The organism is Collinsella tanakaei, from assembly GCF_016900375.1.
GTDB lineage: Bacteria > Actinomycetota > Coriobacteriia > Coriobacteriales > Coriobacteriaceae > Collinsella.
Map to the genome: position 1 here is coordinate 1 of NZ_JACJKB010000017.1, position 43898 is coordinate 43898.

Sequence of the window (43898 nt, forward strand, 5' to 3'; positions counted from 1 at the left end):
ATCTGCCTCTTGAAATCGTCGGTGAAATGCCTCGGGTGCTTTGGATCGGCCATCGAGCCTCCTTCCATAGGCCCTCGTGAAACTGTCCAACCTAGTGTAGCCAATCCAACGAGCCGCTCGCAGGGGTCGGGCAGCTCGACCCGCGACAGCCACGCCTCGTGGGCCTTCGTCCACGCCCTGCCCCCGTCGTACACGATTCCCTTCCTGAGCAGGAACTTCGAGAGCAGGTGCCTGGCGCGCATGAGGTCGCGGCGGCAGTCCTCGCGCGCCCGCGCCAGGTCGCGCGCCGCCTCCATCTCGGGCGTCGGCACCGCGACCTCGACGACGTTGCCCACGGCGAGCATCCTGGCCAGGAACGCGGCGTCGCGCCTGTCGTTCTTGACCCTGTCCCCGGAGGGCCTGAGCATCTTGCTCACGGCGCCGACGACGCACTCGACGCCCGCGCGCCCGAGCGACCTCTGCAGGTCGAAGCCGGTCGGGCCGCTCTCGTAGACGCACCTCGCGGGCCCCTCGAGGGAGAGGACCCACGCGGCGACGGCCGCGGGGTCGTACGCGAACGACCTCTGCGCCACCTCCCCGGTCAGGTGGTCGAGCGCCGCGGCGGCGATGGAGCGGGCGTGCACGTCGAGACCCACGCTGGTACGATAGATCATGGTCGGGACCTCCTATGAATGTGGTAGAGCCGGACTCCTACAAGACCGAGCCTAACCCACGATGCCCCGGAGAGGGCCCTGCTTCATAGAGTGAGGTCCCGATCACTCTACATATCGTCTAACTGTCACGCTTTGCGCAGCATGAGACCCTTGCGGGTTCGAATCCCCAGCGCACGTTCAAGAAAAAGCCCGTCACCGCGAGGGCAACGGGCTCGTCTCTTCAACTGGCGGAGAGCTGGGGATTCGAACCCCAGATTCCCTTGTGGGGAATACTCGCTTAGCAGGCGAGCACCTTCGGCCTCTCGGTCAGCTCTCCGGAACAGTGACGCCTATCTTAACGCACAGGCGGTTGGGAGTGCAAGGGAAATATTGGCTCCACAGCAAGTTCCGTTTTGGGGCGGACGGAGGTCTACCCGAAGAAGCCGTCATCGATCACGATGTCGCCCGCATGCTCGGCAAGCGTGTCCCACGAGAAGAGGCCGATGAGCTGCTCGGCGCCGCGCGGTGTGTCATCGGGCGTCAGCCCCGAAGCCCCCGCGAGCCGTCCCAGCAGGCGCTCCGGTGTGCCGAAGACGCGCTTGAGCTCGCCCATGTCGCAGTCGCGCTCGCGCTTGGACAGGCGCCTGCCGTCGGGCGCGACGAGCATGGGGACGTGCGCGTAGGACGGCTGCGCGTAGCCGAGGAGCCGCTGCAGGTAGATCTGCCGAGGAACCGATGGCAGCAGGTCGTTTCCGCGTACGATCTCGGTGACACCCATCTCCGCGTCGTCGACCACCACCACGAGCTGGTAGGCGAACACGCCGTCGCTGCGTTGGATGAGGAAGTCGCCGCACTCCACGGCAAGTTTTTCGGATTGCGGCCCATACACGCGGTCGGTAAACGAGATCTCGCCCGCGGGGTCGCCCGATTCGGGCACACGCAGGCGCATCGCCGCCGGGCGGAGCTGCATCTTCTCGGCGATCTGCTCGGGCGTCAGGTTGCGGCAGGTGCCGGCGTACACGGGCGTACCGTCGCTGGCGTGGGGCGCGCTCGCGGCATGGAGCTCGGCGCGCGTGCAGAAGCAGGGGTATACGAGGCCGCGCGCCTCGAGCGCGGCGACGGAATCGCGGTACAGGTCGAGGCGGTCGTGCTGGTAGATGGGCCCTTCGTCCCAATCGAGGCCGAGCCATTGGAGGTCCGCCATGATCTGCTCGGCGCGCCGGGTGTCGGCGCAGCGCGGATCGAGGTCCTCGATGCGCAGGACCATGCGCCCGCCTGCCGAGCGGACGGACAGCCAGGCGATAAGGGCCGAGAAGATATTGCCCAGATGCATGCGCCCCGATGGCGAGGGCGCAAAGCGTCCGGTGACGGGCGCGTTGCCGTCTTCGCTGCAGGGGGTTGAACGATCCATCGCTTCTTCTTTCGTTCCCGATGGCACGCACGGCCGCGGTCGAGTTGCATGGCATCGCAATGATACTCGCTTTTCGTGAACATGGCCTCTCTGGGGACGTAGCAGGAAGGCGCCATTTTTGGCGCCTTCCTGCTACGTCCCCAGAGAGGCCATGTTGAAAACGCGCCGCCTCGCAATCACATCGCGGGGCGGCGCGGTCGTGCCGTATGGCTGCTCGAAACCTACAGCGGCAGAGCGGTCATCTGGGTGTAGACGCGGGTCTGGTACTCGCGGTCAAGGTCGTACAGGCCCTTGGGGTCGCCGCCGAACAGCTTCATGTTGGTGATCATGTCGCGGGCGTTCGTCTCCTCCTCGCCCTGTTCCTTCACGAACCAGTCGAGCATCTGCATGGCGCGGATGTCGTGCGCCTCGTGGGCGACCTCGTAGCAGTGGTGGATGAGGCTTGTCACGTACTCCTCGTGCTCAAGGCCGGCCTCGAGCGGGGCGAGGTCGTTGTCGAAGGTCTTGTCGGGCTGGGCGATTGCCTTCATCGTCGGCTTGTAGTCGTTGTCCAGCAGGTAGCGACGCAGGGCCATGGCGTGGTCCATCTCCTCCTTGGCTTGGATCTCGTACCAGTTGGCGAAGCCCTTGAGGCCGCGGTCCTCGTAGTAGTCAGCAAAGGTCAGGTACAGATAGGACGAGTAGAGCTCCTTGTTGATCTGGTCCTCGAGCACCTCGGCGACCTTCTCGTTGATGGCCATGCGCGCATCTCCTTACTCGCGTGCCGCCCGGCGGACGGCTTTTACACATTCGATGAGAGTATACCCATCTGCGCGGACCCTATCGGGCAAGGCGGCTTTCGTGTACGAGACGCCGCCCTGTATGGGCGCTTGCCCGATTCATCGCGCTGTTCCGGATGCGTTCCGTCATAATGGGGCCATCGAAGCCGACCTCGTTGAAAGGTTCGCCATGCGATCGGGAAAACGTTTGCTGTGCGCGTGCGCGGCTCTTGTCATGTTGGTCTCCGTGCTGGTTGCCCGGCCCGTGCAGGCACTTGCGGATTCGTATGCTTACGGCGTCGACATTCAAGCGCAGGTGCAGGCAAACGGCGACCTCAAGGTGAGCGAATGCCGCCTGTTCGATCTTGATGACGATGCCAACGGGGTCTACTGGACCATCCCCTTCGCGCAAAACCAGCAGGGTGCAGCATCGTCGGCGGTGATCACGGGCGTGTCGGTCGATGAGCACGACGGTAACGGCCCGCATCCCTTCCAGCGCGTCGACGCGGCAGAAAACGGCCAAAACGGCGTCTACACGGTGGCAAATGAGGGCGATAGCCTCATGCTCAAGGTCTTTACGCCACACGAAGACGGCGATGCGTTTTACGTCACGGTCGAATACACGCTGACCGGCGCGGTCATGGCGTGGGCCGACACCGCCGAGCTGTACTGGCAGTTCATCGGCCCGGATTGGGAGGACGATTCTGAGAGTGTTGGCGTGCTCATCGGCTTCGCGGGCGCTGCCGGCTCCGGGGTCGCGGCGCAGGCGGGGGAGAACCTGCTGGCATGGGGCCATGGCCCCCTCGACGGATCGGTCGCCCTCGATGCCGCTGCGCCGCAGGTCAGGCTGGATATGCCCCGCGTGCAGTCGGGCGAGTTCGCCGAGGCGCGCGTCGTCTTCCCGACGGCATGGGTGCCGGCACTTGCCGCGTCGAGCGAGGAGCGCCTGCCGACCATCCTCGAAGAGGAGCAGGCGTGGGCCGACGAGGCCAATGCCCGCCGCGAGCAGGCGCGCGCCATCGTGGGCGCGGGCAGCGCGGCACAGGTGTCGATCCCGGCGATCTTCCTGGCCATCGTCAGCTATCTCAAGCTCACGCGGGGGCGCAGCCCCAAGCCTGTGTTCCAGGAGACCTACTTCCGCGATGTTCCCTCGGCCGACCATCCGGCGGTCATCGCCGCCTTCATGGAGAACGGCGATGTCCCCGACCGGGCCTTCGTGGCGACGCTCATGAAGCTGACCGACGAGCGCGTCATCGCCCTCGAGGTCCAGACGGTCGAGACCGACGGGCTGTTTGGCACCAAGCAGGAGGAACGCTACTGCCTGAGGCTTCTCGACCGTGCCGCCGCGACCGACCCCATCGACCGCGCGGCGTTGCAACTCTACTTTGGCAATGAGGCCGACGGCGTGACCGAGGTGCCGTTCGACCAGGTCAAATACCGCGCCGAACACGATGCCGAAGCCTGCAAGGAGCTTGTTGACGACTACAAGGCAGAAATCTCCGCGCAGCTGGAGCGGCGCTCGCTCGTGCAAAGTGACGGCGGGACTCTCAAAGCGACGGTTACCGGTATTGCCATCGCACTGGGCATCGCTTCGCTTCTCTTTTTCTTGTTTACGGACTTCGCCAACCTCGGTGCGTTTGCCATTTCTATCTTGCTGCTCGTAGCGGCGGCGGTGGTGGCCATGACCTATTGCGTGTATTCGCAGGAGGGCGTCGAGCTGCGTGAGCGCTGCGTCGCCCTCAAGCGGTGGCTCGAGGATTTCACCCGTCTGAACGAGGCGATGCCCTCCGATCTGATTCTGTGGAACAAGCTGCTCGTGATGGCGGTCGCGCTCGGCGTGTCCGACGAGGTCCTGCGCCAGCTTGCCGATGCCGTCCCGCGCGAGCTGCGCGAGGACCTGTACGGCGGCTACTACTACCCGGTCTACTGGTGGTGCTATCCGTACGGCAGGTTGAACTCCCCGACCGATTCGATGCGGTCGGTCCAGGCGGCGTCGCTTGCCGCCCTGGCGTCGAGCCTCGACACCTCGGGCGCGGGTATGGGTGGAGGCTTCTCTGTCGGCGGCGGAGGAGGCGTCGGCGGCGGAGGCGGCGGCACGTTCTAGCGGCATCGCGCAACGCGAACGCGCCCGCGGTCCCGATCTGGGGCCGCGGGCGCGCTGTGTTCAGTGCGAAACTCCGGGTTCAGCCGATCCGTCAGTCCGAGATCGTCATCCGGTAGAGATACATCTCGCGGGGGAGCAGGCGGCGCTCCTCCCAGCTCGCGCTGTACCGGGCGACGCGCTTCATGCCGCGCGCCTCGTAGAACTTCCAGTCGCAGGTGGTGTCGGTGCTCAGGTACGCCTGCGAGCAGCCCTGGGCAGAGAGCTCGCTGCGGGCGGCGTCGAGCAGCACCGAACCGATGCCGAGGCCGCGCGCCGTCTCGTCAACGGCAAGCAGCGTGATCTCGCTTGCCGGGTCCACGCCGCCCTCTTTGATCAGCCGGTCGGTGATCTTAACCGTTGCCGCGATGAATTCCAGATACCGGTCGAGCGCCTTCTTGTTCACGGAGCGCATCTGCGTCATGAAGTCGTCCGAGGCGCGCGCCCAGCGCCGCACCCACGCGGGATCGCGCTCTCCCGCACGCGCGAGCACGATGCCGCGCGGCACGTCGTCGACGAGAGCTACCTGCGAGAACGTGGAGCCAGAAAGACAGTACGCCAAATCGTCGCACGCCTCCAGGAAGTTGTAGACCTCCTGGTTATCGCCCGTGTGCCACTGGGCCTGCAGGATCATCGCGATGGTATCGAAGTCCGTCTCCTCAAAAGGGCGGTAGAGGACTTTCGAGACCATATTGAACCTCCGGGACAGCCGAGACGATACGACATGTATGGTTGTATCACCTGACGCGGACCGAAATATGGTGCCTTCATGGGCACCGCCCAGCGGTCGCGTTTTTCGCCAAAGCGACACGTTGTCTCGGCGAATTCTTCAAAAAGGATGCCCCATACGCACCCGCGTGCAGACCGATGCGCTACATTAGATGGGTACCCATGCGTCCGCTGAAGGCCATGACCGCTGCGGGCGCCAAGAAGAAGGAGGGGTTGCATGGCAACAGACGTGAAGATCAAGCGCGCCTTGATCTCGGTGACCGACAAGAAGTGGGTCGTCGAGTTCGCGCGCGAGCTGCAGACCGTCTATGGGGTGGAGATCATCTCCACCGGTGGTACGGCTCGTGCACTCGAGGAGGGCGGCGTCACCGTCGTGCCCATCGAGCAGTACACCGGGTTCCCCGAGATGATGGACGGTCGCGTCAAGACCCTGCACCCCAAGGTGCACGGCGGTCTGCTGGCGCGTCGCGACGACCCCAAGCACATGGCCGAGGCCGCTGAGCACGGCATCGGCATGATCGATATGGTCGTCGTGAACCTGTACGAGTTCGAGAAGACCGTGGCGAACCCCGATGTCACCTTTGCCGACGCCATCGAGCACATCGATATCGGCGGCCCCTCCATGCTTCGCTCCGCCGCCAAGAACGCCGACGCGGTAACGGTCGTGTCCGACCCCGCCGACTACGGTACGGTGCTCGCCGAGATGGCCGAGCACGATGGCGCCACGACGCTCGAGACCCGCCGTCGCCTGCAGCTGAAGGTCTACCAGACCACGGCCGCCTACGACGCCGCCATCGCGGCGTGGCTCGGCAAGCAGGCCGGCGAGGCCGAGGCCGCTCCCGCCACGCTCGACCTGCACCTCGAGAAGGTCGACGACCTGCGTTACGGCGAGAACCCGCAGCAGACGGCTGCCGTCTACCGCTTTGCCGACGACTTCGCCGGCAAGGGCTCCTCGGCAAACCCGCTGGTCGGAGCCGAGCAGATCCAGGGCAAGCCGCTGTCGTACAACAACTACCTGGATGCCGACGCCGCTTGGAACCTCGTGCGCGAGTTCGACGGTCCCGCCTGCGTGATCCTGAAGCACCAGAATCCCTGCGGCTCCGCCGTCGCCGCGGACATCACCGCCGCCTACGACGCCGCCTTCGCCTGCGATCCCAAGAGCGCCTTCGGTGGCATCATCGCCTGCAACCGTGAGGTGCCCTACGAGCTCGTCGAGCACTTCGCCGACGAGAACAAGCAGTTCGTCGAGGTCATCATCGCCCCGAGCTACACGGACGAGGCCCTCGAGCGCATGGCCAAGCGCCCCAACCTGCGCGTGCTCGCAACCGGCGGCGCCGACGGCCACGCCGACTTCGAGCTGCGCTCCATCGACGGCGGCGTGCTCGTGCAGAACGTCGACACCGTCTCCGAGGACCCGACGACCTTCACCTGCCCGACCGAGCGCAAGCCGACCGAGGAGGAGATGGCCGAGCTCATGTTCGCCTGGCGCGTGTGCAAGGGCGTGAAGTCCAACGCCATTCTCATCTCCAAGAACAACGCCGGCATCGGCATGGGTCCCGGCCAGCCGAACCGCGTCGACTCCGCGCTGCTCGCCTGCGAGCGTGCCGAGGACGCCTGCGAGCGCATGGGCTGGGAGAAGGGCGGCTTCGCCTGCGCGTCCGATGCGTTCTTCCCGTTCCGCGACAACGTGGATGTGCTCGCCGCGCACGGCGTGACCTGCATCATCCAGCCGGGTGGCTCCAAGCGCGACGATGAGTCCATCGAGGCCTGCAACGAGCACGGCATCGCCATGGTATTCACGGGCGCCCGCCACTTCCGTCACTAAGCCTTGATGTGCCCCGGCGCCTGGCGTCGGGGCCTGTTTGACATCGGGGCAGGAGCATGCCGTCCGGCGTGCGCCTGTCCCGATTCTTCTTGAGAGGAGCGGCATGTCCGACGCATTCGATAGCGACTTGTTTTCGACAGCCGAGGAGCAGCGGGCTTACGAGGAGTTCTGCGAGCAGCAGGAGCGCGCCCAGGAGTTTCGGCTCGACCAGCCGGCGCTCATCTGCCGCTGGCGCATGGCCAAGCGCACGGTACCCCTGCTCAACCGCCATATCCGCGCGCTCTCCCAACGCACGGTGAACGGGGCGCCGCTATCGCACAATATGCTGAGCTGGGCGAAGCAGCACGTCGAGTGGTCGCTTGCCGAAGGGGATTACACGGATCCCAACGGTGTGCTCATGCTGGTGATCGACACCAACGGAAACGCCGCCATGTCCGTGGGGCCCTACGAGCCGTTGAGCGAGACCTCGGCCGCGGCGCTTCGGTCGCGTGCCGAGCGGGCGCAGGAGGAGCGCGGGGAGACGGGCGTGGCACCGGAGGTGCTCTGTGCGGTTCGAGGTGGCGTTCTGCAGGTGGCGGCATCTTCCGATGAGCACCTGTGCGGCGCGATGACCTTGGTGGAGCAGCTGGCTGCGACCTGCGGGCACGACATCGTGCGGGCGGGTGCCGAGATGCCGGCCGACGGCGCGCTCGCGTTGGTGTCCGATGAACACGGAGTGGTGCTCGCAGCGGAATGCGAGGGATCTGCTGACCAGGACGACGTCGCCTTCCTGCGCTTTTTGGCCGGGGGCGTGGCGAAGCTCTTCTCGTAAGCGGGCAGAGGCACCCAATAATCGTACCCCGGTTAATACCCGATATATATTCACGCCTTTGGCGGGGAGGTATCGCGGCCGGTCTCCTTACATTGCTGCAACCTCGAGCGGATGCGTGACCCGCGTCGGCGAAGCGCGGCATAATGGAGACACGATTTTGGGAAAGCGAGGAGCCGCCATGCCGCTCATCTACATCGTCGAGGACGACGCCGCCATCCGCACCGAGCTCGCGCAGGTGCTCGAGCGCAACGGCTTTACGACGGCTGCCTGCACGGCTTTCGACGCCGTGGTCGACGACATCCTTGCCGCCGATCCGGACCTCGTGCTGCTCGATCTGACGCTTCCCGGCACCGACGGCCAGTTTGTCTGCCGCGACCTGCGTACCCGCTCGGACGTTCCCATCATCGTGCTCACCTCGCGCACTACCGAGATCGACGAGGTCATGAGCATGACCATGGGCGCCGACGACTTCGTGCCAAAGCCCTACAGCTCGCGTGTGCTCGTCGCTCGCATCCAGGCGCTGCTGCGCCGCGCGTCTGCAGTGCCCGAGCGCAACGCCATCGCACATAACGGCGTCGAGCTCGACCTGGCGCGCTCGCTCGCCTTGGCAAACGGCAAGCAGGTCGAGCTCACCAAAAACGAGATGCGTATCCTCGCCCTGCTCATGCGCCATGCGGGGACCATCGTGTCGCGCGAGGCCATCATGCGCGACCTCTGGGATTCCGACGCGTTCGTCGACGACAACACGCTGACCGTGAACATCAACCGCCTGCGCAACACGCTCGAGAAGATCGGCGTCACGGGATACCTGTCCACGCACCGCGGGCGCGGCTATTCGGTGTAGGTGCGCCCATGTCGTACAGTGATTATCTGCGCTCATCCGCAGCGAGCATCCTGATCGTGCTCTGCCTGATCGCGCTCGTCTGCTTCGTTCTCATCGTCTCCGGCGCGTCCTGGGCGGTGACGCTGCTGATCGCGGGCATGATCGCCCTTGCGACGATCCTGGCGAGCATCATCGATTACCTGCGTCGTCGCCCTTTCTACACCGATCTTGCCACGAGCGCCTCCGAGGTCGAGCATCCGCTCTGGATCGCCGAGATGGTCGATTGCCCCGACTTCGCCGAGGGCGCGATTACCTACCATGCGCTGCGCGCCATATCCAAGGCCGCTAACGACGACGTCGCGGCCTACCGCCGCCAGGCGGCCGACTACCGTGAGTACATCGAGACGTGGGTCCACGAGGCAAAGTCACCGCTCGCCGCGGCCCATCTTATGCTCGAGAATCTCGTGGAGTCGGTGCCGGCAACCGACGCCGCCGAGCCGGTGCTCGCGAAGGCGGACGCCCTCGAGGAGGAGCTCGACCGCGTTGAGGCCTATATCGAGCAGGCGCTGTTCTTCGCGCGGTCCGAAGCGGTCGATCGCGACTACCTGATTCGCAGCCACAGCCTGAAAGACCTCGTGACCTCCGCCATCAAGGCTAACGCCCGCGCGATGATCGCGGCGCATGTGGCGCCTCTGCGCCGCAACCTCGACCTCATGGTGTTCACGGACGACAAGTGGATGGCGTTCATCTTAGGGCAGCTCATCCAGAACAGCGTCAAGTACGCGCGCGAGGAGGGGGCGGCGATGGAGTTCTCCGGCCGCGTTGTCGGCGCGGGAACGGCAGACGAGGCGATCGAGCTTACCGTGCGCGACAACGGCTACGGTGTGCCGGCGGCCGACCTGCCGCGCGTGTTCGAGAAGGGGTTCACCGGCCAGAACGGTCGCACCGGCAAGCGCTCGACGGGCATCGGGCTCTATCTTGTGCGGCGCCTTTGCGACAAGATGGGCATCGGGGTTGCCGCCGACTCCGTCGAGGGTGAGGGGTTCAGCGTGCGGTTGACGTTCCCCAGCAACAAGATGCACTACTTCGAGGCTAATTGATTGGCAGCGAAAACAAAGGACGGGCGGCGCCTTGCGTCGCCCGTCCCCTGTTGTGCTGGCTTGTTGCGCCTGCGGCTACTTGACGACAAGGATGTCGCATTCGGTGCTGCGGAGCAGGAATGTCGAGATGGACCCGAGCAGTGCGTACTTGATGGACGATAGGCCACGCGCACCGCACATGACCAGGTCGGGTTGGATCACGTCGAGCATCTCGTCCTTGAGGGTCTCGCGGATGCGGCCGGCGCGAACGATGATCTCGACCCCGGCGATATCCTGGTTCTCCTGCGCCTCCTCGACCTGTTCGGCGATGGAGTTGCGGAACGCCTCCTCGAGCCCATTGACCAGGTCGACAGGGTAGGCGCCTGCGGACTCGAGGGCAGTGGAGTCGATCACATGCCCGATGAAGAGCTTCGCGCCGTTGTTCGCGGCGACCTTGATGGCGCGCGCGAGAACGAAGTCCTGCTGCTCAGTGCCGTCGAGTGCAACGAATACCTTGGAATACCCCTCATTCATGGTTTCCTCCTTAGGGCTTACGCGGCGCGCCGTCCGTGCGCGCGCCGCTAGGCTTCCCGCTTCGTAAAGGGTTATACCCTGCGATATACCGCATGCTCCTTATTATTCTGTGAACGCTTTCGTCTTCTTGCGCCACCCTATCGGCGCCGGGCGATAATGGGACATCACATGGGAACGACCGCCCCGCGCGAGGGGCGTTTCGCGGAGGATGCTTTGGATATCATCGAACTTCTCAAATCTGCCTTTCTGGGCGTGGTCGAGGGCATCACGGAATGGCTGCCCATCTCGTCGACGGGCCATCTGATCCTGGTCGACGAGTTCGTACAGCTCAACGTGACCCCTGAGTTCTGGAATATGTTCCAGGTGGTCATCCAGCTCGGCGCGATCCTTGCCGTATGCGTGCTGTTCTTCCACGACCTCAATCCGTTCTCGCCCTCCAAGGGCGCCGACGGCCGTCGCGAGACGTGGAAGCTCTGGGGCAAGATCGTGCTCGGTTGTATTCCCGCCGCCGCGGTCGGCATCCCGCTCGACGACTTCATGGAGGAGCATCTGTACAACTCCGTGGTCGTCGCTGGCGCGCTCATCGTCTACGGCATCGCGTTCATCGCCATCGAGATGTGGAGGGCGTCCAAGCGCCGCCGCATGATCGAGAGCGGCGAGCTTGCCGTCGGCCGTCCCGCCGGCGCCCACTTCGCCCCGCGTAGCATCGCGGCGGCAGACGACGAGGGCGATACCGACTTCGGCTCCATCACCTCGCTCGAGGACCTGTCGTTCAAGACGGCGTTCGGCATCGGCTGCTTCCAGGTGCTGTCGCTCATTCCCGGCACCTCGCGTTCCGGCTCGACCATCATCGGCGGCTTGCTGCTGGGCTGCACGCGCGCCGTGGCGTCCAAGTTCACCTTCTTTTTGGCCGTCCCGGTCATGTTCGGCGCGAGTGCGCTCAAGCTTTTGAAGTACCTGGTGCTCGACGGTGGCACCTTCGGTACCAGCGAGATCGCCATCATGGCGGTGGGGTGCCTGACCGCGTTCGTGGTCTCGCTCGTCGTCATCCGCTGGCTCATGGGCTTCGTGCGCCGTCACGACTTCAAGGGCTTCGGCGTCTACCGCATCATCCTCGGCATCCTCGTGCTCCTGTACTTCTTGGTGCTCCAACCCATGGGCATCCTGTAGCGCAGGGCGGTTTTCGACGGCCGATCGATCCGCTTCACCCGCATCCGTGCCAGGATGGCATTCTCGGGGCGCATCGAGCGCCCGGCGATGCCGTCCGGGCACGTTTTGTTTTCAATGCCGTTCGCTACCTTGCCGATCGCGCGGGCGGACGAACGCGGCTCTTCAGCCCGCGCAGGCCGCCACGGCGTGCTAGCATGTCGCTTTAATAAGGTAAAGCGACAAGGAGGTTCGTCATGCGGGCTTCGACGGTTGTGAAGGTTGCCGCGGCAACGGCGGCGGTCGCTGCGGGATCGGCGCTGGGAGCCTTGGGGGTGAAGTGCGCTGCGCGTGCGGCGGCGCTCAAACCGGCGCGACCGGCGGGCTCCCCGCTCGATGCGGGTGAATATCGCGCGGGCGACGACGCCGTCGGCAGGTTCCAGACGCTGCTGCGCATCCCCACCGTATCGCGCGACGATCCCGCGCAGGTCGATCGCGGCGCTTTCGAGCGCTGGGTGCCGACCCTGCGCCAGCTCTACCCCCGGACGTTTGCCACCTGCGACCTCACGATGATCGACGAGCTCGGCATCCTGATGCGTTGGCCGGGTGCCGACTCGTCGCTCGACCCCATCGTCATGATGGCGCATCACGACGTGGTGCCGGTCGAGGGGCAGGAGTGGGAGCACGATCCCTTTGGGGCCGAGATCATCGATGGCGAGATCTGGGCGCGCGGCTCGCTTGACACCAAATGCATCGTCGGGGCGTTCTTCGAGGCGGCGGAGTACCTGATCGCCCAAGGGTACCGACCGCCACGCGACGTGTACTACTTCTCGTCGAACGGCGAGGAGATCTACGGCCCCGCGGCGCGCGATGCCGTGGCCTGGCTGCGCGAGCGCGGCATCCACCCCTACCTGGTGCTCGACGAGGGCGGTGCCGTGGCGACCGATGTCCCGCTCGGGGTTGAGGTGCCCATCGCCATGGTGGGCGTGTCCGAGAAGGGCCATGTCGACCTGCGGGTGACGGCAACGGCCGACGGCGGGCACGCCTCGACGCCGGACGCCAACGACGCCACGCGCCTGCTGGCGCGCGTGTGCGAGCGCATCGCGGCGCATCCGGGCAAGCCGGAGTTCGTCGGCGCGGTCGATGCGACCCTGACCGAGCTCGCCAGCCGCAGCAACCCGCTGTACCGGACCGTGTTCGCGAACCTCTGGCTCACGCGTCCCGTGGTGGCGGCCATCATGGCGGGCAACGGCGAGACGGCGGCCATGGTGCGCACCACCTACGCGCTCACGCAGCTCGAGGGGTCGCCGGCACGCAACGTGCTGCCCACGGTCGCACGCGCCAACTTCAATGTCCGCGTGGCTCCATTCGAGACGGTTGCCGACGCGGTCGCGCGGGCCCGCACCCTCGCGGCGGAGGAGTGCGCGGCGTGCGGCGTGTCGCCCGACCACGTGACCATCGACATCGAGGGCGAGGCCTCCTACACCGAGCCCGCGCCCATCAGCCCGTTCGAGCGCGACCCCGCGTTCGACTACATCCACCGCTGCGTGGCCGGTGTGTATCCCGAGGCGGGATGCGCCCCGTACGTCCAGAACTCGTGCACCGACTCGCGCGAGTTCAACGAAATCTGCGAGCGCGTCTACCGCTTCTGCGGGTTCATCTACTCGGGCGAGGCTCGAACGCTCATCCATACGGCCAACGAGCGCATCGGTGTGGACGTGTACAAGCGCGGCATCGAGTTCTACGTGGCGTTCCTGCGCCATCTCGACCTGGTCGATAAGTACGGGGCGCGGTAGCGCGCCTGCGCTCAGAGGGGAAGGGGAAGACATGGCGGTTTCCAGCAAGGCGGTGCGCGCCGCGAGCAAGCTCGACTATCGAAGCGTGGCGCTCGTATCGCTCCCGTTCATGGGGATGATCAGCTTCTGGCAGGTGTACGACGGTATCGTGCCCAAGATCCTCACCGACACCTTCGGCCTGTCGGATACGCTGACCGGTGCGGTGATGGCGCTCGATAACGTGTTCGGCCTCTTCCTGCTGCCGATCTTCGGCGTGCTGTCGGACCGCTGCGGCAGCAGGCTCGGGCGGCGCACGCCTTTCATCCTGGTCGGATCGGCCATCGCGACGATCGCTGTGCCGCTCATCGCCGTGGCCGACCAGCTGGCAATCTTTCCGCTGCTTATCTGCATGATTTTGCTCGCGCTGTTCGCGATCTGTATGTACCGCACCATGACGGTGGCGATCATCGCCGACATCACGCCGCGTCCGCTGCGCACCAAGGCCGATTCCATCGAGAAGATCGTGGGCTATGCGGGCACGGGCGTCATGCTCGTGGCCATTGCGGTGATGGTCCCGAGCGTGGCGCACCCCAACTACATCCCGCTGTTCCTGCTGCAGGCCCTCTTCATTGCCGGCTCGGCCCTCATCTACGCGTGGAAGGTGCGCGAGCCCGCGCTCGTGCAGCGCATGCACGAGAAGAGCCTCGAGATGGGCATCGAGGAGTCGCAGATCGACGTCGACGATTCCCCCGAGGCGGGCGGCAAGCAGCGCATCACCGACCCCTCCGTGCGCTTCTCGGTCATCATGATCCTCGCCACGACGTTTTTCTATTACATGAGCTATAACGCGATGACCACGAACATCTCGCGTTACGCCGACGAGTTCTACGGCCTTGCGGGCGGCAGCTACGCCATCATCAACATCGTGACGATCGTCGGCGCGCTGGCGAGCTACGTGCCTGTGGCCAACCTCTCGCTCAAGATCGGGCGCAAGAAGGTCGCCATCCTGTCGGCGCTCGTCATGACGGTGTGTCCGGTCGTGCTGTGGCTGGTCCCCGGCTTCAACCCCGCGTTCTACGCCATCTTCCTCGTCATGGGCGCAGCGCTCGGCGCGGTGGATATGTGCGTCTACACGATGCTCGTGGAGAACTGCGACGCCAACAGCGTCGGCCGCTACTCGGGCTATTACTACACGCTGTCGATGGCCGGTCAGGTGGCGACGCCCATCCTCTCGGGTATCGTCATGGATGTCGCGGCAAACCAGCTGTTCGCTTACATCGCCGCCATGGGCGCCTGCATGCTCGTGTGCGTGCTGCTCACCAAGCACGGCGACGCGATCCTGATCGACGAGGTCGCACGCCGCGAGGAGGCCTTCGCCAAGACGGCCGATTAGCCGCGCGAACTCATTGCGGCTCTGGAGGGCGGGTCGCGGGTGCCGCTTGGAGTATCGGTGCCTGCTGCCCGCCCTCGGCATGCGTGTCTACGCGGGCGGCTATACTTGTCTGGCTCAAAGAAGGTTCGTCCGATGTGCCGGAGGTCGTCGATGCCGCAACAGCTACCATGGGAGAGGAACATGCAGGCCGCCCGTCAGGCAACGGGTGGGGTTCAGCAGACGATGCCGTTCGCTGCGCCCGCAGCGCCGTCTGCGCCGGAGTACGAGCAGGTTCCGCTCGATGTGTACGATGCGCCCGCGGCACCGGTGGCGCCGGCTGTGCCCAAGGTCGATATCGAGAGCCTGAACCCCGCGCAGAAAGAGGCGGTCCTCACCACCGAAGGCCCGCTGCTCGTGCTCGCGGGTGCGGGCTCGGGCAAGACCCGCGTGCTCACGTTCCGCATCGCGCATATGATCGCCGACCTCGGCGTGCGTCCGTGGCAGATCCTGGCCATCACCTTCACCAACAAGGCCGCGGCCGAGATGCGCGAGCGCCTGCAGGGCCTGCTGCCCGGCGGCACGCGCGGCATGTGGGTCTGCACCTTCCACGCCATGTGCGTGCGCATGCTGCGCGAGGACGCCGACCTGCTGGGCTACACAGGGCAGTTCACCATCTACGATGACGACGACTCGCGCCGCCTGGTGCGCGACATCATGTCGTCCATGGATATCGACCAGAAGCAGTACCCCATCAACATGATCCGCTCCAAGATCTCGGCGGCCAAAAACGCCATGATCGGCCCCGAGGAGATGGCGCAGCGCGCCGACGACCCGAGGACCGAGAAGGCTGCTCGCGTGTACGCGGAGCTGGAGCGCCGCCTGCGCGCGGCGAACGCCATGGACTTCGACGACCTGCTCGTGCGGGCGCTGGAGCTGCTGCGCACGCGCCCCGAGGTGCTCGATCGCTACCAGGAGCGCTTCCGCTACATCAGCGTCGACGAGTACCAGGACACCAACCATGTCCAGTACGAGATCGCGAACCTGCTTGCCGCCAAGTACCAGAACCTCATGGTCGTCGGCGACGACGACCAGTCCATCTACAGCTGGCGCGGTGCGGATATCTCGAACATCCTCGATTTCGAGAAGGATTTCGCCTCGGCGAAGGTGGTCAAGCTCGAGCAGAACTACCGCTCGACCGGCCATATTCTGGCCGCGGCGAACGCCGTGGTGCGCCATAACTCCCAGCGCAAGGACAAGCGCCTGTTCACCGAGGCGGGCGATGGCGAGAAGATCCAGGCGTACCAGGCGAGCGACGAGCGCGACGAGGGCCGCTGGATCGCCGCCGAGATCGACAAGCTGCACGATGGCGGCACGAGCTACGACGACATGGCGGTCTTCTACCGTACGAACGCCCAGTCGCGCATCCTCGAAGATATGTTCCTGCGCGCCGGCGTGCCGTACCGCATCGTGGGAGGCACGCGCTTCTTCGACCGCGCTGAGATCCGCGACGTCATGGCCTACCTCAAGATGATTGTGAATCCGGCCGACGAGATGAGCGTCAAGCGCGTCATCAACACGCCGCGCCGCGGCATCGGTTCGACCTCCATCGCGAAGATCGAGCTGCTAGCGCAGGAGAACCGCTGCTCGTTCTTCCAGGCCTGCGAGCTCGCGTGCGCCGAGACGGGCATGTTCTCGGCCAAGGTGCGTAACGGCCTGTCCGATTTCGTGAACATCGTCCGCGAGGGGCGCCGCATGGACGGCGAGCTCAAGGACGTCGTCGACGCCATCGTGGAGAAGGCCGGGCTCGTGCAGGCCTTCCGCGCCGAGGGCACCATGGAGGCCGAGAGCCGCGCCGAGAACATCCAGGAATTCCTCGGCGTCGCGGCCGAGTTCGAGGAGACCCACGAGGACATCGAGGGCACGCTCGAGAGCCTGGCGGAGCTGCGCGCGGCGGGCATCGCGCCCGCGGAGGGCGACGATGCGGCGGAGGATGCCGCTTCCGGCGGCACCGCGCCGCTCGGCCGCGATGCCGAGCAGGGAAATCCGCTCGATGCGCTCGCGGCGCCGCTCACCTCGGCACAGGAGGCGCTGGCTCAGCTCATCTCGAGTAACGAGATGGCCGCGGCCCCTGCCGAGCCCGCGCATGTGGCGCAGATCGCCGATGAGATCGAGCGCACCTACGGCCCGCTTGCCTGCAAGGCGCTGCCGGCGCTCCTCGAGTGGCTCGCCCTGCGCTCCGACCTCGATGCGCTCTCCGGCCAGGCGAGCGCCATCACGATGATGACCGTGCACTCCGCCAAGGGCCTGGAGTTCCCGGTGGTGTTCGTCGCCGGCATGGAGGAGGGCATCTTCCCGCACGTTGCCGGCTTTGCCGCCGCCGACGATCCGGGCAAGCTCGAGGAGGAGCGTCGTTTGGCCTACGTGGCCATCACACGCGCCCGCAAGCGCCTCTTCCTGACGTATGCCGCAACGCGTCGTACCTACGGGTCGACGCAGGCCAATCCGCGCTCGCGCTTCGTGAACGAGATTCCCGAGGGCGATATCGAGTTCTCGGGCATCGGCTCTTCGGGTTTCGAGGGCACCGGCTGGGAGAAGCGCGGCGACCGCCGGGGTACCTTCGGGTCCGGCATGGGCTCCGACATGTACGGCGGCCGCGTCTTCGGATCGTATACGCGCTCGACCGGTTCGGGCGGGGTCTCGCGCCATACGGGCATCAGCCCCGATGCGGGCCGTGCGCCCTCGACCTTCGGCAGCGGCCAGCCGCGCAAGCGCCCGAGTGCCGCTGAATCCACGGTGGTGCAGCGCCGCCCCGACGCCGTGAAGGCGGCCGAGGCCTTTGCTCCGGGCGACACCGTGAGCCACAAGACGTTCGGCACGGGCAAGGTCATCTCGGCCGAGGGCGACATGATCGAGGTGCAGTTCGACAAGTCCGGTCAGACCAAGCGCCTCATGAAGGGATTCGCGCCCATCGTGAAGCTCAGCTAAGGGCTTGGGCGCTCGCACAGCCTACCTGTAAAGGGGTATCGGGCCCGCATCGACTCGGATGATTCGTGTCGATGCGGGCCTTTGCTGTCTTTGGACATGGCCTGCGGTGCGCGCGGGGTGCGTTCGGGGTGGATGTTTGCCCGCAAAGGCCTTGGAGCCGGCGGTTTTCATGGTTCGCCTGCAGGTTCTGGATGAAAAGGCGGGTTTTGTACCGCTGCTGCCTGCGCGAGAGCTGGCTTTCGCCAGACCGCTAGCGCTTCTGCATTCCAATTGGCCTCAATAGGGCGGCAAATTGTCCGGTATGGCCGCTATTGCTGCTATTGCTCAAGAACCCCGTTCCCAGAGCGGCTGGCTATCGGGTACAAAAGTCGCATTTTCATCCAGTTCCTTCGATTGAGCCGAGAAACGAGCCCGTTTGTTCAGTTCGATTACACCTGCGGAGCCGGTTGCCGGCGGCTGGCGGCGTATCGGCGGCTCGCGGCCCACGTGGCTCGTCACTCGCGGTACCATAGGGCGTGCAGTGCGCCCCTCTTCAGGGGCGTCAGGCAGGGGAGCGAAAGGAGCCATGTCATGGCAGAAGCCGTCAAGTACTTCGTGGGCATCGACGTGGGAGGCACGTCGGTCAAGGAGGGCCTGTTCACCGAGGAGGGCGCGCTGGTCGCCCGCGCGAGCGTGCCGACGCCGCCGCTGATCAACAGCGCCGGATACGATGCGGTCGTGAGCGGCATCGACCAGCTCATGGCGGAGGCCCAGGCAGGCGCGGACAGCGTGTACGGCATCGGCCTCGCGGTGCCCTGTCCGGTTCCCGCCGACGGCGATATCCGTCTGCAGGCCAACATCCAGCTCAACGCCCCGGGCCTCATGCACGCGCTCGAGGCCCACTGCCCCAACGCGGCGGTCAAGTTCGGCAACGACGCCAACGCGGCCGCCATGGGCGAGGTGTGGCGCGGCAGCGCGCGCGGCAAGCAGAGCATGGTCATGGTGACCATCGGCACGGGCGTCGGCGGCGGCGTCGTGGTGAACGGCGACATGATTGAGGGCTTCGTCGGTGCCGGCGGCGAGATCGGCCATATGTGCCTGAACCCCGACGAGGAGCGCACCTGCGGCTGCGGCGGCAAGGGCCACCTGGAGCAGTACGCCTCGGCGACGGGTATCGTGACGAGCTATCGCGAGGAGTGCGCCAAGCGCGGCATCGAGCCCGTCGAGCTTGCCGGTCCCAGCGATTCCCGTGCGGTCTTCGAGGCCCATGCTGCGGGCGATGAGGCCGCAGCTGCCGCCATCTCCACGATGTGCGAGTACTTGGGCCGCGCGCTCGCCCTCATCGCTGCGGTCGTCGATCCCGAGGCCTTCGTGCTGGGCGGTGGCGTTTCGAACTCCGCGAGCCAGTACCTCGACGAGCTGTACGCCGCGTACCGCCGCTATGCCCTGTCCGTCTGTGCCGACACGCCGATCGAGATCGCCTCGCTCGGAAACGACGCGGGCATCTTCGGTGCGGCCTACATGGCGCTGCGTGCGGCAGAGGCGTAAAGCGGGGCGAATCCGAGCGCCCCCACACCGCGCGGCAGATAAGCTGCCGTGCGGACGCAGGCAAAATGAACTATGCTGTGTTACCCGGCGTGTATTCACGCGCCGGGTTGTTTTATGCACCGATTTGTCGTTTGGGTGGCTATGGCTCAGCAGTCTCTTTCGGCGCGACAGTCCGCGTTGGTCGGCGTCACGCTGTTCTCCATGTTCTTCGGCGCGGGCAATCTGATCTTGCCTCCGCTGCTCGGCCTGCAGGCGGGGGAGGCGACCGTTCCCGCCGCGATCGGCTTTCTGATCGCAGCCATCGGCCTGCCGGTGCTCGGTATCGTTGCCGTTGCACTCGCCGGAACCCTGCGCGACCTTACCGCACGCGTGCATCCCCTGTTCTCGCGCGTGTTCGTCGCGGCGGTGTACCTGGCCATCGGCCCCTGCCTCGCCATCCCGCGCACCTCGTCGACTGCCTTCGAGATGCTCCAGCCCCTGCTGCCCGCATCGGTTCCCGCGGGTACGGCGAGCATCGTTTTCTCCGTCGCGTTCTTCGTCGTCGCCTACGTGCTGGCCATGCACCCTGGCCGCCTGACGCGCCTGCTGGGCCGCATCACCGGTCCGGCGCTCATCGCCCTGATCGTGGCGGTGACGGGCGCCGCCCTGCTGTCAGAGGCCCCGGAGCTCGGCCCTGCGACCGCCCCGTACGATAACGGCGCGGGCATCCAGGGCTTCCTTGTGGGCTATCAGACCATGGACTTGCTCGCCTCGTTGACCTTCGGCCTGGTTATCGCCACGAATATTCGCGAGATGGGCGTGACCGAGCCCGGCGGTATCGCGCGTGAGGTCTCGCGTGCCGGCGTGCTCGCGGGCATCCTCATGGCGCTCATCTACTGCGGCTTGGCCTATGTGGGTGTGAGCACCCGCGCGATCGCACCCGACGCCACGAACGGAGCCGTGGTGCTCACGGCCTCCGCCACCCAGCACTTCGGCACGGCGGGAACCGTCGTGGTCGCCGCGATCTTCCTGCTTGCCTGCCTAAACGTGTGCACCGGCCTTATCAGCTGCTGCGGCACCTATTTTGCCGGTGAGCTGCCCCGCGTGTCGTACCGCGCCTGCGCCCTCGTCTTCGCGGCCTTCTCGTGCGTGCTGTCGAACTTCGGTCTCGATGCCATCCTCGCGTTTTCCGTCCCGCTGCTCGGAGCGCTCTACCCCATGGCGATCGTGCTCGTGCTCATGGGCATGTTCCACAGCGTGTGCGACCGCTTCCACCTCATGTGGCCCCTGGTGGTCGCCGCCACGGCGATCGTGAGCGTGGCCGATTCTCTGCGCAGCGCGGTCGCCCCCGACCTCTGGCTTCCTATCGATGCCCTGCCCTTCGCCGGCCTTGACATGGGCTGGGTCGTTCCCGCCCTGATCGCCGCCGTGCTCGGCGCGCTCCTTTCCCGCAAGCGCGCGTAGGCAGGGACCGTCCTTTTCGACGCATATTCCCATATATCTACAGCACAGTGCTATGAGATGCGAAGGAGTTCTGCCGCATGGCGGAGCGAGCACTCCCATCCGTCCGAGGGGATGGATAATGAGGGCGAAAGCCCCAGAGGGCCGCACGCCGAGGGAGAGCGAGGGCGCATGATCGAGGACTACCGCAAGGCGAGAAGGGCTGCCCAGAAGCAGGTCCAGCGCGATATCTCAGCCGGCCGCTACCCCTATCCCGTCGCGCTGAGCGACATCCTGCAGGACAGCGGCTACCAGGGCGAGGTGCCCATCGGCGTCATGGAGATCGACATGGCGCTCATAGCGGGCACGCGCACGCACGGGCGCCAGAACTCCTTCTCGCGCGGGTTCATGCCGCTGCTCGAGGACGATTCCGAGTTCGCCGCCAAGTGGAGCGCGCTGATCGATTCCCAGCGCGAGGAAGGGCTGCATGAGCCCATCGTCGTCTACGAGTACCTTCAGCGCTTCTACGTGCAGGAGGGCAACAAGCGCGTCTCGGTGATGCGCTATCTGGACATGCCGTCGATCACCGCGAGCGTAACGCGCGTGCTCCCCATGCCCTCTGACTCCAAGGAGTCGCGTATCTACCAGGAGTTTCTGCGCTTCTACCGCGTGGCGCCCATCTACGGTTTCGTCTTTTCGAACGAGGGCTCCTATGAGCGGCTCGCGGTGTTCGCCGGCCACGACCTCGACAACCCGTGGCCCGATGACGACGTCAAGACGCTTCGCTCAGCGTTCTCGAGCTTCGCCGAGTCGTTCCAGCATCGCGGGGGCGAGCGCCTGGGGATGACCGCGGGCGACGCCTTCCTCATCTACCTCAAGATCTACGGCTACGAGCTTGCCGTGTGCGGCTCTCCGACCGAGATCGCCGACCGCTTGGGGCGCATCTGGGGCGAGCTGCGCGTCTCCACGAGCCATGAGCCGATTGCGTACCTCGAGTCGCCGAGCGAGCCCCCGGCGCGCACATCGCTCATCTCGGACCTCAAGGGACTCGCGAAGAAGGCGATGTCTCCCAAACCGCTGCGGATCGCCTATATCTACGAGTTCAGCCCGTCCACATCGGGCTGGGCGGCGGCTCATGATAAGGGCCGCGTGGAGCTCGAGCGCTTCTACGGTGGCTCGGTCGAGACCACGGTCTATACCGACTGCAAATCCGATGCGGCGTTCGACCGCGCGATCGACAGCGCGGTCGCCGATATGAGCGACCTCGTGGTGACGAACGTCCCGACGCAGATGTCGCAGGCGCTGCGCGCGGCGGTCAGGTATCCGCAGCTCAAGGTGCTCAACTGCTCGGTCAGCCTCTCGCACAGCGCCGTGCGTACCTTCAGCACGAAGACCTACGAGGTCAAATACCTGCTGGGCGCGCTCGCGGCGAGCCTTTCGGACAACCACCGCGTGGGCTATGTGGCCGATTCCCCGGTCTACGGCACGGTGGCGGGTATCAACGCCTTCGCCATCGGCGCGCAGACGGTCGACCCGCATGCGACGGTCTACCTCAAATGGTATTCCGCGAAGGATTACGACTGGCGTCGCGAGCTTGCCGAGACCGACGTGCGCATCGTGTGCGCCCGCGACGTTCCCAATCCGCGCAACCCCGAGGAATCCTGGGGACTCTACCTGGTGGAGCACGACGGCACCGAGGTCCATCTGGGCGAGCCGGTGTGGGAGTGGGGCCGCTACTACGAGCGCATCGTTCAGTCCATCCGCGACAACTCCTGGCGCCGCGAGGCGGACGTGCTGCGCGACAAGGCGCTCAACTACTGGTGGGGTCTGTCGTCGGGCGTCATGGACGTGCATATCGACCCGGTGGTTCCCCTGCGCCAACGCAATCTCGTGGAGGTGTTCAAGCAGAGCCTGCTGAACGGTCAGATGCATCCGTTCGCCGGCGAGCTCAAGAGCCAGGCGGGCATCGTCCAGCCGGTGGGTTCCGCGCGGCTTGCCAGCAACCAGATCGCGCGCATGGCATGGCTGAACGAGAACGTCGTCGGTCGCCTGCCCGAGGAGCGGGAGCTGTCCGATCGCGCCTTGGACGAGGTCAGCGTGGCCGGCGTCATCCCGCTCGATCCCGCGGTGGCGGCTCAGCGCGAGGCCAAGCGATGAAGATTCTCGCCATCGCCGATGTCGAGGAGTCCTGGCTGACCGACCACTACGATCGCGAGCGCATGGAGGGCGTCGAGCTCATCATCTCATGCGGCGACCTGCCGGCACGCTATCTCGAGCACGTCGTGACGCTCGCCAACGTGCCGTTGGTCTACGTATGGGGCAACCACGACATGTCGTATGTCGAGCATCCGCCGCAGGGCTGTATCTCCATCGAGGGGCAGCTGCGCGACTTCCATGGCATCCGGATCCTCGGCGTCGGCGGGTCCATCAGGTACAACGATCGCGTCTTCGGGTTTTCAGAAAAGGAGATGCGGTCGCGCTTGGGCAAGCTCGCGCTGCTTGGCCGTGCGACCGGCGGCGTGGACATCATCGTCACGCATGCGCCGATTCGCGGGTACGGCGACATGGACGACTTACCCCATCAGGGGTTCGAGGCCTTCGACTACTACGTGGACAAGTTGAAGCCGACATACCTGCTCCACGGCCACGTGCACATGAACTACGGGCGCGTGCAGCGCTCGCTCGAGCATCCGTGCGGCACGAAGGTCGTCAACGCATACGGAGGCTATATCATCGATTACCCCGACGAGCTCATTCGCGACCGCGAGCCGTTTCTGGTACCCACGATCGGGTAGGGGGCCGGTACCTACGCCATCAGTGCGACGCTCTGGGAAAGCTCCTCGCGGCGCGCGCGGTCGAGCCCGCTGTCACAGATGAGCGCCGTGAGCTTGGACAGGCTGTAGAACGCGTAGAAGTCGCAGCGGCCGACCTTGCTGGCGTCGCAGGCGGCGTAGCGCTCCTGCGCCTTGTCGAGCACCATGCGCTGGATCTTGCCCTCGTCCATGTCGGAGGTGAACAGCGAGCCGCTCGCCACGCCGTTCGTGCCGATGAACGCCTTGTCGATGCCGAGGGGTGCCACGGCGTCCTCCGCCATGCTGCCCACGAAGCACCCGGTCTGGCGGCGGTAGAGCCCGCCGACCAGGTAGAGCTCGCATTGGTCGTTGTGCTCGAGCAGCTTGAACACGGAAAGGCTGTTGGTGACGATGCGCAGCGGTGCGGCGGGCAGGTACTCGATCATGGCCTCGACCGTGGTGCCCGCCCCTAAAAACACGCTCTCGCCCGGCTTGATGAGCTGGGCGGCGCGGAGCGCCACCTCGCGCTTCGCCTCGGTATGAAGGCGGCGCTTCTCGACATGCGAGTATTCGCGCAAAAGCGGGATGCCGCTGGATGAGAACGACTCCTTGAGCGCGACGGGCAGGCGCGCACCGCCGTAGACGCGCTCTATGATGCCGCGTTCGGCGAGCTCCTCAAGATCGCGTCGGATGGTCATCTCCGACACCTGCAGGGCGCGCGCGATGGCGCCGACCGTTGCCGTTCCGTTCGCCGTGAGGCGCTGGACGATCTGCTCCTGTCGTTCCGCTTTGAGCATGGGGGACCTCCTTAGCGCTATTTGAACATAGTCGAACAGAGTTGCGCAAGAAATTGTTGGCGGCACCTCTTTCGCCCCTGTTGTCCGACCGTTCACGGAGCCGACACGTTCGCTCAGGGCATCGCGCGCCGGATGTTCGACTTTTTTGAGGCGCATGGCTGCATAAAGACATAAAACAGCAGGTATATAGCGTAATAAAGACATAGGTCCAGGCGATGGGGCGCCGATGCCGCCTCGTCTGCCGATACCGTCGACCCGCGGTCGGCGCCCTGTGGTACATTCGCGTATAGGTTATCAAACTCTATCAGGTCCAAACATTTGACCGTGATGGATCAGGATGTGAATCGGGCGCCCGCTCTCCCGTGCGGGCGCGGCTTATCGAGGGGAGACTCCATGGGTACTGCCGTAACACAGCTCATCGACCGCTTCTCCGAGCAGTTCGGGGCGGGGCGCGATCTGGCGCACGTGCATGCACCGGCGCGCAGCGAGATCGCGGGCAACCACACCGACCACGAGGGCGGCCATGTGGTCGCCGGCGCGCTCGACGTATCCATCGAGGGCGTTGCCGCGCTCAACGGCACCATGACGGCGCGCGTGGCGAGCGCCGGCTACGAGCCCTTCGAGATCGACCTCTCCGATCTTTCGCCCCGCGAGGACGAGAAGGTGAGCACGGCGGGTCTCGTTCGCGGCATGGCTGCCGACCTCGCGGCGACCGGCCGTGAGGTCCAGGGCTTCGACCTCGTCATGGACAGCGATATCCCCGGCGGCTCCGGCCTGTCCTCGTCCGCAGCGCTCGAGCTCGCCGTCGGCCGCGTCATGGAGACCCTGTGGCCCGGCGACCCGGTGACGCCGACGGCCATGGCGCAGGCGGCCCAGCGCGCCGAGAACGTGTACTTCGGCAAGCCCTGTGGCCTCATGGACCAGCTCTCCGAGGCGCTCGGCGGCATCGCCCACATCAACTTCGAGGACCCGGCGAACCCCGTGTCCGAGAAGCTCGACTTCGACTTCGCCGACAAGGGCTACGCGCTCTGCCTGGCCTACATGGGCACCGATCACAGCGTGAGCACGGCCGACTACGCCGCCGTTCCCGGCGAGATGCAGGCCGTGGCCGCCGAGTTCGGCAAGACCCGCCTGTGCGAGGTCGCGCCCGAGCAGTTCGACGAGCGCGTGCGCGATCTGCGCGCCAAGCTGGGCGACCGTCCCGTGCTGCGCGCGCTGCACTACTACATCGAGAACCGCCTGGTGGTCGAGCGCTGGGACGCCCTGTGCGCCGGCGATATCGATACCTTCCTCGACCTCACCCGCCGCTCCGGTGCGAGCTCGGGCATGTACCTGCAGAACGTCTCGTGCGGCGGCAACGACCAGCCCGCCATGGTGGCCCTGGCGCTGGCCGAGCACCTGCTGGGCGATGCCGGCGCCGTGCGAATCCACGGCGGCGGTTTTGGCGGCTCCATCCAGGCCTTCGTGCCGCTCGACATGGTCGACATGTTCGTGTCCGGCATGGACGGCTGGCTCGGCGAGGGCAACTGCCGCGTCTACCGCATCGCTTCCGAGGGGGCGTACGCGGCATGGCTGTAGAGAAGACCTACGACGCCGCGGCGCTCGCGGCCGATATCGAGGCGCTCGTGCGCTATGCCGTGCGCTGCGGCCTCGTGGCGCCCGCCGACGCGGTATGGGCGCACAACACCGTGCTCGAGGCCGTGGGCGCGCCCGGCCCCGCCGCCCCGTACACCGAGGTGTACCTGGCGGCGGCCTACGCGACCTCGCCGACCTCCGACCTGACGGGCGAGCCGCCCGTGCCCAACGTGGCGATGGGCGACGACGTGTTCGACCTCGAGGGCACCGTCGAGCGCATCGCCGCGGCGGGCGTCGCCAACGGCTGCGAGGAGGACACCCCGTCGGGCGCCGACCGCATCGCCACGCGCATCATGAACATCCTCATGCCGCGCCCCTCCGAGGTGGAGCGCACCTTCGCCGCCCTGTACCGCGCGTACGGCGCTACGCCGGCGACCGACTGGTTCTACAAGATGAGCTGCGACAGCCGCTACGTGCGCAAGGCGGCCATCGCCAGGAATATCGCCTGGACCTCGGATACCGAGTGGGGCCAGCTCGAGATCACCATCAACCTCTCCAAGCCCGAGAAGGACCCCAAGGCCATCGCTGCCGCCGGTGCCGCCAAGGACACGGGCGACGTGTACCCCGCCTGCCAGCTGTGCATGGAGAACGAGGGCTACCACGGCCGCGGCGCCGGCGCCCCGCACGGCGCCCATCCGGCCCGCCAGAACCTGCGCATCCTGCCCATCACGCTGGGCGGCGAGCACTGGGGCCTGCAGTACAGCCCGTACGCCTACTTCAACGAGCACTGCATCGCCATGAGCGCCGAGCATCGCCTCATGCATGTGGACCGCGAGAACATGAGCCGTCTGCTCGATTTCGTCGATCTGTTCGGCCACTACTTCGTGGGCTCCAACGCCGACCTGCCCATCGTGGGCGGGTCCATCCTCTCGCACGATCACTTCCAGGGCGGGCGCCATGTGTTCCCCATGATGAAGGCGCCCGCCGCCAAGACGTTCGCGATCGCGGGCTTCGACAGCGTGGCCTGCGAGGTCGTGCGCTGGCCCATGAGCGTGCTGCGCCTGACGAGCGCCGACCGCGAGCAGCTGCTCGATGCGGCGGCGCACGTGCTCGAGGTGTGGCGCGGCTATTCCGATGCGGAGGCGGGTGTCGTCGCCGAGACGGTGGAAGACGGGCAGACCGTGCGCCACAACACCATCACGCCTGTTGCCTGCAAGGTCGACGGCTCCTACGTGCTCTATCTGGCCCTGCGCTGCAATATCACGACCGATGAGCACCCTCTGGGCGTGTTCCACCCGCATGCCGAGTGGCACCACATCAAGAAGGAGAACATCGGCCTCATCGAGGTCATGGGTTTGGCCATCCTGCCGCCGCGCCTGGTGGACGAGCTCGCCGCCGTGCGCGCGCGCCTGCTGGCTCATGCGGGCGATGCCGATGCCGCGGTGCTCGCCGCCGAGCTCGAGGCCGACCCGCTGACGGCCTCGCATGCCGCCTGGGCACTCGAGCTCGCCGCCGCCCATCCGGATATCGCCGAGGACACCGCCGAGCAGATCATCCGCGACGGCGTGAGCGACGTCTTCGGGCACGTGCTCGCCGACGCCGGCGTCTTCAAGTGGGACGAGGCCGGCCGCGCCGCCCAGGATCGGTTCCTCGCCGCCCTGTAGCAACACGTCCTCTCTCCCTCCTACGCGCCCCCGCCGATGCCCCGGTGGGGGCGTTTTTTTGCAGGATGGCGTGCCGCACAGAAGGCATGTACGAATTGCCCATGTATCGGGTGGAGAGGCGGACGGATGCGCATGGTAGCTTGGATGTGTCGGGCAGGGAGGTCCACCATGCGCTATGTGCTCAGCGAACAGTATCTTTTGCGTGGCTGGGACCGTCTGCCTTGGGCGGTCGTGCGCCGTCCTGAGAACACGGTGCGCTTCATCGACGCGCCCATGTTCCGCGTGCTCGAGCTGAGCGACGGCACCGTCGATTTCGACCTTCCCCTCATTTCCGACCAGATGCGGGATGTCGCCGCCCGACTCGAGCGCGAGGGCGTGCTGCGCGCCCTCGCCGACGGGGAGCGTGCCGAACTCACCGATGACCAGCGCTATGTGCGCTATCCCAACCGCTTCATCAAGACGGTTCACTGGTCCATCACGGGCCGCTGCAACTATCGGTGCCGTCATTGCTTTATGGATGCGCCGGATGCAAGGCTCGGCGAGCTCGACCATGACACGATGATGGATATCGCCCGCCAGATCGTTGAGGCGGGCATCCTGCACGTGAACCTCACCGGCGGTGAGCCGTTGGTGCGCCCCGACTTCCTAGAGATCGTGGATTACCTCATCGCGCACCACGTGGTTATCGAGCAGATCTACTCCAATGGGCGCTTGGTGACGCGCGAGCTGCTTGAAAAGCTCGATGAGCGGGGCACCCATCCCGAGTTCAACATGAGTTTTGACGGTACCGAGGGTTGGCACGACTGGCTTCGCGGTGTCGACGGTGCGACCGACGACATCTTGCGCGCCTTCGACCTTTGCCGTGCGATGGGCTTCCCCACGGGCGCAGAGATATGCCTGCACAGGGGCAACCTCCATACCCTGCGCGACAGCGTGAACCTGCTCGCCGAGCATGGTTGCCTTTCGCTCAAGACCAACCCGGTCTCCCCGACGGAGGCCTGGAAGAGAAGCGGCTCGTCCGACCTCACGCTTTCCATCGAGGAGGCCGCTGAGGCCTACCTCACCTACATCCCGCGCTACTTCGAAGACGGCATGCCGCTTTCGATCATGCTCGGTGGCATGTTCTCGTGCGAGAAGGGCAGCACCGACTGGTTCGTTCCTCGCATGCACGTTGCCACCTGCGATGCGGGGGAGAAGCCCGATGAGGCGGTTATGCAGGACTGCTTGGATTCCTGCATATGCGGCCATGCGCGGGTGACGCTCTACATATCCCCCGAAGGGCGCATGCTCCCATGCATGCCGCTCTCGGAGCTTCCCGTTCAGGACGACTATCCGGCAGTTCAGGATTTCGGCCTTGCTCGGGGGCTTACCGATTCTTCCTATCTCAGGCTCGTCACCACGACGGTAGGCGAGTACCTTGCGCGCAATCCGGAGTGCGCGGCATGTGAGTATCGCTTCGCATGCGGGGGAGGCTGCCGCGCTGGGGCGATTCGCGCGGATCCCGACAACATCATGGGTCCCGATCGTGCGATGTGCGCGCTGTACCGGGGAGGCTACTACAGGCGGGTTCGCGAGGTGGCGGAAGCTGCCGCGAAGATGAACGGATGAAGGAGGCCATTATGAACGAGAGCCTGAAAGCGTTTCTCAGCCGTGCAGGCGAGGATGATGAGCTGAAGAAGCGGATCGGCGAGGCGATGGACAAAGACGTCGAGACGAGCAGCGAGGCGGTTGCCGCGCTTGCCCGGGAAGCGGGTTTCGACATGAGCGCCGAAGACGTGCGCGAGCTGTGCCGCGGGGGCAGAGAAGAGATTGACGAGGAGGAGCTCGCCCAGGTTGTCGGTGGCGGCAGCAGCGGCACGGGTAAGGTGGTCTACAAGGATTACTGCTGGTGCGTATTCGAAGGCGAGGGTGAATTCAGGGGCAACAGCTACAAGCACTGCACATGCAGTTGGGACGGCACCGGTGAGACGATGGGCATCCACCGTTTGGTTCCGGATGGGCGCGGGAGCGGAGAGGTCCATTGCGACTGCTATGTGTACGGTTCGGGCGACGCGGTGGGAGGCGTCGATCTGTCCTGCGTAAACCTCGCGAATTCGCATCGATAGCGACAAGTTGGGTCCGGGTACAATCTTGTCGTATCGACAAGAAGGGGCCAGGTTCAAACTTGTTGCTGGAAGTATGCCTCGACACCAACTGGTATGCGGTGCTGCGTGCGGCGCGCGCTGAGGGCTGTCCCGTAGAGGATATCGAGGTCTTTGAAGATTGCTTGACCTTCGGTGATATCGCCGATCTTTCAGCGGAGGCCCGCATGGACCAACTCGGACGATGGGGTATCCCGGTTGCCGATGGGTTCCAGAAGCACCAACAGCGTTTTTACGGGTGCGTGCCTCAGGCATGCACGGTACGTGTCTGGACGGGCCGTCTCCCGCATCAGGTCATTGCGCTCGCGCTCGTCTGCGCTCTGGCGCAGACGAGCGCATCCGTGGTATGCGTCCGGGGTGCAGTGGGGGAGTGGCTGCTTGATAATCGACGGCTTCCCGAACGATTCGAAGCGTTTGCTCGCGACGCTTCGCCCATAGACGGCGTTGACCGTAAGCGCCAGGTGATGATCTGGGAGCAGCTTGTTCAAGAAGATGCCGAACTCAGAATCGCTCCGGGCGGCCAGCCATGCAGCGCGAAGGTCGACGTGTTCGACAACATCATTCGGCAGGAGCTCGCGCGAGGCGGATATCGCGACCCCGAGCGTCGAGCATACGAAATCGCATGCGCATGCATAGAGGCGGCAGGCGGTCTGCTTGCGCCCGAGTTCTTTGCCTGGCGCATACATGACAAGAAGGGGCCGGGTTCAAACTTGTCGCGACAAGTTTGAACCCGGCCCCATTTTGCCGGCTACTCGTCCACGCGGACGAAGCGGTAGCTGCGGCTCATGTAGAGCGCCGAGCTCACCGGCAGCGGCAGGCCCATGTCCATAAGGGCGTTGGCGGCGTACACGCGGTCGGAGTTGACCTCGCGGTACAGGGCGCCCGGGGTCAGGCCGCGCGGCACGACGTAGCGGGCCTCGCCGTAGCCCTCGGCCTTGGCGATGACGGAGTTCACGATAGCCTCGGAGCCGTCTTCAGCAGCGAACTCCCACATATAGACGTCGTCGGTCATGGGGTTGCTCAGGCGGTAGTACAGGCCCTCGCGCACGAGACGCTCCATGTCACGGAACTGCTGCACCTGGTTGCGGATGATCTCGCAGGCGCGCTCGGGGAGCTCAAGCAGGTCGAGCTCGTAGCCGAAGCCGCCGCCCGACATGGCGATGAGGCCGCGGGCGGAAAGCGACACGGTGCGGCCGTTGACCTCGTTGGGGCAGGCCGACACGTGGGCGCCCATGACGGAGCAGGGGTAGCCGAAGGAGCTGCCGTACTGGATGGTCATGCGGTCATGGCCGTCGGTGTTGTCACTCGTCCAGAACTGCGGGGCGTAGTGGAACCAGCCGGCGTCAAAGCGGCCGCCGCCCGCGGCGCAGCCCTCGATGAGCAGATGCGGGTAGCGCTGCACGAGGCGCTCGAGCACGTCGTAAAGGCCCAGGTAGTAGTCGTACACAACGCGGCCCTGATCGGCGGTCGCGTGCGAGTAGATGTCGACGATGCTGCGGTTGAAGTCCCACTTGAGGTACTCGATATTGCCCTGGTCGAGCACGGCGCACAGCTGATCGAAGATGTTCTTGCGCACCTCGGCGCGCGAGAAGTCGAGGACGAGCTGGTCGCGGCCGAGCGCCGGGGCCTTGCCGGGAACGGCGAGCGCCCAGTCGGGGTGCGCACGGTAGAGGTCGCTGTTCTCGTTGACCATCTCGGGCTCGACCCAGATGCCGAACTTGACGCCCGCGGCGTTGATGCGCTCGATGAGCTGGCCGAGCGTGCCGCCGAGCTTCTCCTCGTTGACGGTCCAGTCGCCGAGTGAGCGGAAGTCGTCGTGGCGCTCGCCGAACCAGCCATCGTCCATGACGAGCATGTCCATGCCCAGGTCGGCGGCCTTCTCGGCAAGGCGCACGAGCTCATCGCCGGTGAAGTTGAAGTAATGGGCCTCCCAGCTGTTCACGAGCACGGGGCGCGGGGCATCGCGCCACTCGCCACGGCACACGTTCTTGCGGATGCAGCGGTGCAGGTTGTGCGACAGGCGCTCGAGGCCGGCGTTGGAGTAGGTCATGATGATCTCGGGCGCCACGAGCTGCTCGCCGCCTTCGAGCGGGTAGGAGAACAGCTCGTCGGAGAGGCCCATCTGCATGCGGATCTGCTGGTACTGGGTCTGCTCGACCTCGGCCTTGAAGTTGCCGCTGTACACGAAGGTCATCGACCACGCACGGCCGGCGGTCTCGGTGGCATCGCGGTCGCACAGGATCATGAACGGGTTGTACTGATGGGACGACTGGCCACGGCGGCTGCCCACGCTGAAGCTGCCGGGCAGCACGTGCTGGCGGCTCGGCTTGCGCTCCATGCAGTGCTGGCCGTTGAAGGTGATGACGTCGAAGCTGCCGTGAACGAAGTCGAGGCAGGCGGTCTGCAGCTTCTCGACGGTGATGCGGCCGGTGCCCACGTTCTTGACGATGGCCGCGCGCGTGATGACGTCGACATCGGGCAGCACGCCGAACAGCAGCTCGACCTCGAGGCCGATGCGCTCGTCGGCAAGCGTCACCGAAAGCGTCTGCGTGTCGTCGGCAGCATCGCTGTAGGCTGCGGGCAGGCCGGGCAGCGCGTACTTGCCGTCGCGCATCTCGTGGCGCACGTAGCGCAGGTCGCAGCCGAAGACGCCCTCGCCGTCGCGAACCTGAAGCAGGGTGCTGCGCAGGTCGCCATTGCCCTGGAAGGGGAACTCCTGCGGCAGGACGTCGAGCGAGTAGGTGCGGTTTGCGACATCGTGCGGGCAGGCGCAGCAGCCGCTGCGGTCCGCATAGGTGGGCAGGTAGTCCATCGTGCCCTCGCTGCGCGTACCGTAGTACAGATGCAGCAGGTAGCCGTATTCGTCAACATGCATCTGATAGGTGGTGTTGCGTGTGTGCAGCGTGAAGGTGCGCGTTGCGTCATCAATGCGAATTGACATCGTGCCTCGCTCTGTCTCTTGGTTTGAAGGGAATGGCGCCGGGATCGTCCGGCAAGTCGGGGGTATTGTACGGCAGTTGGGCCCCGTCTCCGGGGCCCAACTGTGAGAGGTTATAAGCTACATCTGCTATGCATATGTCGCATCATGTGCATGTAATGTCGCAAAACCGCTATTTAACCGCACCGTTGGTGACGCCGCCGATGATCTGCTTCTGGGCGACGATGTAGAAGATGATCATCGGGAGCATGGCCAGCAGGTAGGACGCGAACGCCAGGTTGTAGTTCGTGGAGAATGCGGTCTGGAAGTTCATCTGCGCGAGCGGCAGCGTGTTCACGCCCTGGCCTCCCATGATGACGAGCGGGGTCATGACGTCGTTCCACACGGCCAGGCCGGTGATGACGGCGACGGTGGCGTGCATGGGCTTCATGAGCGGGAAGATGACCTTCCAATAGGTGCTCCAGGTGGAGGCGCCGTCCATGCGCGCGGCCTCTTCGAGCGCGATGGGGATGTTACGCAGGTAGCCGGTGTAGAGCATCATGTTCATGGGCATGTAGAACACGATGTAGAGGATCATGACGCCCACCATGTTGTCCAGGTGCATCACGGCGGTCTGCTTGACGAGCGGCATCATCAGGATCGCGAAGGGCACGTACATGCCGGCGATGATGAAGTAGTACGACGCCTTGTAGACGCGGCTGTGATCCATGTTGCGGCCGATCGCGTAGGCGGCGAGGCTGTGGATCAGGATGGACGCCACGACGGCCACGACGGTGATGATCAGCGAATTCAGGAACGAATTGAAGAAGTCGGTGACCTGGATGGCCTGGATGAAGTTGTCGAGGCTCCAGGAGCTCGGCAGAGACAGGATGCCGGCGATGTCGTTCGTCATCTCGGAGGGATCCTTGAAGGCGATGACGACCGCCATGTACAGCGGGAAGATGATGGTGATGAGGCCGATGATGAGCAGGATGGTGATAGGCCAGTTCACCCGCTCTTTAACTTTCTCGTTAGCCATTAGAGCTGCTCCTCCTTACTGTTCAAGAACTTGGTCTGCAGGATGGAGACCACGGCGATCAGGATGAAGAAGATCACCGCGTTGGCGCACTGGTAGCCGAACTGGCCGCCGGACAGGCCGTTGTTGTAGATGAGGTAGGAGATCGACTCGGTGGACTGGGCGGGACCGCCGGAGGTCATCGAGACGATCTGGTCGAAGACCATCAGCATGTCCTTCATCACGAGCACCATGTTGGTGGTGACGCTTGGCATGATGAGGGGGAAGGTGATGTAGCGGAACTTATCCCAGCCGGTGGCGCCGTCGAGGCTGCCTGCCTCGTAGACGTCTTCGGGCACCGACGACAGGCCGGTGATGTAGATGATCGTGGTCTGCGCGCAGGCCTGCCACACGACGACGACCACGATGGCCACCCACGCCCAGTCGGGGTTCGCGAGAATGGATTCGGTGCCGGTGATGGCGGGCACGATGTAGGTGAAGAAGTAGCTGAACACGTAGCCGACGACCAGGCCGCCCAGGATGCGGGGCACGAAGTAGACGCCGCGCAGTGCGCTCTTGAACTTGATTTTGCTCGAAAGCCCGATGGCCAGCATGAGCGAGATGACGTTCGTGCCGAGTGTGGCGACGATGGCCACCTTGAACGTGAACAGATACGAGTTCAGGATACGAGTATCGCTGAACATGTCGATGTAGTTCTGGATGCCGACGATGTTGAAGGCGCCGTAGCCCTTCGAGTCGGTGAAGCTGTACAAAAAGCCCGTGATGAGCGGGATCGTATTGAATGCGCAGAAGAGCACAAGAACCGGAATCAGAATCGCCATGAAGGTCTTGCGGCGATTCGACCCGATTGCAGCCGTACTTGCCATAGCGCGTCCTCCTTACTGCTGACCCTTGCTGTCCTGTACCTTACGGATGACATTGCGGTTGTAGCGTTGCCAATCGGTGTCCCATTTCTCCAGGAACGCGTCGATGTCCTTGTTCAGAAGCATCGTCTGGACCTGCGCGTCGCAACCCATGGAGGATGGATAGGAGTGGTCGAGGTAGTCGAGGACGCGGCCCTCGTCCAAGAAGGACTGGATGTCGTCAAACAGCGGATCGAGCTCGAAATCTCCCTTCAGACAGGGGATGGCGCGCTGGTCGTCGATGTAGGTCTGGATGTTCTCGGCTTGCGACAGGAAATTGATGACCTCATACACGGCGTCCTTGTGCTCGCAGGTCTCGGCGACGCACCACTGCAGGTCGACGCCGGAGACGACTACGCGGTCCTCGGCGCGCTCCGCCGAGGGCATGGCGAACATGCCGATGTTCATATCGGGGTTCACCGAGAGGATCTGCGGTACGGCAAACGAGCCGCAGGGGTACATGGCGCTCTGGCCGCGCGCGAACGCGGTGCAGGCGTCGTTATAGGCATAGGCGAACGGGCCGGGCTCCGCGTAGTCCAGCAGCTCGAGCATGCGCTCGGCGGGTTCGCGGTAGTAGTCTGCGAACTTGGCCTCGCCGAGGTTCACCTTGTAATTGAGATCCGACGGGACCATATTCGCCGTGATGGAGTTCCACGGCGACAGGATGGTCCACGTGTCGAGGTAGCCCAGGTAGATGGGGTAGATATCGGGTGTTTCACTCTGGATCTGCTTGAACAAGGCGATCAGCTCGTCCCAGGTCTCGGGAATCATCCAGCCGTGCTCCTCGAACATATCCTTGTTGTAGAGCATGCCGGCGGCGTTCGCTACATAGGGCACGCCGTAGATGCCCTCCATGGGTACGTAGGTCACGCTGTCGAGGATGTCGATGTAGGCGTCCTGTACGTCGTTGAGGGTCGGGCAGTCGGAGACGTCGGCGAGAATCTGGGAGTCGGTGAAGCTCGCGTAGTCACCATCGCCACCGATGCCGATGACATCGGGGTAGTTCTCACGCACGAAGCGCGTCTTCATGACGGTCACGGCGTCTGCCGGGCTCTGGATATTGAGGTAGATGTCATCGTGCGCCGCGTTGAACTCCTCCATGAGGTGCTCGAAGATGCTCACGGCCTCCTGCTTGTAGCTGACGATCTCAACCTCGATCTTGCCGTCTGCGCGCTCGGTGGTGCAGCCGCTGAACAGCAGGCCTGCTGCTCCGGTAGCCGCTCCTCCCAGGAGCGCGCGGCGGGAAATGGGTTTGTTCAGCATGCGAAAAGCCTCCTTCCGCGCTTAGTGAACGATGGCCAGCTCGGTCTGCTTGTCGAACGCGTGGACCTTGTCGAGGTCGAACGCGACCTTGATGCGGGAGCCGACGCGCGCGGGGTTGGTGGACGAGACGTGGCTGGAGATGGCGCCGCCGTCGATGTCGGCGTAGATCATGGCCTCGGAGCCGAGCAGCTCGTAGACGGTGACCGTGGCCTCGATGGTCTCGGAGAGGTTGCGGTCGGCGGGATGCTCGTTGGAGTCCACGACGTCCTCGGGACGGATGCCCAGGGTGACGACCTTGCCCACATAGCCCTTATCGGCGAGCACCTTGCCCTTGGCCTCGGGCAGGGTGATGGTGTTCTTGCCGAAGGTGAGGGTGACCTTGTCGCCCGCCTTGCCCACGGTGGCATCGATGAAGTTCATCTGCGGGCTGCCGATGAAGCCGGCGACGAACAGGTTGCAGGGCTCGGCGTAGAGCTTCGAGGGGCTATCGACCTGCTGCATCACGCCGTCCTTCATGACGACGATGCGGGTGCCGAGCGTCATGGCCTCGGTCTGGTCGTGCGTGACGTAGATGATGGTGGCGCCCAGGCGCTGGTGCAGCTTCGAGATCTCGGCGCGCATCTGGACGCGGAGCTTGGCGTCGAGGTTCGACAGTGGCTCGTCCATAAGGTAGACCTTCGGGTTGCGGCAGATGGCGCGGCCCATGGCGACGCGCTGGCGCTGGCCGCCGGAAAGCGCGCTAGGCTTGCGGTCGAGCAGCTTCTCGAGGTCGAGGATGCGGGCCGTCTCGCGGACGGTCTTGTCGATCTCGTCGGGGTTGGCCTTGCGGAGCTTCATCGGGAAGGCCATGTTGTCGTAGACGGTCATGTGCGGGTAGAGCGCGTAGTTCTGGAAGACCATCGCGATGTCGCGGTCCTTCGGCTCAACGTCGTTCACCACGCGGCCGTCGATCTTGAGGGTGCCGGAGGTGATGTCCTCGAGGCCGGCGATCATGCGCAGCGTCGTGGACTTGCCGCAGCCCGAGGGGCCGACAAAGATGATGAACTCCTTGTCGGCGATCTTCAGGTTGAAGTCCTTAACGCCCTCATAGCCGTTCGGGTATTTCTTCCCCACGTGTTCCAGAGAGAGTTCTGCCATTGCGTAACCCCTTCCTGTATGCCCGTTCATCCAGCTACGTCAGACGGGCAGTTCTTACTGCGGGTTTTATACTAAGTTAGCCATTTTGCGAGCTTTAGCATCCATGAAGGTATACAAACTGATGGAGTTCGTGATGGTGCAGGAAAACAGCTATGGAAAAGGGGACTGAAAAAGGGATGTGTTCGGCAAACGGCGCGAATCGGTCCGGAAACGGTTTTTCTTCAAAATCGCATTTACGCAAGTCATCTGCAGAAATGCCATCTACCAGCGCAAATGATGGAAAACACGCATAACGGTAGAAAATATACCAATTTGGGAAAGAAAAATCGCAAAAACTAATATACAGTGATAGAGCGATTTACGACATATCGAACCATCCGAGAATGCATCATGCGGAAGTGGGAGGGCGCGGGCCATGCCGATGCACGAGATCGTCTCGTCGACGTTTTCCAGGGGTAAGTACATCGATCTGATGCCGTACCAGTATGGGCGCGAGGTCTGCACGCCCGGTCACGCGTTCGGACCGTTCCGCCGCAGCCATTACCTGTTCCACTACATCATCGCCGGACGCGGTACGCTCGTGGCGTCCGACGAGTCGGGCAAGCAGACGACCTACCACCTGCAGGCGGGCGAGGGTTTCATGATCTTCCCCGGTCAGGTGAACACCTACTATGCGGATATGGAAGACCCATGGGAATATATCTGGGTGGAGTTCGACGGCATCAGGGTCAAGGAGTCCCTGTCGTTTGCCGGCATGATGGAGTCCTCTCCCATCTACCGCGCGGATAAAACCGATATGCGCGAGGTCATGGAGCAGGAGATGCGCTACCTGGTCGACCATCAGGACGACTCGGCCTTCCAGCTCATCGGCCACACCTACCTGTTCTTGGACAGTCTGCTGCGCTCCGCGGTGACGCCGCGTGCGACCGCGACGAGCAAGCTGCAGGACCTCTACATTCGCGAGGCCATGACCTATATCGAGCAGAACTACCAAAACGGCATCACGGTGGAGGACATCGCCCGTCAGACGGGGCTCAACCGCAGCTACTTCGGCAAGATCTTCAAGAGCGCCACGGACAAATCGCCCCAGCAGTACCTCATCGACTTCCGCATGACCAAGGCGGCCCAGCTGCTCAAGCTCACGGCGCTGTCGGTGGGCGAGGTCGGCCGCGCGGTGGGCTACCCCAACCAGCTGCACTTCTCGCGCGCCTTCAAGAGCACCTTCGGCCTGTGCCCGCGCGAGTGGCGCCGCGAGAACGCCAAGGTGTAGACGCGCTTTGCGAATCGATGGGAATGGGGCCGGCAGGCGCGCTGCCCGCTGCTCCGTGCTACCATAAGGACGTTTGCAAACCACCTCGCACCTTGGAGGAAATCCATGAGCAACGTTCTCGTTTTCGGTCACCAGAACCCCGATAACGACGCCATCATGAGCGCCGTCGTCCTCTCCCAGCTGCTGAACCAGGTCAACTACAACGGCGATACCTACCAGGCCTGCTGCCTGGGTCCGCTGCCCGCTGAGTCCGCCAAGCTGCTGGCCGACGCCGGCATCGACGAGCCCCAGCTGATCGAGTCCGTCGAGGAGGGCCAGAAGGTCGTCCTGACCGACCACAACGAGGCCGGCCAGTCCGTCGCGGGCCTCGAGGGCGCGCAGATCGTCGGCGTGGTCGACCACCATCGCTTCGGCGGCTTCACCACCGCGGCCCCGCTGCACATCATCGCGCTGCCCTGGGGCTCCTCCTGCTCCATCGTGGCCAAGCTCTTCGACGTCCTCGGCGTCGTTCCCACCGACACCCAGGCCAAGCTGCTGCTGTCGGCCATGATGACCGACACCCTCATGCTCAAGAGCCCCACGGCGACCGATATCGACGCCGCCATCGCCGCCAAGCTCGGCGAGCAGCTGGGCGTCGACCCGGTCAAGTTCGGCATGGAGGTCTTCCTCACCCGTCCGTCCGGCTCCTTCACGGCCGAGCAGATGGTCGGCAACGACATCAAGCAGTTCGAGGTCGGCGACAAGAAGCTGCTCATCGGTCAGTATGAGACGGTCGACAAGACCCGCGCGCTCGGCATGATCCCCGAGATCCGCGAGGCCATGCGCGCCTATCAGGCCGAGAAGGGTGCCGACGGCATCGTTTTGTGCCTGACCGACATCATGGAGGAGGGCTCGCAGGTGCTCTTCGAGGGCGAGACCGCCGTGGCTCAGAAGGGCCTGGGCGTCGCCGATGTCGCCGAGGGCGTGTGGATGCCCGGCGTGCTGTCGCGCAAGAAGCAGGTCGCCGCGCCCATCCTCGCCGCCGCCGAGTAGCCTGATCGCAAGCTGTCTCTTCAATGCCCGGTGCCGCGTGATGCGGTGCCGGGCATTGTCTTCCGGCTGCGCGCAACGGTGCCGGAAGACAAGCTGGGCGCCCCTGCGACCGCCGGCGGCGAATCCAGCCTTATTCCCGGGGCCGGCATCAATTCGAGATCCCCGGTGAAGCGCCCGCGCCTGCCGTCCTCTTTCCAAGGGTCGCTTCGCCCTCTTTGAACGGCAATCGGCGGGTCATACCCTGTTTACATTGAGAATAACGATGCGTGCCGATCGCGTATGCCGCGGCGATAGCTCCGCATGCAGGCGGCCTCCTGCATAAGCCTCGTCAGAGGCGCATGTAGCCCGACATGCGGCAGGCTCCTGCGGCCTTGGTCTGGCGGATCTGTTGCTCGGTGGTGTCGGTGACGCCGCCCAGGGCGAGCACCGGAACATGGGCCCGGGCGATAACCGCGTTGAGGAAATCCAGGCCGCGCCCGGGCAGCGGCTTGCACGACGGGGCGAAGACAGGGCTGGCAATGAGGTAGTCTGCGCCCAGGGCCTCCGCGCCGACGACCTCGTCCAGCTCGTGAACGTTGGTGCCCACCAGCTCAAAGCCCGCCGGGCGGCCCGTGCGCGCCAGCACGGGCAGCGGCAGGTGCAGGCTCCGAGCGCCCGCGCGCCGGGCGGGCTCGACAAAGGAGTGGGCGATGAAGGCGACGTGCGCGCGCTCGCAGGCTGCGCGCACGTCGCGCGCCAAGCGCTCGTAGGCGTCTGGCGCCAGGTCCTTCTCGCGCAGGACCAGTGCGTCGACCTTGCCGGCCAGCCGCTCCACCTGATCGGGAAGCGGGCGTGTGCAGTTGTGCCGATCCGTTATCGCCACGCGAGCGAATTGTCCGGATGAGAAGAGCACGGCAAGGCTCGGTGCGCCAGCGGGTGCCGTTCCAGCGCCGGCGGCAGCCGGGGCGGACGTCTGCATGGCGGCAGGACTGGCCGCCCCGGTCGTCCCCGCGGCACCGACGGCCCTCACCTCCATTGATCGACCGGATGCGATATGCTCGTCAACCATAGCGCTCCTCTCTGAGTTTTCGTTGATCGGCGCATCGCCTGCGGGCGGGCGCGGCGGCTACACCAGCACGTGGTCGTTCATCACCGGCTCCAGACCCATCCGTCGCATGGCGGCGCACATGGTGGGGAGGTCGCGGGTGTCCGCTATCTCAAACTGATCGTCGCCCTCGTCGGCCTGGTGGGTGTGCTCGCCCACGCCCGTCGACACGCCTGCCGATACCTTGGTGGCCGTGATGACGGCCGCGTGGTCACGGAACCGCGCGCTTTCGCGCGAGGACACCGTGAGTCCCGCAAACGGCATGAAGATGCGGTACGCGCAGATGACCTGCATGAGCTGGCGCTCGCTCACGTGCGGCGCATGCGGAACGACACCGCCCTTGGCCGGGCGCATGCGCGGGCACGAGAAGCTGATCTCGGCCGCGGGGTAGGCGCGCTGGATCTCCCATGCGTGCAGGCCGCAGGCCAGGGCATCGCGGCGGAAGTCGGCTAGGCCCAGCAGCGGCGCAAACGCCACGCCGCGCATGCCGCCGCGCAGCGCGCGCTCCTGCGCCTCGAAGCGGTACGGCATGATGCGCTTGCGGCCGCGCAGGTGGAGCTTGCCGTAGCGCACGGGATCGTAGGTCTCTTGGAACACGGTGACGTAGTCGACGCCGGCGGCGCGCAGGCGCGCGTAGTCCGCCACGTTGGCGGGGTAGACCTCCACGCCCACCGTGCGGAAGCGCTCCGCCGCGAGCTCGCAGGCGCGTGCGATATAGTCCACGCTGCTGCGCTGCGGGTCCTCGCCGGTGAGCAGCAGGATCTCCTCCTGGCCCGTGGCCGCGATGGCGTCGAGCTCCGCTATGATCTCGGCCTCGTTCAGCTGCGCGCGGCGGATGTCGCTTGCGCAGTTGAAACCGCAGTACACGCAGCGGTTCTCGCAGTAGTTGGCGATGTAGAGGGGCGTGAAGAACTGCACGTTGGTGCCAAACCACCGCGCGCGCTCGCGCTGGGCGCGTACGGCCATCTGTTCCAGATACGGTTCTGCTGCGGGGGCGAGAAGCACGCCGAAGTCCTCCGGCCCCACCGTGTCCTCGGCCAGCACGCGGCGTACGTCGGCGGCGGTCACGGCGCTCGGATCGTACGTCTCGGCGGCATCGAGCACCCGGTCGAACATGCCGCCGCCCAGCACGTCCATGTCCGGCAGGAACGTGAGCGGATCGAGGGCGCGATCCGTGTGAATGGCCGCGTCGAGCGCCTCCTGGGACAGCAGTGCGAGGCGGTACGCGCGCGTGCCCACCGCTTCGCGCGGAAGGTCGGCCGTGGTGAGGTCGCCGGCGGCCAGGGCCGCCGCGGCGTTTTCGGGAACGGTGCCCGATGCGTCCTTCTCGCCCTGCTCGGTCTTGTCCGCCATGGCTACCGCCCCTCTTCCTCAAGAAAACCGGTCAGCGGGGACGACGCCTCGCCTGTGTCCAGCACGCGGCCCAGGCCGGCCCGGTACGCTGCGCGACCGGCCTCCACCGCTTGGCCGAAGGCGCGAGCCATAAGGCGGATGTCTCCGGCGGTGGCCACTGCCGTGTTGGCCATGACCGCCGTGGCGCCCATCTCCATGGCTTCGCACGCCTGCGACGGCCGGCCGATCCCGGCGTCCACGATCACCGGCAGATCGATCTCCTCGATGAGGATGCGGATGAAATCCCGTGTGACTAGGCCCTTGTTGGACCCGATGGGCGCGCCTAGCGGCATGACCGCGGCGGCGCCGGCGGAGACCAGATCGCGCGCCACGTTGAGGTCGGGGTACATGTAGGGCAGCACGGTGAAGCCCTCGTCGGCGAGGAGCTCGGTGGCGCGGACGGTCTCGGCGTTATCCGGCAGCAGGTATTTGGTGTCGCGGATGACCTCCACCTTGACGAGGTCGCCGCAACCCAGCTCGCGCGCCAGGCGGGCGATGCGCACGGCTTCCTTGGCGGTGCGGGCGCCCGACGTGTTGGGCAGCAGGGTCACGCCGTCCGGGATGGCGTCCAGGATGTTGCCTTCCTGGCCGGTGTTGGCGCGCCGCACGGCCAAGGTCACGATTTCGGCGCCGGCGTCCTCGACGGCCGCGCGGACCAGGTCCAGCCTGAACTTGCCCGAACCCAGGATGAAGCGCGAGCTGAATTCCTTGCCGCCCAGCAGCCAGGTATCCGCCTCCGGGGCCTGGCAGGCGGTTTGCGTATGATCTGACATTGATGATGCTCCTCTCTTTTCTGGGATCCTTGCCGCGCCTGTTCCATCGCTGGGACGGGGCGCAGAGGGTCGTTGCGTTACGTGCGATAGGGACGAGGGAACGCGCCCTAGCCCTCCGGTGCTTCCTCTCCCATGATGAGGCGCAGGGCGAGAAGCGCCTGCTGGGCGGCGCACAGCGCCACGCGCGGCGCGTAGAGCACCTGGCCCGCGCCCACGTCCGACCTTCCATCGCCGCAGAGGTAAAGCCGTCGGCCCATCCGGCGTGTGACGATTTCCGCCGCCGGCCCCAGGCCCGCCATGCCGTTGCCGGCGATGACCACCGGGCCGTCAGGCTGGGCGAGAAGCTCCTCGACCAGGAGCGCCTTGGCCTCCGGGGCGTCGAACGCCTCGCATACAAGGGGGCAGCCGGCAAAGAGCGCGCGTGCATTGGCCGCCGTCACGCGTTCGCACCGGGCGTCCACGACGATCTTCGGGTCGATGGCGCGCAGTTGATCGGCTAGCGCCTCGACCTTGGGCATGCCCACGTGCTGCCGGAAGTAATGCTGGCGGTTGAGGTTGCTCGCATCGACCGCGTCGAAGTCCACGATGCGCAAGGCGCCGATGCCGCTGCGCGCCAGCATGACCGCGATGTTCGACCCCAGCCCGCCGGCGCCGGCGATGCCTACGCAGGCCGCGCGCAGGCGCTCGCGCGCCGCCGTTCCGATGCGCGCCGCAAGGGGGTCTGCCGCTCCGGCGCGCACGCTGCCCTCGTCCATCAGCCGCCTCCCACAAACCGTACGATCTCCAGCGCATCGTCGGCGCGCAGCGTGCGTTCGGCAAACTGCGCGCGCGGCACGATGTCGCCGTTGAGCTCGCACGCCACGCGCGTGCCCTCAAAGTCCATCCGGTCGAGCAGCTGCGCCAGCGTAAGGCCGTCGACCGACGGATCCTCCTTGCCGTTCACCCGTGCCATGGGACCTCCTCTCGTTACGGAATCGTCGCCAGCCAAGAGCACGCACCCGCGGCCACCGCGCCTCCGCTGCAAGAGCGGGGCGTCGAGCCAACAGACGATATGAGCTGAACATTGGGCCCTCCCCCTGTCGCGGCTCCGTGGGTCGGGCGACAATGGTCGTACCACCAACCGTGGCCGCGCGCCACATGCGACGGAGGAGGGCACC

Annotated in this window: 36 protein-coding genes and 1 tRNA gene; 20 read left to right on the forward strand and 17 right to left on the reverse strand. The window is 65.3% G+C overall.

The window, feature by feature from the left end:
- The 4 genes from H6A16_RS09335 to H6A16_RS09350 all read right to left on the reverse strand — a co-directional run.
- Positions 1 to 653 (reverse strand): IS110 family transposase (locus H6A16_RS09335; protein WP_204618517.1); only part of this gene is annotated, 653 nt, incomplete at its 3' end.
- 225 nt (positions 654 to 878) lie between these two features.
- Positions 879 to 969 (reverse strand) — tRNA-Ser (locus tag H6A16_RS09340).
- 93 nt (positions 970 to 1062) lie between these two features.
- Positions 1063 to 2043, reverse strand: a complete 981-nt coding sequence (gluQRS, locus tag H6A16_RS09345; RefSeq protein ID WP_204618520.1) for a tRNA glutamyl-Q(34) synthetase GluQRS — start codon at positions 2041 to 2043, stop codon at positions 1063 to 1065.
- Positions 2044 to 2264: 221 nt separating this feature from the next.
- Entirely contained in the window at positions 2265 to 2783 is a 519-nt protein-coding gene (locus H6A16_RS09350; RefSeq protein ID WP_204618522.1) for a ferritin, read from the reverse strand.
- A 208-nt stretch (positions 2784 to 2991) separates the two neighbouring features.
- Here H6A16_RS09350 and H6A16_RS09355 point away from each other — a divergent pair, with 208 nt between their 5' ends.
- Positions 2992 to 4905 carry a DUF2207 domain-containing protein gene (locus H6A16_RS09355; protein WP_204618524.1) on the forward strand — a complete coding sequence of 638 codons (1914 nt, stop codon included), beginning with the start codon at positions 2992 to 2994 and terminating at the stop codon, positions 4903 to 4905.
- Positions 4906 to 4996: 91 nt separating this feature from the next.
- Here the strand turns inward: H6A16_RS09355 and H6A16_RS09360 are convergent, their stop codons facing one another.
- Positions 4997 to 5632, reverse strand: coding sequence for a GNAT family N-acetyltransferase (locus tag H6A16_RS09360; protein WP_204618526.1), 636 nt, complete (start codon positions 5630 to 5632; stop codon positions 4997 to 4999).
- A gap of 255 nt (positions 5633 to 5887) precedes the next feature.
- Between H6A16_RS09360 and purH the strand changes: the two genes are divergently transcribed.
- From purH to H6A16_RS09380, 4 genes are all read left to right on the forward strand, one after another.
- On the forward strand, positions 5888 to 7495 hold the full coding sequence (purH, locus tag H6A16_RS09365; RefSeq protein WP_204618528.1) for a bifunctional phosphoribosylaminoimidazolecarboxamide formyltransferase/IMP cyclohydrolase: 1608 nt from the start codon (positions 5888 to 5890) through the stop codon (positions 7493 to 7495).
- Between the two features lie 103 nt (positions 7496 to 7598).
- Positions 7599 to 8306 carry a hypothetical protein gene (locus tag H6A16_RS09370; RefSeq protein WP_204618530.1) on the forward strand — a complete coding sequence of 236 codons (708 nt, stop codon included), beginning with the start codon at positions 7599 to 7601 and terminating at the stop codon, positions 8304 to 8306.
- 178 nt (positions 8307 to 8484) lie between these two features.
- Positions 8485 to 9150, forward strand: coding sequence for a response regulator transcription factor (locus H6A16_RS09375; RefSeq protein WP_204618532.1), 666 nt, complete (start codon positions 8485 to 8487; stop codon positions 9148 to 9150).
- A gap of 8 nt (positions 9151 to 9158) precedes the next feature.
- Entirely contained in the window at positions 9159 to 10229 is a 1071-nt protein-coding gene (locus H6A16_RS09380; RefSeq protein WP_204618534.1) for a sensor histidine kinase, read from the forward strand.
- 75 nt (positions 10230 to 10304) lie between these two features.
- Here H6A16_RS09380 and H6A16_RS09385 read toward each other — a convergent pair whose 3' ends face one another.
- Entirely contained in the window at positions 10305 to 10742 is a 438-nt protein-coding gene (locus H6A16_RS09385) for a universal stress protein (RefSeq protein ID WP_204618537.1), read from the reverse strand.
- Between the two features lie 213 nt (positions 10743 to 10955).
- Here H6A16_RS09385 and H6A16_RS09390 point away from each other — a divergent pair, with 213 nt between their 5' ends.
- The 8 genes from H6A16_RS09390 to H6A16_RS09425 all read left to right on the forward strand — a co-directional run bounded on the left by H6A16_RS09390 (position 10956) and on the right by H6A16_RS09425 (position 23761).
- A complete protein-coding gene (locus tag H6A16_RS09390; RefSeq protein ID WP_204618538.1) occupies positions 10956 to 11912 on the forward strand; it encodes an undecaprenyl-diphosphate phosphatase in 957 nt (318 codons plus the stop codon).
- Between the two features lie 233 nt (positions 11913 to 12145).
- Positions 12146 to 13684 (forward strand): M20/M25/M40 family metallo-hydrolase, encoded by a 1539-nt coding sequence (locus H6A16_RS09395; protein ID WP_204618540.1) that lies wholly within the window; start codon positions 12146 to 12148, stop codon positions 13682 to 13684.
- 31 nt (positions 13685 to 13715) lie between these two features.
- The gene (locus tag H6A16_RS09400; protein WP_204618543.1) at positions 13716 to 15056 is read left to right on the forward strand and encodes an MFS transporter; all 1341 of its coding nucleotides are present in this window, start codon (positions 13716 to 13718) and stop codon (positions 15054 to 15056) included.
- A gap of 180 nt (positions 15057 to 15236) precedes the next feature.
- Positions 15237 to 18020 (forward strand): ATP-dependent helicase, encoded by a 2784-nt coding sequence (locus H6A16_RS09405; protein WP_239458323.1) that lies wholly within the window; start codon positions 15237 to 15239, stop codon positions 18018 to 18020.
- A gap of 570 nt (positions 18021 to 18590) precedes the next feature.
- Positions 18591 to 19547, forward strand: a complete 957-nt coding sequence (locus H6A16_RS09410; RefSeq protein WP_204618545.1) for an ROK family protein — start codon at positions 18591 to 18593, stop codon at positions 19545 to 19547.
- Positions 19548 to 19688: 141 nt separating this feature from the next.
- Entirely contained in the window at positions 19689 to 20990 is a 1302-nt protein-coding gene (gene brnQ, locus H6A16_RS09415) for a branched-chain amino acid transport system II carrier protein (protein WP_204618547.1), read from the forward strand.
- A gap of 168 nt (positions 20991 to 21158) precedes the next feature.
- On the forward strand, positions 21159 to 23123 hold the full coding sequence (locus H6A16_RS09420; protein ID WP_204618549.1) for a BMP family ABC transporter substrate-binding protein: 1965 nt from the start codon (positions 21159 to 21161) through the stop codon (positions 23121 to 23123).
- The gene (locus tag H6A16_RS09425) at positions 23120 to 23761 is read left to right on the forward strand and encodes a metallophosphoesterase family protein (RefSeq protein ID WP_204618551.1); all 642 of its coding nucleotides are present in this window, start codon (positions 23120 to 23122) and stop codon (positions 23759 to 23761) included. The genes H6A16_RS09420 and H6A16_RS09425 overlap by 4 nt, the downstream gene beginning before the upstream one ends.
- An 11-nt stretch (positions 23762 to 23772) precedes the next feature.
- On the opposite strand, the gene H6A16_RS09430 is transcribed toward H6A16_RS09425, so the two are convergent.
- Positions 23773 to 24555, reverse strand: a complete 783-nt coding sequence (locus H6A16_RS09430; protein WP_204618553.1) for a DeoR/GlpR family DNA-binding transcription regulator — start codon at positions 24553 to 24555, stop codon at positions 23773 to 23775.
- A gap of 393 nt (positions 24556 to 24948) precedes the next feature.
- On the opposite strand from H6A16_RS09430, the gene H6A16_RS09435 reads away from it, so the two are divergent.
- The 5 genes from H6A16_RS09435 (at position 24949) to H6A16_RS09455 (ending at position 30663) form a co-directional block, all read left to right on the forward strand.
- A complete protein-coding gene (locus tag H6A16_RS09435) occupies positions 24949 to 26133 on the forward strand; it encodes a galactokinase (protein ID WP_204618555.1) in 1185 nt (394 codons plus the stop codon).
- Entirely contained in the window at positions 26124 to 27794 is a 1671-nt protein-coding gene (locus H6A16_RS09440; protein ID WP_204618557.1) for a UDP-glucose--hexose-1-phosphate uridylyltransferase, read from the forward strand. The genes H6A16_RS09435 and H6A16_RS09440 overlap by 10 nt, the downstream gene beginning before the upstream one ends.
- 168 nt (positions 27795 to 27962) lie before the next feature.
- Positions 27963 to 29402 (forward strand): radical SAM/SPASM domain-containing protein, encoded by a 1440-nt coding sequence (locus H6A16_RS09445; RefSeq protein WP_204618559.1) that lies wholly within the window; start codon positions 27963 to 27965, stop codon positions 29400 to 29402.
- Positions 29399 to 29899 carry a Nif11-like leader peptide family natural product precursor gene (locus H6A16_RS09450; protein WP_204618562.1) on the forward strand — a complete coding sequence of 167 codons (501 nt, stop codon included), beginning with the start codon at positions 29399 to 29401 and terminating at the stop codon, positions 29897 to 29899. The genes H6A16_RS09445 and H6A16_RS09450 overlap by 4 nt, the downstream gene beginning before the upstream one ends.
- A gap of 59 nt (positions 29900 to 29958) precedes the next feature.
- On the forward strand, positions 29959 to 30663 hold the full coding sequence (locus H6A16_RS09455) for a DUF1835 domain-containing protein (protein ID WP_204618564.1): 705 nt from the start codon (positions 29959 to 29961) through the stop codon (positions 30661 to 30663).
- A gap of 20 nt (positions 30664 to 30683) precedes the next feature.
- On the opposite strand, the gene H6A16_RS09460 is transcribed toward H6A16_RS09455, so the two are convergent.
- From H6A16_RS09460 to H6A16_RS09480, 5 genes are all read right to left on the reverse strand, one after another.
- Complete coding sequence (locus tag H6A16_RS09460; protein WP_204618566.1) at positions 30684 to 32876, reverse strand: alpha-galactosidase; 2193 nt, start codon at positions 32874 to 32876, stop codon at positions 30684 to 30686.
- Between the two features lie 169 nt (positions 32877 to 33045).
- Complete coding sequence (locus H6A16_RS09465) at positions 33046 to 33891, reverse strand: carbohydrate ABC transporter permease (RefSeq protein ID WP_204618569.1); 846 nt, start codon at positions 33889 to 33891, stop codon at positions 33046 to 33048.
- Positions 33891 to 34754, reverse strand: coding sequence for a carbohydrate ABC transporter permease (locus H6A16_RS09470; protein ID WP_204618571.1), 864 nt, complete (start codon positions 34752 to 34754; stop codon positions 33891 to 33893). The genes H6A16_RS09465 and H6A16_RS09470 overlap by 1 nt, the downstream gene beginning before the upstream one ends.
- 12 nt (positions 34755 to 34766) lie before the next feature.
- Positions 34767 to 36053, reverse strand: coding sequence for an ABC transporter substrate-binding protein (locus H6A16_RS09475; RefSeq protein WP_204618573.1), 1287 nt, complete (start codon positions 36051 to 36053; stop codon positions 34767 to 34769).
- A gap of 21 nt (positions 36054 to 36074) precedes the next feature.
- Entirely contained in the window at positions 36075 to 37190 is a 1116-nt protein-coding gene (locus H6A16_RS09480; RefSeq protein WP_204618575.1) for an ABC transporter ATP-binding protein, read from the reverse strand.
- 415 nt (positions 37191 to 37605) lie between these two features.
- On the opposite strand from H6A16_RS09480, the gene H6A16_RS09485 reads away from it, so the two are divergent.
- Positions 37606 to 38460: an AraC family transcriptional regulator gene (locus tag H6A16_RS09485; protein ID WP_204618577.1), complete on the forward strand. Its 855-nt coding sequence runs from the start codon at positions 37606 to 37608 to the stop codon at positions 38458 to 38460.
- A gap of 105 nt (positions 38461 to 38565) precedes the next feature.
- Complete coding sequence (locus H6A16_RS09490; RefSeq protein ID WP_204618579.1) at positions 38566 to 39492, forward strand: manganese-dependent inorganic pyrophosphatase; 927 nt, start codon at positions 38566 to 38568, stop codon at positions 39490 to 39492.
- 328 nt (positions 39493 to 39820) lie between these two features.
- On the opposite strand, the gene H6A16_RS09495 is transcribed toward H6A16_RS09490, so the two are convergent.
- From H6A16_RS09495 to thiS, 5 genes are all read right to left on the reverse strand, one after another.
- Positions 39821 to 40540: a thiamine phosphate synthase gene (locus tag H6A16_RS09495; RefSeq protein ID WP_239458324.1), complete on the reverse strand. Its 720-nt coding sequence runs from the start codon at positions 40538 to 40540 to the stop codon at positions 39821 to 39823.
- Between the two features lie 57 nt (positions 40541 to 40597).
- Positions 40598 to 41929 (reverse strand): 2-iminoacetate synthase ThiH, encoded by a 1332-nt coding sequence (gene thiH, locus H6A16_RS09500; protein WP_204618581.1) that lies wholly within the window; start codon positions 41927 to 41929, stop codon positions 40598 to 40600.
- A gap of 2 nt (positions 41930 to 41931) precedes the next feature.
- A complete protein-coding gene (locus H6A16_RS09505) occupies positions 41932 to 42741 on the reverse strand; it encodes a thiazole synthase (RefSeq protein WP_204618583.1) in 810 nt (269 codons plus the stop codon).
- 107 nt (positions 42742 to 42848) lie between these two features.
- Positions 42849 to 43496, reverse strand: coding sequence for a sulfur carrier protein ThiS adenylyltransferase ThiF (thiF, locus tag H6A16_RS09510; RefSeq protein ID WP_204563170.1), 648 nt, complete (start codon positions 43494 to 43496; stop codon positions 42849 to 42851).
- On the reverse strand, positions 43496 to 43693 hold the full coding sequence (gene thiS / locus H6A16_RS09515) for a sulfur carrier protein ThiS (protein WP_066828748.1): 198 nt from the start codon (positions 43691 to 43693) through the stop codon (positions 43496 to 43498). Before thiS ends, thiF begins: the two co-directional genes overlap by 1 nt.
- Positions 43694 to 43898: the final 205 nt, after the last annotated feature.

Excerpts from the sequence above, each read along its gene's own strand:
- gluQRS (WP_204618520.1), bottom strand. The coding sequence starts at position 2,043 with ATGGATCGTTCAACCCCCTGCAGCGAAGACGGCAACGCGCCCGTCACC.
- H6A16_RS09350 (WP_204618522.1), bottom strand. The coding sequence starts at position 2,783 with ATGGCCATCAACGAGAAGGTCGCCGAGGTGCTCGAGGACCAGATCAAC.
- H6A16_RS09355 (WP_204618524.1), top strand. The coding sequence starts at position 2,992 with ATGCGATCGGGAAAACGTTTGCTGTGCGCGTGCGCGGCTCTTGTCATG.
- H6A16_RS09360 (WP_204618526.1), bottom strand. The coding sequence starts at position 5,632 with ATGGTCTCGAAAGTCCTCTACCGCCCTTTTGAGGAGACGGACTTCGAT.
- purH (WP_204618528.1), top strand. The coding sequence starts at position 5,888 with ATGGCAACAGACGTGAAGATCAAGCGCGCCTTGATCTCGGTGACCGAC.
- H6A16_RS09370 (WP_204618530.1), top strand. The coding sequence starts at position 7,599 with ATGTCCGACGCATTCGATAGCGACTTGTTTTCGACAGCCGAGGAGCAG.
- H6A16_RS09375 (WP_204618532.1), top strand. The coding sequence starts at position 8,485 with ATGCCGCTCATCTACATCGTCGAGGACGACGCCGCCATCCGCACCGAG.
- H6A16_RS09380 (WP_204618534.1), top strand. The coding sequence starts at position 9,159 with ATGTCGTACAGTGATTATCTGCGCTCATCCGCAGCGAGCATCCTGATC.
- H6A16_RS09385 (WP_204618537.1), bottom strand. The coding sequence starts at position 10,742 with ATGAATGAGGGGTATTCCAAGGTATTCGTTGCACTCGACGGCACTGAG.
- H6A16_RS09395 (WP_204618540.1), top strand. The coding sequence starts at position 12,146 with ATGCGGGCTTCGACGGTTGTGAAGGTTGCCGCGGCAACGGCGGCGGTC.
- H6A16_RS09400 (WP_204618543.1), top strand. The coding sequence starts at position 13,716 with ATGGCGGTTTCCAGCAAGGCGGTGCGCGCCGCGAGCAAGCTCGACTAT.
- H6A16_RS09405 (WP_239458323.1), top strand. The coding sequence starts at position 15,237 with ATGCAGGCCGCCCGTCAGGCAACGGGTGGGGTTCAGCAGACGATGCCG.
- H6A16_RS09410 (WP_204618545.1), top strand. The coding sequence starts at position 18,591 with ATGGCAGAAGCCGTCAAGTACTTCGTGGGCATCGACGTGGGAGGCACG.
- brnQ (WP_204618547.1), top strand. The coding sequence starts at position 19,689 with ATGGCTCAGCAGTCTCTTTCGGCGCGACAGTCCGCGTTGGTCGGCGTC.
- H6A16_RS09420 (WP_204618549.1), top strand. The coding sequence starts at position 21,159 with ATGATCGAGGACTACCGCAAGGCGAGAAGGGCTGCCCAGAAGCAGGTC.
- H6A16_RS09425 (WP_204618551.1), top strand. The coding sequence starts at position 23,120 with ATGAAGATTCTCGCCATCGCCGATGTCGAGGAGTCCTGGCTGACCGAC.
- H6A16_RS09430 (WP_204618553.1), bottom strand. The coding sequence starts at position 24,555 with ATGCTCAAAGCGGAACGACAGGAGCAGATCGTCCAGCGCCTCACGGCG.
- H6A16_RS09435 (WP_204618555.1), top strand. The coding sequence starts at position 24,949 with ATGGGTACTGCCGTAACACAGCTCATCGACCGCTTCTCCGAGCAGTTC.
- H6A16_RS09440 (WP_204618557.1), top strand. The coding sequence starts at position 26,124 with ATGGCTGTAGAGAAGACCTACGACGCCGCGGCGCTCGCGGCCGATATC.
- H6A16_RS09445 (WP_204618559.1), top strand. The coding sequence starts at position 27,963 with ATGCGCTATGTGCTCAGCGAACAGTATCTTTTGCGTGGCTGGGACCGT.
- H6A16_RS09450 (WP_204618562.1), top strand. The coding sequence starts at position 29,399 with ATGAAGGAGGCCATTATGAACGAGAGCCTGAAAGCGTTTCTCAGCCGT.
- H6A16_RS09460 (WP_204618566.1), bottom strand. The coding sequence starts at position 32,876 with ATGTCAATTCGCATTGATGACGCAACGCGCACCTTCACGCTGCACACA.
- H6A16_RS09465 (WP_204618569.1), bottom strand. The coding sequence starts at position 33,891 with ATGGCTAACGAGAAAGTTAAAGAGCGGGTGAACTGGCCTATCACCATC.
- H6A16_RS09470 (WP_204618571.1), bottom strand. The coding sequence starts at position 34,754 with ATGGCAAGTACGGCTGCAATCGGGTCGAATCGCCGCAAGACCTTCATG.
- H6A16_RS09475 (WP_204618573.1), bottom strand. The coding sequence starts at position 36,053 with ATGCTGAACAAACCCATTTCCCGCCGCGCGCTCCTGGGAGGAGCGGCT.
- H6A16_RS09480 (WP_204618575.1), bottom strand. The coding sequence starts at position 37,190 with ATGGCAGAACTCTCTCTGGAACACGTGGGGAAGAAATACCCGAACGGC.
- H6A16_RS09485 (WP_204618577.1), top strand. The coding sequence starts at position 37,606 with ATGCCGATGCACGAGATCGTCTCGTCGACGTTTTCCAGGGGTAAGTAC.
- H6A16_RS09490 (WP_204618579.1), top strand. The coding sequence starts at position 38,566 with ATGAGCAACGTTCTCGTTTTCGGTCACCAGAACCCCGATAACGACGCC.
- H6A16_RS09495 (WP_239458324.1), bottom strand. The coding sequence starts at position 40,540 with ATGGTTGACGAGCATATCGCATCCGGTCGATCAATGGAGGTGAGGGCC.
- thiH (WP_204618581.1), bottom strand. The coding sequence starts at position 41,929 with ATGGCGGACAAGACCGAGCAGGGCGAGAAGGACGCATCGGGCACCGTT.
- H6A16_RS09505 (WP_204618583.1), bottom strand. The coding sequence starts at position 42,741 with ATGTCAGATCATACGCAAACCGCCTGCCAGGCCCCGGAGGCGGATACC.
- thiF (WP_204563170.1), bottom strand. The coding sequence starts at position 43,496 with ATGGACGAGGGCAGCGTGCGCGCCGGAGCGGCAGACCCCCTTGCGGCG.
- thiS (WP_066828748.1), bottom strand. The coding sequence starts at position 43,693 with ATGGCACGGGTGAACGGCAAGGAGGATCCGTCGGTCGACGGCCTTACG.